Here is a 56,640-nt window from a genome sequence, read left to right as displayed (position 1 = left end):
CGATGCCGAATGTCGTGCCATAGATATGCAGCGCGCCGGTGATCTTGATCAGCGGATACATGATGATCTGGAACGGTACGAAGGCACAGATGAAAAGCACGAACAGGAAGCCGTTCGCCCATTTGACATTCCAGAGCGCCAGCCCGTAACCCGTGACAATCGACAACGAGATCGTCAGGACCAGGCTCGGGGCGAGAATATAGAGCGAATTGATGAAACCAGTGCGCACGCCGTTGCAGTTCATGCCGGAGCAGGCCTGCATCCAGGCATAGGACCAGGCATCGCTCGTCCAGGGTGAAGGCAGGGAGAAGATCTGCCCCTGGCGGATCTGATCCATCGTCTTGAACGAGGTCACGATGATGACGTAGAGCGGGACGGCGAAGAAGGCTGCGGCCATCAGCAGGAAGACGAAGATCACCACCCGGCTTGGCCGGATCAGCGGGCGCCGGCGTGCTTTCGCCTCGCGGCTGGATTGTGACATGGAGAGCGCTGTCATGTCTCTCTCCGTTGCCTGACGGCGGTGATGATGACGAGCGGCAGAAAGAGAACGAGGGTTGTGAGGAGCATGACGGTTGCGCCCGCCGATGCGAAGCCGAGATTCTGCTTCTGCCAATAGGCGTCGATGACGAAATAGGCAGGCATGACCGACGCGCCGCCCGGACCGCCATTGGTCATGGCGACGATGATGTCATAGGCCTTTACTACGCCGATGCAGAGCAGAATGATGCAGGTGAGGAAGGTGAGCTTCATCATCGGGATGATGACTTCGATATAGAGCCGCCAGAAGGGCACGCCATCAAGCCGCGCCGCCTGCCAGATCTCTGTATTGATCGACTTCAACCCGGCAAGCATGAGCGCCATGAAGAAACCGGTCGATTGCCAGACCGCCGCCAGGATGACGCCGAACATGACGGTGTCCTGGCTGGCAAGCCAGTTGAAGGAGGCGCTTTCCCAACCGATCGAATGAAGGACGTTTTCGACGCCAAGTCCCGGATTGAACAGCCAGCGCCAGACGAGCCCGGTGACGATCAGCGAAACGGCAAGCGGGTAGAGAAAAACCGTTCGGAAAATACCCTCACCATGCACTTCCTTGTCGATCAGCGCGGCGAGAATAAAACCCATCACAATCGATAGCAGGCTGCCCACAGCAAAGATCACGAGGTTCTGCAACGACAGAATCCAGGACGGATCATGAAAAAGCCGCCAATATTGCTTCCAGCCGACCAGTTCATAGTCGGGAAAGCGGCGCGATGCCGTGAAGGATAGATAGACGGTCCAGCCTATTGCCCCAATGAAAAAGACAAGCGTCAACAGTGCCGCTGGCACAACGGCCAGATGCGGAATGACGCGGCTCCATCGGATTGCCATGAGCCTCCTCCTCAGACCGCCAGCGCTCCGCTCCTCCAGCCCGCCGGGGTCTGTTTCTCATATGAACAGCATCTAGTTCACAACAGACCAAATATAGGGATCAAAAGATTGCAATGTCAAATGACAATTGGCTGCACCCGCGCTCGCGCTTACGTTGTATCCACTGAGGGGCGTTGGACAAAGCTCAGTCGAAGAAGGCCTGATCGTCTTCGGCGAGATAGCGTTTCGCCCGTTCGGGTACGAGATCGACGCCCATGCCCGGTCGCTCGATCACGTCGACGAAGCCATCCTTGACAATCGTCTGCGGCAGCCCATCGACGATGTCGTACCACCAGTGCGGATCGCCGGTCGTATATTCGAAAGCAATGAAATTGTTGGGCAAGGTGGCGCAGACCTGAATGAGCGCTGCAAGGCCGAGAAGCCCGTTTGCCGTTCCGTGCGGCGCCATCATGATCGAGTGGAGGTCGGCATATTCGGCGACCCACTTGAGCTCGGCGATGCCGCCGACATCGGCCGGATCGGGGCCGACGACATTGACAGCATGGCCCTCGATCAATTCCTTGAAATTCTGGCGCAGATAGATCTGCTCACCGGTATGGATCGGCGTCGTGCTTGCGCGCGTCAGTTCGCGATAGACGCCGGCATTGACCCAAGGCGTATAGTCGCCGGAGAGCAGGTCCTCAATCCAGAGCAGATGATAGGGCTCCAGCATGCGAGCAAGACGGATTGCGTCTGGCAGCATCCATCCAGGACCGCAATCGAGCGCCAGACCTATCCTGTCACCGGCAACCTCCTTCATGGCGGCAACGCAGTCGATAAGATGGCGCAAACCCTTTTCGGTGATCGGACCGCGGTCGAGCGCTCCATGGAAAGGGCTGGCATTGGGTTCGCCATAATAGAAGTCCGGAAGCCGCTTCATGGGCGAGTGGAAACCGACCGGCTGCTTGATGATGGTAAACCCTTCTGGCAGACCCATCATCCTTTTCAGATCGTCGGCCAGATGTTCCGGCTCGTAACCGCTGATCGGAAAGCGGATGGAGCCGTTATAGACGCGGATACGATCGCGCACGCGCCCGCCGAGCAACTTGTGCACCGGCAGGTTCGCCGCCTTGCCCGCCACGTCCCAGAGCGCCATCTCGATGACGCTGACGGCGGCTCCCCAAGGCTTGAAGCTGCCGCGCTGGCGGATTTTCAGCATGACGCGTTCGACATTGGTCGGATCCTCGCCGATCAATGCCTCGCGAAAGGAAAGAATATGCGGCTTGAGATAAGGCTTCCAGGTTTCAGCCTGGCCATAACCGGAAAGGCCCTCATCGGTGACGAGACGCACGATCGGGCTCTTGCCGATGATGGCACATTTGAGGTCGACGATCTTCATTTCCGCACCTCCCGATATTGGCTTTGTCTGATACCCGACATTTCGGGGTGTGGTTCCGAATGGCTGCCATGACGATTGATAAAGCCGCGATCATCCCATTACCATCCATTAGAGAATATTGGAAGTTCAAATAGGAAACGATAGGAGGGATTGGGTCGTTCCGGAACATGCGCGCAGCCAGCGGTGTCGCGAAGGGGCTGCGACCTTTGCGTCGACTAACGGGGTTTGGGCGCGATTGAGCACAGAGCCTGGTCGGGAAAGCCGCACGAAAAGACGATCGTTCATATTTGAACGGCATAGTCTCTTCTTGCGGCGGCTATTTCAGGGCACACCTGTAGAGTCCGATGACGCAGCGACGATCGACGGGCGGGCGCTCGGCCACTCTTCCGGATCACGCTGCCGCCTTCGACGCCCAAGGTCGACAGCGAACTTCATGTGGAGACGAAAGGCTAACGTTTTAAGTCAAACGCTTGGTGAGATGCGCGAAGTTCATCCAGGGTCTTGCCGACACAGCTACCACCCTCCGCACCACCGGTCGCCTTCGCGTGGCCGTCCAAGGTGATTGTCCCGGCCATCCTTTCAGATGCCACATAGGTCGCGACACCATCCGGAGAGATACGCGATATGTAAAAGGCGTGATAGGTTTCTTTGTATTTGCACTGGATGAGCAATGGAAATTGATCGAACGGATCGTCTTGCGCCTGGAGGGTAGTGAGTGGAAACCCTGCTAGCGAGACCAAGCTTGCAAGGAGCGTTCTGGTCAATCCGTCTGATATGCGACTGGACACATACGTCATTGCTCGATCTCTCCTTTTCCAAGATCAATTCAGCCGCTAGATCGTCATTGCTATGAGTGCATCGCGGTCAAGAATGCGAACGAGGCGTTGCAGCTTACCGTCCAGACAGAGGATGCGTTTTCTGCGAAGTTTCGTAAAGCAGCGGGCGACGGTTTCAACCGTGAGCCCAAGATAATCGGCGATATCGCTGCGCGACATCATTATATCGAATTCACAATCGTCGGGGTGACGATCGGCCATTTCATTGACAAAGGCTGCGACGCGTTTCAGTGCGCTTTGCTCTGTGATGACGAGCTGCTTATGCTGTGCCTTTGCAAGATTTGTCAGGGCAATGTTGAGAAGGTCTATAGGGACGATCGCGTCCCGATTGGCGCGAAAGGGCCTGATAGAAGTGTCGCAGATGGCCTCTGCAAAATCGGTTCGCACATTGCCTGTCTCAAGCCCGAACCATTCGCCCTTGCCGCAGAAAGACAGAATATATCGCTGCCCACTTGCCGTGAGCCGGTAGATCCGTACCGCCCCCGCTTCCACCTGGTAGATTGCAAGAGCGTGTTCGCCCTCGCTATATATCGTCTCGTCGGCCTTAAGCTGGATCGATTGATCTTTGGCCATTCCGGCAGGGCTGCCGTAGCCAGGGCCTCGAATTGTCGTCTGGTTTACGATCGTTTGGTTCTGAAGCATTTAGGTCGCCCCCATCCAGGAGCAGCATAAGCAATCGCTGCCTGCCTCGGTATACGAGATACCCCGTACGTATTTTTACGGAAGTCGGGGACCACGGGCGGGTATATAAAGCTATTTCCCTTGGTGAGAGCGACCCGAAGGTATCGCCGGAGATCTCGATGGCATCGGAAGAGGGAGGAGACTACCGCGCATTTCGAGACGATGCAGGTGTGCGTGCACAGCTTGACCGTATACTCGCCAGCTCGGAATTCCTCGCCCCCGAGCGCGGACGTCGCTTCCTGCAATATATCGTCCAAGAGACCCTTGAAGGGCGCAGCGAGCAGCTCAAAGCCTACACGATTGCGCAAGCGGTTTTTGGACGCGATGCCTCCTTCGATGCTCAAAGTGATCCAGTCGTCCGAATCGAAGCGGGGCGGATTCGTCGCGCGCTCGAACGATATTATCTCGTCTGTGGACAGGATGATCTGATCCGGATCACGATTCCCAAAGGAGGGTATGCGCCGCATTTCTCCCCTGGGGAAGATAATTCCGCCCAGCCGGGCAGCAGCGAGAGAAAGCGGCTGTCCCATGATGGAGAGCGGTCGGTAAACTATCGAGATCTCCTGCTGCCCGTCGGCATTCCTGCTCTGCTTGGCTTAATGGCCGTACTCGCTCTCATCCGTCCGTTTGAAGCCTATCTCTCTCCACCGAAAACATTACCTGCCCCCGCTGCAGCAACATTGAAAAACAAAATTGCGATTGTTGTTGAACCCTTCGTCGCTCTCGGCGGCACTGTCCAGGGAGCTGATTTCGCAAAGGGCCTTGCCGATCAGCTGATTGCAAAGCTGATGAAGGTGAGGAACCTTACCGTGCTTGCCCGAGGCCGATCCGGCCCGGAGATGCCTGGCTCAATGTTTAGCCTGCAGGGGAGTGCCCTCGTCGAAGGCATGATCCTTCATCTCCATGTTCGCATGATAAATGACGCCGACGGCGCGGTTCTTTGGGCAAATCAATATGATCGAGATCTGCACGGCCAGACTGTTCTCGATATCGAGGATGAGATCGCTGCACAAATCGCCGTAGAGATTTCGAACAGCCTCCGGCTGGACGGCATGGGCGCCGATCCATAGCTGTCTCATCTTGCCGATATGAGATCGACGACCAGTCCCGAGGCGCGCAGCCCGTTCAGAAACCTCTCCTGGTCCTCCGGCCGCTGCAGACGGAGCGAGAGTTCGTGGCGGATATTGGCCATCAAAGCGGGTGCATGACTATCGAGCCAATCCTTTTGCAGAATGGCCTCTCCGGTTTTTCCTGCTGCACCGAGAATGGATAGGAATAGCAGGCGATGCATGGGATTATCCAGATCGGAACGCCGTGACCACTGCTCAGCCTCCTGGATATCTCCTTTCATGAACGCGCACAAAGCCATGCCGACCTCGTAATAACTTCTCGTGCCCACACCCCTGTTGAGCGCAGTCTTCAACAACTCGCATCCCGACTGCCATTTCCCGGACATTGCCAATCGGAAGCCATATTCGCCTGCGATTTCCACGTTGTCAGAGTCCGCAGCATAGGCTGCGGTGCCTGCCTTCAAGGCCTTGTCGATATCTCCACTGTAGAAGCTCACCAGCATCTGCGCCTGAAGTACGCGGGGATTGCTCGGCGCAAGCGATACCGCTCGCTCCATCGCCGCGCTCGCCAGCGCGAGAGCTTGGGACGTCAATGACATCCCGAGCGCGTAGCGAAACCTGATTTCATCGACATAAACCGTCGATAGCAGTGCCCAAAACACTGCGTTATCAGGAAAACGCTCAGTTGCTTGCTGCAGACATTCACGGGCCGCGCCATGACTTTGCGCAGTCATGGTCTGATGGTAGCTGGAATAGGCGAGCGCACAGGCATCGTCACCCTTGTTAACAGACTGTGCGGGTCGCGCTACCATAGCTATGTCCGTTTGGAAGATGGCGCCGTAAGGCTGTGCAAGCGCATCGGCGACTTGCCGGGCGACGTTGCCTTGAATTGCAAGCGCGTTTTGAGCCTGAAGATCGGCATCGAAATTATTGGCCCAGATGACGGCTCCGTCTATTCGGCGTACGAGCCTTGCCGCAACCCGCAATTTGCTTCCGTCAAGCTGGACATTGCCCTGCAATGCATAATCGGCAGCGGCGTGCTCGCCACGAAGCGGATCGGCGACCACGACGATATCATCGAACCGGGTTAGCTGGCCGATAATGTCGTCCCGGAGACCACGCGCGATGTCTGAGCCCGTGCCAGCGGCTTTGTTTTCCGCAAAATATTCGATGATCACCTCTGGCTTAGACGGCGGTGGCAATGCTGTGGTCGGTGTATCAAGCAAGGACAAGAGCGTTGCGAAAGCAAGGAAAAGAGCGATCACGATGGCAAGCGCGGTCCCTAGAAGGCTCGGCGACCTCGGACGATGCGTTTCCCGAAGCGAATGCTCTCCGCCGCCGTACCCCGCATTCTGCGCGTTATCCCACGTATTGACGGGCTCCGTCGAGGCCGGCACATCCCGCGCATACTCAAAATGCGGGACATATCCGCCTTTGGGCACCGTTATGACGACATCATCCTCCTGACCCGCGACGAGATAATAGCGCTCAAGCGCTTTTCGTATACGGCCGGCCTCGATCCGGACAACTGGATCGTTTTGCGGGTCGAATGAAGCTTCCCGGCCAAAAACAACATTTGCTATCGTAAATGCCTTCAAGAAGTCTGACCGACCTGCAAGCGTCTCATTAACGACGAAAGACAGGAAATTCCTCGCGCGATTGGGCGCGTGGAATTCCTTGCTTGTGAGAATTCGCTCGACCTGCCGGCGGATCTCGTCGGCTGATGGCACAAGCGCGCTGAAAGTATTGACCTTTGCGCTTCTCATGATCGCCCCTACGCCAAGATCACGCAATTATTTAAGCCATTTCTAACGTATGATATCCCATATGCTAGAGGTTGCAAGATTTGCTTTGGAATTATCGAATATAAATAGCCGAGCCGCCGACCGGCAAACTCTTTTTCGTTTCAAGCGGCTGCACTGTCGCGTCAGTGGTCATGGCCATGCGCATGAGCTCTGCAAGATTGCGCGCACCCATCTTGGCCATCACATTGGCCCGATGGACCTCCACAGTGCGACAGCTTATGCCGAGATGATAGGCGATCATCTTGTTCTGTAAGCCGTCGAGAACACCGGAGAGTACCTGACGTTCACGGTCCGTGAGTTGATGGAGTCGCTCCGCAACGCCCTCGAAATCGGCCGCGTACCGCCTCTGCCTCATTGCTCCGTTGACGGCTGCAACCAGCGTCTGGTCCCTTAGCGGTCTTTCGGGAATGTCCGGGGCTCTTGCCTTCACCTCTCCAAGCGCGACCATTCCTACAAGGCGGGCCAGCTCGTCTTGGAGCTCCTGAACCTGCTGCAATGCCTCATGCCCGGCTCGAAAATCCTCGACAATCGCCGCAGCCGAAGCTGCTGTTTCGCCGTGTTCTCTGATGATGGTCAGGGCGACCGGAAACTGAGCGCCGCTCTTCGTGATGGCCATACCGGCACGCATGGAACCCTGATCCGCCCAGCGTCCCTTAAGGTGAACACCTGGCGTCGAAGACCAGACGAAGTCTAGCTTATGACCGAGCAATTCGCTTTCTTCGTAACCGAACAAGCTCACGGCAGCCCTGTTGCAGGCTGAAATTCCGCGACGCTCGTTGAGGAGGAAAATTGCGTCGGGCATGCGTTGGTAGAGTTGCTGGACCAAGCCCATCTCTAGCCCGCCATCTTCTTGACGCGCACCGCGTGCAGGCTCGCAACGTGCCACTCTTGATCCTGCGAACGAAGCTCGTCCCCCGAGGTTTGAGATAGCTGGACCATATTCGGAAACTTGGGGCGCCTCAAATTTGATGGACATGATATCTCCTCTGCTTCTTTGAGAGGTTATTCAGCCTTAGACTGCCATTCTTCCTCAATTATGAGGGAAATCGACCGTCTTTGGACGGATGATCGGTGTAGTATCGCGTAGACTCTATGATCTCTCCGCGTGAATATCGGATCGCTTCGGCTCTGCTTCGGTTCCGTTGATCTGATCCAACGTCCCGCATCATTGTTCCACTATTGCCAGAAGCTCGGTACATCGGCGCTTAAGGGAACAGCCTTGCGAGCGTAGCATCAATCAAGATGCCTGGTGGCCCAGTTCGGGTTCACCTGGAGCCACCGACGGCCATGCCCAGGCTCTCAGCAGTTCATAGAAGACGCTGAGGACGACCGGCCCTAGGAACAGGCCGAGAAGCCCGTGGGAGAGCGTGCCGCCGATGACCCCGATCAGGATGACGAGCATTGGGGTCGAGAGACCTCTCGCCATCAGGATTGGCTTCAGAATATTGTCGACGATGGCGATCGGCACCGCAAGGCAGGTGAAGACAAAAGCAGCAATGGGTGACCAGGAGAACCATCCCCAAATGACGACCGGCAGAAGCACAAGTCCGGGCCCCAGCTGCATCACGCAAAGTACGAAGACGGCAAAGGTCAGTGCACCGCGTGCGGGAATGTCAAAGAAGGCAAAACACAAGCCGCAGAGCAGAGTTTGCAGGAAGGCAACGCCGATCACGCCCCGTGAAACATTCCGTACAGTCGTTCCTGCCAGCCGAGCAAAGCCGACGCCTCTGTCGCCGGCAATGCGGCTTGCCAGCACCTGTATCGCTTCAGCCAGGCGCGTGGCCTGTGTGAGAAACAGGCCGGACAGTATGATTGACACAACGAAGCTCAGCACACCGCCGCCGATCGAGGCGAGCTTTGCGACAATGACGCCCATGACCTCACGGACGGGCGCCTGAAACTTCATGATGGTAGACGCCAGATTATCGGCAACCTGGTTCCAGATGTCATGGATGCGCTCGCCGACGACAGGCCATGCCTTGATGGCGGCGGGTGCTGCAGGCAGCGTGAAATTGCCCGTGCGTAACGTGACTATCAGCGCCTGTAGCCCATCGGCAAAATTGACAGCGACTAGGGCGAGCGGCGCGATGATCAGGACGAGGCAACCGATGACGATGATGGTGGATGCAATGACCGGCCGGTTTCCGATCAGCCGCGAGAGTGCCTCAAACATCGGAAACAGTGCCACCGCAAGGATCGCCGACCAGATGACGATCAGTGCGAAGGGCGCGATGAGAACCATCGTCCAATAGGCAAAAAGCCCGATAATGCCCAATCGGACAAGATCGCTAACCCTCGCCTCGATCGAAATCTGGCCCGCATCGCTCTTCCGCACCGGCGTATCGGCTGTCTGGTCCATCGTTGCGTCCGCCACTTTCAGGCCAGCCGCGCTTAAGGTGTCGTATCGGGCACGACATGGCGGATGCTGCGATCCTCCATGAAGCCGGACGGACGCTTCTGGCGTTTCCCGAGATCGGGTTCGTCAAACTTCACCCGTTCATAGGGAATGGATTGCAGGATATGCGAGATGCAGTTGATCCGCGCGCGTTTCTTGTCGTCCGAAGGCACGATCCACCATGGCGCATGGTTAGTGTCAGTCATCCGCAGCATCTCGTCATAGGCACGCGTATAATCCCACCAGCGCTGATAGGATTCGACGTCCATGGGGCTCAGCTTCCACTGTCGCACTGGATCGTCGATCCGACGCCTGAAACGCCGCTCCTGTTCTTCCTCGCTGACGGTCAGGAAATATTTGAGCAGAATGACGCCACTCTCGACGATGGCCGCTTCAAAGCGGGGCGCAAGCTCCAAAAAGCGCTGCGCCTTCTTATCGCTGCAGAAGCCCATGACACGATCGACGCCGGCGCGATTGTACCAGCTGCGGTCGAATATAACGACCTCGCCGGCGGCCGGCAGATGGGCGATATAACGCTGCATGTAGATCTGCGATTTCTCGCGTTCCGTCGGTGCCGGCAGCGCCACGACGCGGAAGACACGCGGACTGACCTTTTCCGTTATTCGCTTGATCATTCCGCCTTTTCCCGCAGCATCGCGTCCCTCGAAGACGATGACGATTCTTGCGCCGGCCTTCTTCACCCAGGCTTGCAAATATGCGAGCTCGACCTGCAACCGGCCGATCTCCTTCTCGTAATCAAATGATTTCTTCTTCTTTTTGTCCTTGCCGCGGCTCTCATCGCCGCCGATCTGCTTCGGCTCGTAATTCTCGTCCATGGCTCTCCCTCCTTCTATCATCAAAGTGCGCTGCTCGCCGGCGTGGGACTACTGATCTGGTCGATATCGCCGATCAGTGTCCGCAGGGCTTCTTCTCTGCCGTTGAAAATATTGTCGGCGCCGACCATCGTGATGACCCCCGCCCGTTCGAGAATGACGCGGCTTTCGTCGCTGAGATCGGCGAAGGCGAACACGATGTTCCGCTTCACGAGGATTTCCGCGACGGCTTCGAGCGCAGTCGCGCCGGTGCTGTCGATCTGTGTGATGGCGCTGGCATCGAGCACCAGGCACTTGGTGCCGGAGGGGAGCCCCTTCACGACCGACGTCAGTCGGGTGCGGACATAATCAGCGTTGTAGAACAGGATGCTGCCCTGCACCGCGAAGACGGCCGCGCCCGGGACGGGACGGGCTTCCGGATAGCGCCTGAGATCGAAGAAACCGTGCCGCCCTTCGATGCGGCCAAGAAGGCCGTCGCGCGGAAACATGGTCTGCCGCAGGAGATAGACGAAGGTTGCGATGATCGCGACAACGACGCCATTGAGGACGCCGAAGCTGATCGCTCCCCACATGGCGATCAGCGCGAAGACGAATTCCATACGGCTGATGCGCCAGATCTTCTTGAGCTCAGGGATATCGATCAGGCTGACCGCAGCCATTGTAAGGATTGCCGCAAGTGCGGGAATGGGAAGGATGCGCAACGCGCCGTGGAGGAAAACCAGCACGGCGATCAGGGCGAGGGCGGAAACCAGTCCTGAAGCCTGCGAAACACCGCCCGTCGACAGATTTATGGCGGTTCGGGAGTCCGACACGCTGACCGGAAACGAACCGAAAAGCCCGGGCGCTACATTGGCCGCGCCAAGCCCGAGCAACTCCTGATTTGCATCGACTTCATCACCTGTCCGCGAGGCGAAACTGCGTGCCGCCACAATGCCGGATCCAAAGCTGACGAGAAAGATCGCAACCGAACCGGTGACGACCTTGTCGAGAGGCATCTCGTGAAGCGGAGGCAGGAAAAAGCTCGGAAGCCCGCGCGGTATATCCCCGACGACGGCTATGCCTTGGCCTCGAAAGTCGAAAATCGCAGACAGAGCGACCGAGATAATGACAACCAGAATAGGTCCGGGAATTCTGAAGGGGAAAAGACGGACGATCCATAGCAGCGCGAACATCGCAAGCCCGAGAATGAGCGAAGGCCAGTGGATCAGACTGCTTTTGGCAAGGAATTCGACGAGCGGATGAATCAACCCGTCCGATTCAATCTTCACCCCCGTGAAGCGGCCAATCTGTCCAACAAGGATCGAGAGGGACACGCCGGCAAAGAACCCGACCAGGATGGGGCGAGAAAGAAAACTCGCAAGAACGCCAAGCTTCAGCAATTTGGCCAGGATGTAGCAAATGCCGACGCCAAGAGCGAGGGCTGCCGCAATGGCTACCCGGTCGCCGCCGGCTGGTGGATCGGCGGCGATAATCGTGCCCATTGCGGCAGCCAGAACCGACATTGACGCCGCGTCGGGCCCGACGATCAGTAGCCGGGAAGGGCCGAAAATCGCATAGGCGATCGGGGCGACGATGCTGGCATAGATGCCGGTCTCCGGCGGCAGACCGGCAATGGCAGGATAGGCAATGGCGCTCGGCAGGCCGACGGCGGCGATCGAGAGCCCCGCTGGAATATCACTGCGGAGCCAGCCCTTGTCGAAACCGGTCAAGCCGCGCAATATTGGAATACTGCCTATCATTGCTGGCTCCTTATCCTGTCTCCGTTATTCCCGTTGTGCCTTGCTATTCCTTGCATCACCGGGATTGACGCCAATCTTTGCTTCAATGTTCGAGGAACACGTAGTTCATCCAGGCGCTCATCCGCAGCAGCACTCTGCGGAGAAGGGCGACGTGGTGCCAATAATGGGTGTAGACCGCGACCTCGGCGACCACGCCGCCGGGCAGTTGATACTGATTGATGCTCTCGAGCAGTTCGATGCGAGCCAAAGTCTGACCCGGCGATGTGCGTTCGGGCGATTGCGGGTCGATCAGCGCCCCGCTCGGCCGCAATTGGCCCTGTGCCATCACATCAATGACCTCCGCAACTCGTGCCTGGAACAGGGTGACCACGACAAAGACAAGTACGCTGAGCGCAAAATAGTCGAAGAACACGGCTTCTCCCTTCCGGTCGGTTCGGCCGAGCCGTTCGATTGCTGCCACCAACGGGATATTAGGCTCGTTTTGGCGCTGAGGCCCGTAGCATCGCGTAACCTCTATCCCAGGCGTCGGCAGCAGACCCGTTCAAGCAGATTATCCCTGCGGAAAATGAAGAAGGTGGGGTCGGCAGGATGAGTGCCATTCGAGCCTTTACGGACCGAATTGGCGGGCGTTTTGGAAGCCACCAATGTAAGATCGCGTATTTTACGTCTGCTGCCGATCCGCTTGATATATATAGTTTCTGCATCTGCTTAACGCAGTTGACAGCGGGGGCGCGGATGGTGTCGGGAGAGCAAGGTTCGACATATTTGTCCGTTCTTGAGACGGCAGAGACTTATTTTCCTAGCCAGAAGCGGCTGGTCCAGCGGCTTTTCTACGTAAACGAACCCTTTCATAGCATGTGTGAGGATCTTACGGCTGCGGCACAGGCGCTTGCACATGTGGAGCGGTTACCGGAGCCGGTTAGGGAAGCACGCCGGCTCGAATATGCGGGTCTCGTCGATGCCCTCTTGAAAGAGATGGGGGAGGCGATCGCCCAATCGAAAATTGTGGTGCTCAGGCGGTCACCGCAGACCGGTCCGAAACCTCTGTAGGCACATCTGCCATTCAATAACTCTGGGGAGGTTCGTGCGTGATGAAAACAAGTTCCCGTAAATTGCTAGGCGGATTGTCGGCGCTAGCAATTATTGCATTACAGCCGGCGCTGGTACGAGCACAGACACAGACCCCCGCACCGACAACAACACCCGCGCAGACGAGTGCCGAACAGCCCGTCACTGCACTTCTATCCGATGATGAGCTTGAAGTGCTCGTGGCGCGGATCGCGCTCTATCCGGATGAATTGGTTGCGGCAATTTCGGCCGCCTCACTCTTTCCCCTGCAAATCGTCGAAGCACAGCGCTTCCTCGAGGCAAAGAAGAAAAACTCCGACCTCAAGCCGAAGAGCGACTGGGACGGCAGCGTTATTTCGCTGCTCAATTATCCCGATGTCGTCAAGATGATGAGCGAGGATCTCGATTGGACGCAGTCACTTGCCGATGCGCTCACCAACCAGCAGAAGGATGTCCTGATTGCCATCCAGCAGCTTCGCGACGAGGCGGTGGAAAAGAACCTCATCAAAACGGATGACAAGGTCACGGTCGTCACTGAAAACGATAACATCATCATCAGGCCGACCGACCCGGAGAAGATCTATATCCCGCAATACCCGCCGGAGATGCTCTATGAGCCGGGCTACGTGTCGGCGCCGGTCTCCTATTATCCCGACTATTACGACAACTATTATTATCCCGGGGCAACGTTCTTTGCCGGTGCTGTGACCGGCCTTGCCTTTGCGGCCATCGTCAACTGGGATGATTGGGGCGTATGGGGCGGCCGCTGGAATGGCGATGTCGACATTGACTGCAACAATTGCCTGAACGATCGCAATTTCAATGGAAAGTTGAAGTGGAACGACGTCAACTGGAACAATGTCGATCGCAGCAAGATGAGCATCAGCAAGGACCAACTTGCGAAGATGGATCGGTCGACGATCAAATCCGGCCTGCAGGGCGATAGTCGCAACCAACTGCGTAACAGGGCCAATGACGTCAAGGCGAGCCAACTGCCCGCCAATCGGGCCAATTCGGCACGTGCGCAGGATATTCGCAAAAACACCGCGCAGGGCCTCAAGGACAGACCACAGGCAAATCGGCCGACAGCAGGAAACCTCCCAGCGGCGGCAAATCGGCCGGCGGCATCCAGGCCTGAGGCTCGTCCTCAGAAGGCAGTCAATCGCCCCTCCAAGCCATCGCAGAAATCGGCCAACAGGCCTAACAAAGCGCAGATGGCCGCAAGGCCCGACAACCGAGGGCGCCAGCCGAGCGCGCTTGGCAATCCCCAGTCGGGTCGCCGCGAGGCCGTTGCGTCAAAACGCGGGGCGCAAAGCATGGGCGCCCATCGTCAGGCAGCCCGTCCGCAGCACCGCTCGCGTCCAATTCCGCGTGGCGGCGGCGGTGGTCGGGGTGGCGGTGGCCGGGGTGGGGGTGGCCGCCGGTGAGACCTTTCGAGTTCAGGGAGTTACATCATGAAACGTCAATCGACCGTAATTCCGATAATGCTTGCGGCGCTCATTTGCGCGATGCCGGCAACGCCGGTTCTTTCACAAGTGCAGACAGATCTTGCCGAATATAAAGCAGCAACCCAGTCGCCGAAGTTTGACAGTCCGGAGCTTGCCCTCGACAAACTGAAATCCGTGCTGGCTTCCGGCAGGATCGAGGATCTCGCGGCTCTGTTCGGCCTCAACGCCGACAAGCTACGGTCTAGCAACGACGCGACGATCGCTTATGGCTTGATTCGCGAGGGTGCCGAGCGGCAGGCCGTTCTGCGGGATGTCGAAGGCATGAAGATCGTCGCTATCGGGGATCGCCTCTGGCCGCTCCCGTTCCCGCTGACCGAGGCCAAGGACGGAAAATGGTCCTTTGATACCCAGCGCGGCCTGGAGGAAATCGTCAATCGTCGCGTCGGCGAAAATGAACTGGCTACCATCGATACCATGCATGAATATGTCGCGGCCCAATATCAATATGCATCCGAGGACCGCGACGGGGACGGTATCTATGAATTTGCGAAGAAACTGATCAGCAGTCCGGGTAAGCTCGATGGCCTTTACTGGGACGCGAACGTCTATCCTGAGGAAAGCCCTGCAAGCGCGCTGGTCGAGACAGCCGCCTTCGGCGCCGCCAAACGTGGAGATGGTTATTTCGGTTATCGCTATCGGATCTTGACATCCCAGGGCGACAACGTGCTTGGCGGCAAGCAAAACTACATCATCAACGGTTACATGACCGGTGGCTTCGCACTCATCGCCTGGCCTGTCAAATACCGCGTTACTGGTGTGCAGACGTTCATGGTCAATGGTGCGAACGTAATCTATCAGCGCGATCTCGGGCCGAAGACGGAGGAGCGCGCGGCGGCGATCAAGGATTTCAATCCGGACGCTGACTGGACCGTCGTAAGCGAGTAGCTCTCAGTCGACGGTGTTCTTGCGCCGCTGGCGAAAGGCGTAAGGCAGCTGCTATTGCGCGGTTGGAGGATCGTTTCCCGCCCATCACCTCGCGCCCTAGCCAACTGCGGCAGGTTGGGTTGCTCATCCTCCTCGCTCGCCATTTCGATCTCGGCGAGCGCCAGTCCATCATAGGCGCCGGCAAAGCATCCACATCCCAGGCTCTTGCGATCAGCAGGAAAACGGTATGGGGTCTTTTCGGTGATACGCCCCGCCCGGAGCAGAAGGCCTCGGGCCAGGCCAGGCGTACGGAATTTGATCGTTAGGCGCCCAGAGCACCCATCGATCAGGCGGACAAGGATAGAGTTTTGATCGCGGCGGCAAAGATAGGGTTGCTGCAGCACGTGCGGAACGCCGGCAAAAGCGCTCCAGCTGTCGTTGCGGACCAGGAACTTTCGCTCGATCTCGCTCGCTTTCGATTCATATTCCTTCGCTCATGCCTGCTATTGCCGCTCAGTCGACTGGCGGCTCCCAGGTGAGAAAGAAGCCCACATCTCCGGGCATGCCATCCGGAAAATTGATGATCATCGCCTTGAGCCCATAGCCCTGAGGTTTGGCAACTTCCTCAAACAGTTCGAGAAGTTCCTTTGCTTTTCCCTGCAGCGTCTTTTGCCATCCGGGAAGATTATTGTTGATGGCGCGTCCGCTGTCCGTGCAGAATGTCGAGGGGAAACTGTAGATCAGTGCCTCGTATTTGCCGTCCGCGGCGGCTTTCATCACCAGCCGTTTGATGACGGCGCGCTCCGTCTCTCCGATATGTTTGCGGAAAAAATCGTCAACGAATTCAGCGTGTTTCTTAGATTCACGCGCCTTGATCTTGTCGTTGCGCTCCATTTCCAGAAGCTGGAGTTCCAAAGCACGTTTGCGCAGATCTTCGGCACTCGTAATGGGTTGGGATGTGGGCGTTTCGGGTGATGTCATCGCCGCTTCCTCCAGAATATAGCAATGATGATAGAGCGCGCCGGGAGACGAAGGCAGTAAAATACGCGTCGCCTTCGGTAGGATACGGTATCCTACACCAAGCTGGGGCCTACAGGGCTTGCCGCGACTGCAGACGGTTCATGAGTTTGATCTTGATTAGTCCATCCGGTTGAACGGCGTTGCCGTTACACCCAACCGGGTTTATCCTTCATCGCAGCAAGCTGCGGAGCGTTGCAATCGGGGTCTGAGGGGAGCCGATGATTAGTGCAGGTGCTAATAGGATTGGCGGCGGCGCCCCTTCTCAAGAAGAGGTGGAGCAGCAACTTGAGCGCATTCTGTTCAGCCCCGAGTTTCGTCTTCCAGAGCGGGCGAGGCGGTTCCTCGAATTTGTGGTCACTGAAACGCTTGCGGGCCGCCGCGATTATCTGAAGGCGTTCACCATCGCGCAGTCGGTTTTCGGCAGAGACGCGAACTTCGATGCCCAGCAGGATCCTTGTGTTCGAATCGAGGCAGGGCGGCTGAGGAGGGAGTTGGAACATTATTACCTGACCGCTGGTGCTGCTGACCGGATCATCATCACGGTGCCAAGAGGGGGCTATGCGCCAGTCTTCGAAGTTAGGCCAGGTGATGAGTCAGCAAATACTTCGAGCGCCGGGCAGTCCAATCAACCGATGTCTGTAGGAGGCGATGCAGAGCAGGTCGGTCTCGCCGAGGATGTGATCCGACGCGACAGGGCAATTCGGCTTTGGTCGAGACCCCGAATTTGGCTGCTTGCGGGAGGTGTGGTAACCCTCCTCGTCTCGGCCGCGTCACTTTTGCATGGAGACTTGTTCTCTTGGGGAGCCAAGAGGGCGACGGGGACAGATCCCTGCTCCACTATCGTCGTCGAACCCTTTGAAAGTGCTTCTCAGGGAGAGCTAGCATCCGATATCTCCCGGGGCATTACCGACGAAATCATCGAAAAGCTCGTCCCCTTCAAGGATATAGTCGTTGTTGCACTGCCACGCAGTAAAGAAGGTCAGACTTCGTCGAAACCGCTCTATACTCTCCAGGGAGGCGTCCGTTTGGAAGGCAACACCCTGCGCTCGACCGCAAGGCTCGTACGACGCGATGGCGTCGTCATCTGGGCCAACAACTACGATACCGACATGAAAGTGCGGGGCATCCTGGAAACACAGTCGAGCCTTGCTGAACATATCGCGACGGCGGTTGCGCGACCGTACGGTGTCATGTTCGAAACGGATACCGTCAGCATTGCCGGAAGTGCAGACCCATTTTCCTGCATACTCTCCTACTACAGCTATCGCAGCGAAATGACGGTGCAGGCGCATGAGGTGGCGAAGTCCTGTCTGCAGTCAGCCGCCGAAAGAAGACCCGATGTTTCCAATATTGCTGCCTTTCTTTCTTTGATCTATCTCGACGAGTTCCGCTTTCCCTACCAGTTGCACACGAAGCCGACGCCCGCCACGCTCAGCACTGCGAAAGAATTCGCCGAACGCGCAGTTCGCCTCGACCCGAAGAATGCGCGCGCGCTTCAAGCACTGATGCTCGCCAATTTTTTCAGCAATGATCTGGAGGGAGCTCTGCGTGCCGGCCAGGGCGCCTATGCAAGCAATCCGAACGACACCGAGGTGGCAGGTGAATACGGCTTGCGCCTGTCGATGTCGGGACAATGGGACAGGGGTTGCGAATTGGTTTCCGAAGCTATCAGCAGGAATGCCGGCCCGCGCGGATATTACGAGGTCGGAATGGCGCTTTGCGCCTTTATGCGGGGTGACACGCAAGCCGCAGAACTATGGTCCCGTATGTCGGACTTGAACTACAATCCGATGCATCGCCTCGTATTGCTTTCCATCCTAGGCACGTTGGGGAAAACGGCGGAGGCAAAGGAGCAGCTCGATTGGATCGAGCTCAAGTCACCCGCCCTGATCCCGAATGTCAGACAAGAGGTCGCCAAGCGGCTGGTCCGGACAGAAGACCAGGAGCGCTTTCTTGCGGGACTGAAGGCTGCCGGCCTGCCTGTGTCGAATGACGAGGCGTCTAATGGACCGAAATGATGATACCTCAAGACGTTCGCAGGGCTTACGAGCGCAGGTAAAAAGCAGGACTGCCTGCAGCGCGCCGAGTTTGATGCCTCGGAAAGAAGCCCCTCGTTTGGCTTTCAGACTTTCAGGCGTCGAAGTTCCGTTCGAAAACGGAACTATGGGCCGCTGTTGTCGCCGGCATCAGTAGACCAATCGCGCCCGTATAGTTCCCGGAATCCGGCGTAGCGAATCAAGAATGTCCGCCGCTGCCTGGCCGACGCCCTCTGCCTCAATGACCACGTAACCCAATTCGCCATATGTCTGCAGGAATTCACCGACGATATTAAGTCCGCGGGACGAAAAGATCGTGTTCAAATTGTTCAGAATGCCGGGGCGATTCTCGTGAACATGGATGAAGCGGGTGCCGTTTGGGCGGGGCGGTAGTTGAACCTGGGGAAAATTGACCGCGCCGAGTGTCGAGCCGACATCGGAATATTCGACGAGCTTCCTGGCAACTTCGGTTCCAATACGCTCCTGAGCTTCTTCCGTCGAGCCGCCAATATGCGGCGTCAGAATGACATTCTCCAATCCCTGCAGCGGTGTTTCGAAACGCTCCTTGTTTGAAGCTGGCTCCCTTGGAAACACATCCACAGCGGCGCCTGCGAGATGCCCTTCTTTCAAAACCATGGCGAGCGCTTCAATATCCACCACAGTGCCGCGGGAATTATTGATAAAAATCGCTCCCTTTTTCATCCTGCGCAGTTCGGCCTCGGTTATCATGTTTCGCGTCGAACTGGTTTCCGGAACGTGCATCGTTACAAAGTCCGATATTTCCAGAAGTTCACCAAGCGTGGCCATCGATTCTGAATTGCCGTGGCGAAGCTTGTCTGAAGGATCAAAGTAGCGGACGTTCATACCCATGCTTTCGGCAAGAACGCTAAGCTGCGAACCGATATTGCCGTAGCCCACGATTCCGAGCGTCTTCCCTCGCACTTCGCGACTGCCTATCGCGGATTTTTCCCATCCGCCCTGGTGAGCGGAAGCCGAGCGCGGGAATATCTGCCTGGTCAGCATGATGATCTCGCCGATCACGAGCTCGGCGACTGAACGCGTGTTCGAATAAGGCGCGTTGAATACGGGGATCCCGCGCCGGCGGGCTGCATCGAGATCGACCTGATTTGTCCCGACCGAGAAACAACCGACGGCAATAAGCTTCTTTGCGGAGCTGAAAATTTCCTCTGTCAGATGCGTGCGTGAACGAATTCCGATAATATGCGCATCGGTTATATGACTTTTGAGATCTTTGTCATCCAGAGCCTTCGGCAGATGAATGAGGTTGACGTAGCCGGATGACGAAAAGTAGTCGACAGCGCTCTGACTGATGCCTTCGAGCAGAAGCACGGAAATCCGGTCGCGTGGAAGAGAAAGAGATCGGGTCATTGCGTTGCTTTCGATTCGGATTTTATCGCGCTAGGTCTCTCGTCGGCCACAAAAGCCCGCCGATACGCCGGCATGACTTAACGGCCATCAGATGGATGGCGCAAGGCTAAACTCAAATCTGTCAGCGTCGGCAAATGATCCATCTCGTCTGTGCCCGGAATGGCAGCCTGCCAGGTTCTCCGAGGCTCAGCGAGAGGATCGGGCAACCTTTGCGGTCGCTGGTGTCCCGTAGGCAACTCAGGCAAATACCGTAATGCAGACGGCCGCCCAGATTAATGCCGTCCCCAGTGCCATCGCCCGCCTGGCAACGGCCACCTTGTCTGCCTCATCTTCTGCGACAGGTGTGGTGACAATCCACGGCACGCAACCCAGTGCAGCAAATCCGATGATGGCTACAATCATCACAAGATAGTCGGTTGTGTGCCAGCTACCCTGTTCATAGACCCCCCAGTAGCCCAGAAAGGCCATTCCTACTGCAAACATGGTGGCGGAGGCAGAGCAGAGCCCGGTGACGGACCCGGTAGGTGCGCGCAGATTGCCTTTTTCACGTGTCTGCGAGCTCATGACGCTATACCCACGACGTTGACTGTCTCCCTGCAAATATGTCAGGAATTGAGCGCGGCGTGAAGCGCTGGCGACTGTCTGGAACGGCCAAGAAATTCCGTGCCCCGGTATCGGATGCTCACCGCCGGCGTGTTCATGCCGGCGGCGTACTTGATTGCTAGGCGAAGTGCGCCACGATATCTTGATCCGTGCTATCGAGCGGGCGCTGGATCTCGGCATTTGTGGTCTGCGTCTCCCCGTGAACCGACCTTGACAAACGCATCCATGTCGAGACGCTATGTGCTCCAGCATCATAATAAAATGGGGATATAATGGGGCTTAGCAGATTGGCGGTCGCAAGCGTAATTGGCGTGGGCGTGTGCGTGTTTGGTATTGCCCTTACGGCATCGCCTGCGCTGACACAGGAAGTCGAGCCGCCGGCTCCATGGGTTAAGCTCACCGGCTCCCATGCCGGAGCGGTCGGAACGTGCTCAATGATCGATGCGAGCGACATCGAGGCTTGTTACATGGTCCGCTGCGACGCCAAGAACGGTCTCATCTTCGAGATTGGCGATGCCACTGTTGGTGAGTACGACCTGCGATTGGCCCGCTTCGAGATCGGCAGGTACAAAGAGACGATCCGCCTCGACGGCAATCGTCCTGATCGGCGAACGATTGTTCTCTCAAGGCACCCGAAGCTGCTTGCCGCCCTGACATCTGGCGCTGATTTCGCCACTATGTTCGCCATCAAGGCCGGTGAGATAGATTACAGCACCGGCTTTGAACTTACGGACGCGCGAGACCAGATATCTCGCGTGGCAAAGGGGTGCTCAAACAAGCGGTGACGATGGGCAAGGGCTGCCAGGCGCGCCATCAGGACCTTCCTAGAAGCGGCCGATATCGTCGAGCTCTCCCAGCGAACCGAGCAGTCGCCGCTGAATCTCCACATCCTGCCTGTTGATCGCAGTCACGAGCTGGCGCATGGTGGCGCGCATGCCATGCAACTGATCGATCAGATCCATGATGAGGTCGACACCGACTTCGTTGACGCCCATGCCGTGCGTCAGGTCAAGGATGAGGCGGGCGCGGGCGAGATCGGCATCGCCGAACCGGCGCCGGCCCTCGCGCATATGCGGGGCGAGCCAGCCCTGCTCGACCCAAAGATCGAGCTCGCTCACTTCGATTTTCAGGTTGAGACGGAATTCGCGATCGTCCATGGTCAGATCTCCATGTTGCTCCTCGGATTCTGTGCGTTTGCAGCCGCCCAGTTCCTGACGAAGGCGGCCAGCTGCTCGTCAGGCTGATCGGGCAGGACAATCTTTAACGTGACATAGACATCCCCGGCCTCGCCACCGCGCCTTGGAACCCCCTTGCCTTTCAGGCGCAGGACCTTGCCGCTGCTGGAGTTGGGCGGCAGGGTCAGGTTGACCGGGCCGGAGGGTGTCGGTACGCGCACCTTGCCGCCGAGTACCGCTTCGGTCAGTGTCACCGGCAGGTCGAGGCGGATATCGTCGCCGGTACGGGTAAAGAAGCGGTGCGCGCGCACGCGGATGTCGATCAGCGCATCGCCCGCCGGCCCGCCGCCAATACCGGGCTCGCCCTTGCCTTTGAGGCGCAGCGTCTGACCGTCACGCGAGCCGGGTGGTATCTGCACGTCGAGCGCCGGCCCATCCGGAAGTTTCACCTGGGTTTTCGTCCCGTTGACGGCATCGAGGAAATCGACTTCCATCGAGAAGTGCCGGTCCTGCCCTTGAGCGCGGAACTGACCGGCGCGGCCGCCGGCGCGACGCGAGAAGAAGCTTGCGAAGAGATCGTCAGCATCGCCGAAATCGGCAAAGCCGGCACCGTTATGGTAGGCGTCACCTGGGCCGCTTGCCGAGGCGTAATCACGATAGTAACTGCGCGGCGGCTGTTCGGCTCCGGTCATGTCGATCTCGCCGCGATCGAAGCGAGCACGCTTTTCTTCATCGCCCAGGATTTCATAGGCGGCGGAAATCTCCTTGAACGTCGCCTCGGCCTTCTTGTCGCCTGGGTTGAGGTCTGGATGGAGCTTCTTGGCTAGCTTGCGGAATGCACCCTGAATTTCCTTCTGGGTCGCATCCCGTTTCACGCCCAGAAGCTCGTATGGATCTTGGCTCATACGGGTCTCCGTGTAAGGGCAGCGAATACTGCGGAATGGTTTGGCGCTGATATAGGTTGCCGGCTCCGCTTCGGGGAGGGGAGTTCGCAGGTTGTCTTGCGAGGAGCGATCCCGCCTGCGATCCTTCTTAAATCCCCTTGCGTCTAACGTTTCGATTTCTGACAGCCAGCGTCTGCGTCTGGCATCATTCGGGCGCTCGATCAGGCCGAAGAAACAATGGCGCACCCGGCGGATGCCGTGAGAATGCTGCGGCTTAGGCGCCTCACGCCATGGGCGCCGAACCTGAGGCGCTTGAAAGGAAAAATGAACTAAAACCGGCGAAATGGCATGCTGCGTTGAGAAATTCCAAGGGCCGCCTCGACAGCGGATGCTGGGGCAATCGCCCCGAAAAGACCGTTGCCGAAAGTGGTTATGCGCAGCTGCGCCTCATGGCGCCCCGGCGAGGTTCCCTTGCAGGCGTCGATGACTGTCAGGCATTCGAAACCCATGTCGTTTGCCGCGCGCTGAGTTGCGTGGACCAGCCCGTCGGTCGGAAGGCCAACCACGAGAAGGTTGCGAATCCCGCGCCGGCGGAGAGTATCCTCAAGATCGGTTCGGAAGAAAGCGTTGTCGCCGGCGTGATCGACGACGATCGCCGCAGCTGGAAGCGATATGCTCTCATCGAACTGCCAGTCCTGGCTGCCTCTTGCCGGAATCTGGTCGCCAAGTACCGCACGTCGCCGAGCGAGAGCGCCGCTCTCGGGATCCTGTCCGCGCCTGGAGGCGATGATTGCCAGGCCGCGACAGCTAGCCGCCTCGACAAGGCGGGTGGCTGTCTCTCGCGCCGCTTGGGCGGCGAGGCCGCGGACGATGCCACTCTGGAAACCGAGAAGAAGAAGCCCCGTATCTCTGCATGACCATTCATGGTCGAATGGCCACGTGTAAGGGGTGGCGTCGACAGGCCTGAAATGGTCGGGCGAGCTCTTAATCATCGGCCGTCTCCAGCATCGCGGCAAAAGCGGTCCGATCGGCGATGCCGCCCCATCGCCCGCCGAAGGCTCCAAGGATTTCCAGCGTCGCCTCGTGGTTTCCGGTCTCGACCGCAGCGGTGCAATCTTTCAGAAGGACGCATTCGATGCCGTGCTCGAAGCCATCGCGGATGGTGGATTGCACGCAGCAATCCGACGTCACACCGGTGACGACGAGGCGCGAAATGCCGCGGCTTTCGAGTTGGTCGGCAAGGTCGGTCCGATGAAAAGAGGATTTGCCGGGCTTGTCGATGACGATCTCTCCGTTAAGCGGTGTTAATTCCGGAATGATCTGCCAACCGGGCTCACCCCGAACGAGTATCCGGCCGGTCTTTCCCATGTCGCCGATCCCCAGCCCATGAGCGCGCGTTCGCCATTGCTTGTTGGCGTTGAGATCGGAAAGGTCGGGATGGTGTCCCTCGCGGGTGTGAATGACGGTCAGGCCGGCTGCACGAGCAAGGGCGAGCGTCTCAGCGATAGGCGTGATTACCGAACGGGTGTTTGACACGTCCTCGCCAAGCTGGTCGATCCAGCCGCCGGCTGCGCAGAAATCGATCTGCATATCGATGATGATCAAGGCGATACCGGCTTTGGAAACCGTGCCGCCCAATGGCCAGAAGGTTGCTGTCAGTTCAGTGCTCACAGGCGATCTCCGGTTTCCGGATCGAACAGCAGGATCAACGACGGGTCGACGGAGAATGTCACGCGCTCGTCGCGCCGCACACGATGGCTGCTGTCGACGAGTGCTTTCAGCCTCGGCGCCGATTTCATCATGTCACGTTCGTCGTCCATGACGACGGCACCGCTCGCAGCCGTTCCCTTGTCGTCCATGTGGACGAGCAGATCGGCGCCGAGGTCTTCGACGAAGGAGGCTTTAGCCGAGATCGTGCCAGGCATGCCGGCATTGTCAGACAGCTTCAGATGTTCGGGCCGGATGCCGATTGCGACCCCTTGATCGATGCGGCGGGCCGCGCGCTCGCCTTGTTGCGCGAGCGGCAACAGGAATTCGCCGATTGCAACGGCAGGGCCGTTGTCATGCGCGACGAGCCTGCCCTCGAGAAAGTTGATTGGCGGGGAACCGATGAAGCCGGCGACGAACATGTTGACCGGATGGTCATAGAGCGCGCGAGGCGTATCGAGTTGCTGCAGTGTTCCCTTGTTCATGACGGCGACGCGATGGCCCATCGTCATGGCTTCCACCTGGTCGTGGGTGACATAGACCGTGGTGACCGCCGTCATGCGCTGCAGCCGCGAGATTTCCGCGCGCATCTGACCGCGCAGGCGTGCATCGAGATTGGAAAGCGGTTCATCCATCAGGAAGGCGTTGGGCGAGCGCACCAGGGCACGGCCCATGGCGACGCGCTGCCGCTGGCCGCCGGAAAGACGGCTCGGCTTGCGATCCAGAAATTCCGTCAATTCCAGCAGCGCGGCGGTTTCACGCACCTTGTCTGCGATGACTTCAGGCTTGGCGCCGCGCACCTTCAGCCCGAAGGCGATATTGTCCGCAACGGTGAGATGCGGATAGAGCGCGTAGGATTGAAAGACCATGGCTATATCGCGATCGCGTGGCGACAGATCGTTTGCCACGGTGTCGTTGATTTTCAACTCGCCGGAGGAGATATCCTCCAGTCCGGCTATCATTCGAAGAGCGGTGGTCTTTCCGCAGCCGGACGGGCCGACCAGTACCATGAACTCCCCGTCGGCGATTTTGAGATTGAAATCATTCAGCGCGGCCGCTTTGCCGCCGGCATAGGTCTTGGAGACGTTCATAAACGAGATTTCGGCCATGCTGTCTGCCCTACTGTACGCCGTTGGTCGCGCCCTGAACGAAGTAGCGGTTCATGAAAAGCGCCATCAGGACAATCGGTATGGTGGAAAAGTGCGCAAGAGCTCCAAGCGTGCCCCAGGTGATGTCCTTGGTCCCATAGGCGGTCAGCAGCGCGACCGAGATCGGCTTTGAATCAAGGGTCGTCAGAAACATCGGATGAAGGAAGTCATTCCAGGAGAACATCATGCAAAACAGTGCGCAGGCGATGATGCCGGAGCGCACCGATGGCAGGGCCACGCGAAGGAAGGCCCCGATCAGTGTGCAACCATCGGTCAGCGCAGCCTCTTCCATGTCCGGCGGCAGCGACTTGAAATAGGAAAACATCATCCAGGTCACGAAGGCGCAGTTCAGCATGGTGTTGAACACGATGACCGCCCACCAGCTGCCAAGCAGGCCGATGTCACGCATCAGCAGATAAAAGGGGATCAGCGCGGCGATCGCCGGGATCATCCGGATCGCCAGGAAGAAATAGGCAAAGCCGGTGGCAAAGCGTGCTTTGGAGCGGGCCAGCGCATAGCCGGAGGGAACGCCGAGCAGAAGTGAAAGAAGCGTCGTGCCAAGGCTGATCACCAGCGATGAGCGGACGAGTGAAACGACGTCGAACAGCGCAAGAGCCTGGCGAAATTGGTCGAGCGTCGGCTCGAAGGTCAGACGTGGCGGCACGGTGAATATCTGGTTCGACGGCTTGTAGGCCGTCGCGATCAACCAGCAGACCGGAAGCAGGAACAGGAGGGTGGCGACGAGCACACCGGTCCGCTCTGCAAGGATGCGACGTCTGGAAACACGTGACATCGGCTATCTCCCGTTGATCCTGACATCGGCGCGTCGGACGACCAGAAGCAGAACGGTCGCTATCAGCGCGATGAAGAGCAGCGTGACGTTACCTACAGCCGAAGCATAGCCGACATTGAAGAATTGCAGACCCTGCTTGACGCCGAGCATCATCAGCGTGTTGGTGGCGTCGTTCGGTCCACCGCCCGTTGTGACGAAAACGGAATCGAAGACCCGGAAGGCATCCATCGTCCTCAACGTGAGTGCCAGGAAGATCGATGGCAGCATCAAGGGCAGGATCAATAGGCGGAAGCGCTGCCACGCGGTTGCGCCGTCGACTGTCCCGGCTTCAAGCAGGTCCGCCGGCAGCGCCTTAAGCCCGGCAAGCAGGATCAGCGTCATCAGAGGGGTCCACTCCCAGCAGTCGATCAATATCAGGACCCAGAGAGCAGTTGAAGCGTCGGTGAGGAGGCCCGTGCGAGGGCCGATGCCCGCTTGAGACAGGAAATACCCGATCATGCCGTAGTCGGCGCCAAGCAGTGCCTTGAAGATCAGTCCGACGACGAGTGGGGTGATTGTCGACGGCACCAGCAAGAAGGCTAGGACCGCACGATTGAACCGGCTGTCTCGCCACAGAAGAAGCGCCAGGCAGAAGCCGAAGATGAGCTGAAGACCGACACTGAAAATCGTGAACTGGAAGGTGTTGAGAATTGCCGTGCGCGTCGCTTCATCGGTGAAGATGTCGACATAGTTCTGCAGGCCGACGAAGCTTGTCCGGCCCGGGCGGAGAAGATTGTAGCGATAGAAGCTGTACCAAACCCCTTGCGAAAGCGGCCAAAGACCGATTGCAGCGACGTAGACGACTGCCGGAGCGGCCATCAAGAACAGGAAGAGCCTGCGGCGATCAGAGAAGCGATGGGGCATCGGCAAAACAGCGTTCATTCGTGTCAGGCCCGGCTTCGGCCCTAAGGCTGCATCCTTGACCGCGCCGGTTTGACGATCGGCGCGGTCGCGAAGCGGAATGCGCCTGCCAAGCGGGCGGCAGGCGCGGCGATCAGAACAGTTTTTCTGCTGCTTCCTGCGCCTTGTCGAGCGCTTCCTTCGGGGTCGCGGCACCGGCGAGGACGGAATTGACAGCTGTTCCGAGCATGTCCTGAATTTCCGGATATTCGGGAATGCGCGGACGGAATTCGCCGTTGCCGTGCTCATAGGTTTGCGCGATCACCGGCAGGAAGTCATATTTGGCAACTAGGTCTGGATCGGTCATTTCGCTCTTGCGCATGAAGCCGCCGGCGCCGAGCATATTGAACTCCTTGTGGATTTTCTTGCTTGTCACCCACTTGATGAAGGTCCACGCAGCGTCCTGCTTTGGCGTATCGATATCGGCATTGATGGCAAGCCCCCAGCCGCCGACGCCATATTGCGGCGTCATGCCCGCAGCAACCGGCGCCACGGCAATGCCGGCCTTGCCAACGATGTTCGATACTTTGGGATCGGAATAGGCAGCCGCGCCCACCGACCAAGTCTGCATGAAGGCAGACATGCCCTGGCGGAAGCTTTCCTCGCGTCCGCCCCAGTCATATTCGATGGCGCCTGGCGGTGCAGCCTCAGTGAAAAGCTGCTTGTAGACCGTGAGGCTCTTGATATTTGCGTCAGAGTTGAGTGCGGGCTTGCCGTCCTTGTCCAGGATGGAGCCGCCAAGCTGGTTATTATATTGCATCCAGTCCTGGGCGACCGCCGGGCCCTTCTGGCCGTTGGCCACGAAGCCGTATTGCTTCTTTGAAGGGTCCGTCAGCTTCTTGGCATCGGCGACGAGTTCTTCCATGCTCGCCGGCGGCTTCAGGCCAGCAGCCTCCAGAAGATCCTTGCGATAGGCAAGCACGTTGGCGTAGGCCGCAAGCGGAAAAGCCACGTAGTGATCGTTATACTGACCGAGGGACTTCAAGGCCACCGGATAGATATCGTCAAGATCGAGTTCGGCGGCATCGCGTTTGACCCAGTCGGTCAGGTCGACGGAATACTTGTTCTCGGCATAGGCGCCTGCCCAGACGATGTCCATCGTCACCAGATCGTAGCCCTTGGTGTCGCCGACGAAATCCGCTGTCGTCTTGGTCAGCAACGTGCCGTAGTCCATGATCTCGACCTTGATATCCGCGCCGGTCTCCTCCTTGAAGGCGGGTGCCAGCTCGGTCAGGACCTTGGAAAAACCGTCGTTCATCGATGCGATCGTCAGGGTTACGCCATCGAGCGACTTTGCCTGCGTGTAGGCAGTGGTCGCCATCAGCGCCATGACGGCGGCCGCCAGGCGGTATGCCGTTTTGGGCATGAAGAATGAAGAGGCTCTCGTCATGACAATCAACCTTTCCGGTGCGGTGAACTATGAAGCGACGTTAACGCGCCTCAATTTCAAGTCAAACAAAAAATCACATATATAACAAATTGGAATCCATTGCCGGCGGCTTTGGTTAAAGCAGTGGCATTCTGCTTAAATGATGAACTTTCATCTGCTTGTTTTTCCGGCTGATGGCCGGGTTTGCGGTATATCGCTGTTTTATGGCTGGTTTTGGCCAGCAGGGCGACGCTGGTGACGTTGAGGCTCCTCACACTCCGACAGAGCACTTGCCGGAATGTCGATACGAAAAAACGAACACGGCATAATGGAAAAATCCGAAAAGAAACACGATCAAACACTTTACAACGTGATCATGTTCGCTACGCTTCCGGAAAATTCTGGGGGTCAGTCTCGATGCAGGAGTCGTTGTCGGCGCAGGATATATCCAGCCCGGATGCTGCCAAGGCAGCACGATCACGGTTGCTCCGGCTCGAGAGGCAGGTTCGACGCGATCTCGGGATGATCGAGGCCGCGCCGCGAGCCTGGGTTCCAACGCACGATGAGGCGCATGTTGCGCACGACGTCGTGATTGTCGGTGCAGGCCTGTCGGGTCTTACGATCGCTTTCGGCCTGAAGCGGCAAGGGGTGGAACGTGTCAGCCTGATCGATGCAGCGCCGGCGGGACAGGAAGGGCCATGGGTGACGACAGCGCGCATGCGGACCTTGCGATCCCCGAAAACACTGAGCGGTCCGGATCTCGGCGTGCCGAGCCTGACCTACCGGGCATGGCACGAAGCGCTTCACGGTCGCAAGAGCTTCGACAGGCTCGACAGGATCGACCGCATCGCCTGGATGAACTATCTGAATTGGTTTCGAAGCGTGCTGGGTTTGAGCGTCGAAAATGACAGCCGGCTGCTTGCGATCGAGGAGGAGCGGGATCATCTGAGGCTGTGCGTTCTGCAGGGTGGTCGCGAGCGGGTAATGTCCTGCCGCAAGGTGGTGCTGGCGACGGGTCTGGAGGGCGCCGGCGGACTGCATGTGCCCGCCGTGATCCGCAACGGACTGCCAAAGGATCGCTGGACGCATAGCGGCGAGGCCGTCTCAGTACAGAGCCTTGCCGGCAAGCGGATCGGGGTGATCGGCGCGGCTGCCTCGAGTTTCGACTGGGCGGTGACCGCACTGGAGGCGGGCGCCGACAGCGTAACCCTCCTTGCCCGTGCACCGTCACTGCCCAAGACGGAACTGCTGGATTGGTCGAATTTTCCGGGCTTTCTCAACCACTTCTCCGATCTTGATGATGAGAGCCGCTACCGGTTCACTCGTCGCATGTTTACGTTCAGGACACCGCCGACGGTGGAGATGTACGAGCGCGCTATGGCATTCCCACAATGCCGCCTCGTGTCTGGAGCAGCGATAGAAGCGGTTGCGATCGAGAGCGGCGAGATTGCCGTCAAGACGAGCGCCGGCGACTTTGCCCTCGATCACCTTCTGCTTGGAACAGGATACCGGATTGACCTCGCACATCGACCTGAACTGGCCGGATTCTCTGACTTGATCGCAACCTGGGCCGACCGCTTCGTGCCGCCAAAGGGCGAGGTCGACCTCGACCTTCTCGCCTATCCCTATCTAGGTCCGGCATTCGAGCTGGTGGAAAAGGTTCCCGGGACGGCACCCATGCTTGCCAATATCCATATCTTCAATAATGCCGCGGTACCAAGTCTTGGACCGGTTTGTAACGGTATCACCGGGTTGAAGGCAGGGGTGCCCAAGCTCGTCGCCGGCATTTGCCGGGGACTGTTCATCGGCAATATCGATCATTTTTTCCAATCGCTGGACGGCTACAACAAGGTGCATTTCCAGCCAAATATCCGTCCATGAGTGCGACGCGCCGAGATCATCCAGGGATGAGCCCGACACGTCGCGCGGCAACGAGCTTGTACAGTCGATCGCCGGTGTAGCGATATTCCTCAAAGGCGGAAAACACCAGCGAATGGTCATGTTCGTCGTCTGATGCGACGGCGGCGGCCGCTATGTCGGTATCGGAGGGTAAAGACAGATGGCGCCATTCCTCCAGTTCCTCGGCGGCTGGCGCAAGCGGCATGCCGATCTTGGTGTAGAGCGCCATCACGACTTCCCAGAAATGGAGCGCAAGGGCCTGGGGTTCCCCGATATGTGGGGAAACGAGGCGCAGCCAATGGCAGCCGGTCACTGCATGCAGGGCCTCGAAACTCATGGTTCCAGCATAGAGAGCAAGGGATGCCGGGCGGATACGGTCAAGGAAATCCGGCCCGGCGGCCAGCCGTCCGAGACGCTCACGAAATGCCGGTAGCTTACCCATCGCCTCGATCCATTTCCACAAAAGGTGGGTCGGTGCGTCGAGATTGCGTAAGGCGGGTTCTGCCCGCATCTCCATCAGACATGCAAGCGGATCCGTGGCAACCGGCGTGCGCTCGTCCGGTATGCCCTCATAAGCAAGATAGGTTGCAGCCCAGTAGCCGAGCGCTGCGGCGACCTCGGTATCATCATGGCGCAGAAATGCATAGGCGAGGCGCATCAGCCCATGCGTGGCCGAGGCCGCGACACCGGGGGCGAGCACCGGCACGACTGCGCGGGCCGTGGCAGAACCGCCTTCTTTCGCGACCCTTGCACGGAAATAGCGCCGCAGGTCACCTTCTCGTTCGCGCCGGCCGAGAGCACCGCGCCATGTTGCGTCGTCCAACACAGAGATGGCGGGTGGCTGCATCGGAACGGCGTGGAAGCGCGTGTAGTGATCCGCGTAGGCCTCAAGCCGCGCGAACGAAGCGCCGAGTCGGGCCATGGCTTCAAGAACCATCGGCAGATGATTGGCCAGATCGTCAGGGAATTCGCCGCTCCGTCGGCCGACATCAGCGATTAACGCCTTCAATCGCGGGCCCGTTGTCTCGTCCCGATAGAGGTGGCTTGCCTGTACTGCCGAGCTTGTCTTTGACATGATCGTTATCCTGATTGCAACACACAGCACCCCTAGGCGAAGCTGCGCTGTGGTGTTCGAACAATATCAAACACAATAAAACAAAAGGCAACGTGTATTCCCGAATGATACAGCGGCCTGTCCGGATCAATCGGCCACCGTGATAGCGACGCCTGCTGCCTTCAGCGCCGATGCCAGTTCGCCCGTTGGCGCCTCGTCGCAGACGAGTGTGTCGAATTCGCTCAGTTTGGCGACGTGAACGAGGGACATCCGGTTGAATTTCGTCGAATCGCATAAAACCACGCGCTGTGACGCGTGGCTTAGATAGACACGCTTCATGTCTGTTTCCTCGAAGGAATAGTCGAAGATACCCTGCGCGGTCAGGCCTGAAACACCAATGAGGGCGATGTCGAACCACAGCGACTCGAATTGCTCCACGGCGGCGGACCCGCTCGTCGACATTTCCTCGCCGCGAATACGCCCGCCGGCCAGATAGGTCTCCACGCCCCTGGCGCCGAGATAGGAGGCCGTACGAATGCTGTTGGTGAAAATTTTAACCTGCTGGCGGGCGGCAAGGGCCTCCGCGGCAAAATATGGGGTCGTACCGACATCGATTGCAATGCTGCGGGCGGCATGGGACAGGCTGGCGGCGACGGCAGCAATCCTGCGCTTTTGCGCAGCGTTGCGCGCAAGTCGCGCCTCGAATGCCGGTTCTTCGCGATCGACATTTTCCGCGAGCGCAAGGGCGGGCGCCCGATCCGGCTTAACCGCGCCGCCATGCGTTCGGATGAGGCGGCCGTCCTTCTCAAGTTCGACGAGATCGCGCCGCACGGTCATTTCGGAGACCGAAAGCTGCTGCGCCAGATCGCTGACCGTCACCGATCCGACCCGTCCGATCTCCTCGATGATCGCAGCCTGTCGGACCTGGGCAAGGAACTTGGGGCGCTCGCCGGATCTGGCGGCGGATTGCTCGCTCGTCATCTTATTGTCGTCCCGTGTTCGTCTTTCGGAATTTCGCCCGTCATGATCTCGCATTCGGACGCCGTTTACCTCAGTATCTGTTCGAATTAAACAGGATCCTCACCGTCATCACAGGCCCGCTCTGCTGGAACCATGGGAAGTACACAGTTTTCAGCCGTTACAATCGGAGTTTCTTATCCATCGTGGCACCCCACACGGGTGCGATGCGATCGTAGAGTTCCCGGTAACGGCGATAACCGTCGTCGTACAGGGTTGCATTGGCGCTTCGCGGCTGCAGAACATCGGAAAAGCGCACGAAGCGCGTGACACCCCGCCAGTCGGATTCGAGGCCAACGCCGATCGCCGCGCTCCAGGCCGCGCCGATGCAGGAGCCCGGATGTCCCGAAAGGCGCTGCACCGGGGCGCCAAGCACGTCGGCAACGATCTGCATCCATATCGTGCTCTGTGCGCCGCCATCCGACACAAAAAAGCGCTTCGGACGGTGCCCCATATCGATCAGCACCTCGACGTGATGGCGGATGGCGTAGGCATAGGCTTCAAGCAGAGCGCGCCAGAGATGACCGATATCGTGCGACAACGTCAGTCCCTCAATCACGCCGCGGGCTGCCGGATCGTGGATCGGCGTCTTTTCGCCGAGCATATAGGGCAGGATCGTCAATCCGTCAGATCCGGCAGGCTTTCGTTCGGCCAGATGGTCGAGGTGCTGATGCAGGCTGCATCCCTTGGCATCGGCTGCATGCTGTTCGCCGGATGCGAAGTTTTTCACGAACCAGTTCAGGGCAGAGCCACCCGTCGACATGCAGCCGTTCGGCATGTAAAGGCCCGGAACCAGATGATAGTCGAGAAATAGCCGGGGATCAGGGGCCACAACGTCGGTGGCCGTCAGAATATCGACCGCGCCACCGAATTTTAAGAGAACGTCGCCGGCATCGATGACGCCTGCGCCCAGTGCAGACGCAATCATGTCGGCTGCACCGCCGACGACGGGGGTTCCGATCCTCAGGCCCGTTTCCGAGGCGCCTCCTTCATCGACAACTCCCATGATCTCCGAAGACGCGCGCTTGATCGGCACCTGGCGTGGATCGATATGAGCAAAACGCACGAGCTCTTCGTCGATGGCATCCGTTACAATATTCACGAAGCCTGCTTCCAGCGCCCAGTTCTGTTCGACGGAACGTGCGCCCGTCAGTCGGTAGTTGATATAGTCGTAGGAACCGAAGACAGTTTCGATCTGCTCGAAGACCCTCGGCTCGTGCCGTTCGATCCATCTCAGCTTTGCAGTGACGAGCTGCTGATTGATGCCGTTGCCGGCCCTCTCCAGGAACGCGCGTTCGTCCCATTCCGCCTTCAGTTCGGCAACTTCAGCGCCGCAGCGCCCGTCGCTTTGCTGAATGCTGGGTCTCAGCACCTTGCCGCGCGCGTCGAGCAAGACGACGGCAGGCAGCATACCGGTCACGCCGACCGCGTTGATCTCTGCGGCATCAAGGCCGGAGGTAGCGAGCAGTTCCCCAATGATGGAGCATACGTTCTCCCACCATTCCGAAGGGTTTTCCTCTGCCCAGCCGATATGCGGAGAGGACAAGGTCACTGGCCGGCTTGCCGTTGCCAGTATCCGATCCGGCAAGCCGACGAGGATGCCGATCGTGGAGGTCGTTCCGATGTCGAGGCCGAGAACGGCTGCCATGACGGTTTCTCAGCGCAAAGTTTCGACGACGTCCATGAAACGTTTGACGCGCGCCGCGTCAACAGCGTTCCACGTATTTCCGTCCACCTTGAAATGGGTGCCTATGATGCAGCCCTGCGCCATGGAGAGCACGTCGCTGATATTGTTGATGTTGACGCCGGTATTGGCAAAAACCGGGACATCGGTAACGGCCTCACATACATCGCGAAGATCCGACCGGCTCGCCGGCTGCCCGGTGATCGGGCCGGATACAAGAATGGCGTCGGCAACGGAAGAGAAGACGGCGCTCTTGGCGCGCAATGCTATCGGGCGCTGATCCAGCGAATGAGCAAATTCCGCGTTGATGTTGAACAGCATTTTCATGTCGCCCCGGCCGAGGTTCGTCCGCAGGCGGGCTGCAGCTGCGCAGTCCGGCTGCCACAACCCCATGTCAGAGGCAAAAAGGCCCGTGAAGATTTCGCGCACGAAACTGGCACCGGTGACAGCGCCGATCGCGACACTGGCGACAGGATCCCAGAGATAGTTCACGCCAAACGGGACTTTCAATTGAGGCTTGATTGCCTGCACGATGGCCGTCATCGCCGCAACGCTTTCGGCCGAGCCCTTGAAGACATAGGGCCGATCATTTTCGTTGCCGAACATGATGGCGTCGACGCCGCCGGCCTGCAGCTTCTCGACGTCTGATGCCACGTCATCGATCAGCTTTTGCACGCCTGCCTGAACGTCATAAAGCGGCGATCCGGGCAGGGCGCCGATATGGGCCATAGCGATGACCACCTTCTTGCGCGTCCCGAAGCATTCAAAAACCATTGTGCAAGTCCTTCCATGGCGTTGCGTTGTTCCGGCCCAGTTCAGCCGAGCCGCGATGGTTGAGCTCAGTTTCTCGCGGGATCTGCGCTGAGCCATTGCCCGCGAGCGCCTGATTCCGGGAGGACGCACTGGACAAGTCGTCTCGACCATACGCATCCAAACGAACTCAATCAAACAAAAAAAACATTTGATGAGTTCGATTTTGTTGGATACGCTTTCCGCAAATCATTCAAGGAGCTGCCATGACACCACCTGTCTTTTCCGAGCTTCAGGGGCGCCGCGCCTTCGTCACAGGAGGTGCCACCGGCATCGGGCTTGCTATAGCCAAGGCGCTTGCCGCCCAGGACGTCGTCGTCGCGATCGCTGACATCGACATCGACGCGGCAGCTGAGGCGACCCAGTCGATCGGAAAGGGTGCCGTTGCCGTCGAGGTCGACGTGCGTAAGCGGGGTTCCGTCGAGACAGCCTTCATTCAGGCGGTAAACGAAATAGGGGGGTGCGATATTGTCATCGCCAATGCCGGGGTCTCCACCATGCAGAAGGCTCTCGAGTTGACCGACGAGGAGTGGGACTTCAATTTCGATGTCAACACGCGCGGGATTTTTCTGACAAACCAGATCGGCGGTCGCCACTTGGTCCGGCAGGGCCATGGCTGCATCGTCAATACCGCTTCACTTGCGGCAAAAGTCGGCGCGCCGCTTCTTGCTCATTATTCTGCGAGCAAATTCGCCGTTCTTGGATGGACCCAGGCCCTCGCACGCGAGCTCGCGCCTGCAGGTATAAGGGTGAACGCGGTCTGCCCAGGCTTCGTGAAAACAGGCATGCAAAGCCGGGAAATAGAATGGGAGGCCAGCCTTCGCGGCATCTCACCGCAACAGGTATTCGACGAATATGTTGGACAAACACCCCTCGGTCGCATCGAAACACCAGAGGATGTGGCCGATGTCGTAGTCTTCCTTTGCTCCGACAGCGCGCGCTTTATGACCGGCCAGGGTGTCAATGTGACCGGCGGCGTTTACATGACCTAACGGACTTTGCCGCTGTTTTGTCTTGGACACGCCTGTCAAAGAAAGGCTGGCGTGTAATGAGCGCGTCGCGTGACTAACCGGCGAGCCGGCGATGTTCATTTGGGTCTATGAATTCTGGGCTTGCCGTTGTCGAAACTGCGGTTGCCGTTCTTCCAGCCGGCAACGACGCGGGCAATCTCGCGCACCGCATCACCCGGGCCGGGACTGTCGAGCAATACGATCGTAGCCTCGGCGCCCACCTCTAACCGGCCGGCGCTGCCGAACTTGCTTGCCGTCCCCTCAGTTACCATCCTGAAGACCAGTGCCATGTCCTCGTCTCGCGAGAGTTGCGTGACGTTGGCATAGAGATTGGCCATCCGGATCAACGAGGCATCACCATAAGGCGTGAAGGGATTAAGCACGTTGTTGGTCGCGATCGATGTCACGACACCGCGGCTTGCCAGCAGGTGAGCGGGCGCGACGCCGCGCGGGACCAGCCGCTCATGACTGCGCCCGTTCAGGAACAGATCGGTGGATGGCAGGACGGAAAGCCCAATGCCGGCTTCAGCCAGCCTGTCGGCAATGGAGAGGATCTCTGCCTGCGACATGGCCGAGAGGTTGGTGACGTGGCCGATCGTCACGCGACCTCGCCACCCGTGGCGAAGCGTGGCCTCGATCACCGCCGGCAGATCGGTTCGGCCAGGATCAAGGCTGAAGTCGAGATGGAAGTCGACCGGTACGTCATGCTTGAGCGCCAGCGCGAAAACCATCTCGATATGCCTGTTAGGATCGGGATCGGTATAGGGGCAACCGCCAACCAGATCCGCACCACCGCGGAGGGTTTCGTCGAGCATGTCCACTGTTTCGGGCTCATTTGTCAGCCCCTCCTGGGCGAAGGCGCAGATCTCGATATCGACCGCAAAAGCATAGTGCTCGCGGATGCGTTTGATGGCATCGAAGGAACGAAAACCGGCGCGGGGATCGATCTCGACGAAGGTCCGTATCCGCGTCGTACCGTGCGAAATCGCCTTCTCGACGACGCGCGCAGCCCGTGCATAGACGTCGTCCACCTCAAAGCCCGCCTTGGCCCTGGCCGTCTCCCGCACGGCCTCGGCAAGTGTACCTTCGCAGATCGTGCAGCGATCGAGAATGCAGGCCTTGTCCAGATGGATGTGCGTATCGACGAACCCGCCGAAGGCAAAGGTTCCCTCGCCATCGACGGTTTCGATCGCCTCGCAGCGGATGTCGGATCCGATATCCACGATATGCCCCTCTTGCACGGCGATGTCGACGAGGGGTCCATTCTCCTCGACACGGACGTTGCGGATAACGAGATCAAACAATAGGCCAGACGTCACAGCAGGATCGCGCCCCCGTCGCTGCGCGGATCATGAGCGCCGTCGATTGCTCCATCTTGCCCGATGCGAATAATGCCGGCCTGCCCGCCGAGCGGGCTGAGACGGTCGATCGTCGAGATCTCGTGGCCCATGGCAGCAAGTGCGGTGACCGTTTCCAGGCCGGCATTTTCCTCGATCTTTAGGGTATTTCGGCTGTCGGAAAAGGTGCGGCCGAGCAGAAAGCGCGGGCGCGACAGTGCGGTAGCCGGATCGAGACCATGGTCGATCAGCAGGCTGAGCAGTAGCGATAAGGTCTGGGGCTGTCCGTCGGCTCCTTGCGTGCCGTAGATGAGGTGCGGCCGGCCGTTCTTGAGCGCCAGGCCTGGATTGAGCGTGTAAAACGGGCGCTTGCCGGGACGGATGACATTGGGGCTGGCGGGATCGGTGCTGAAGGCGGCGCCTCTGTTCTGCCAGAGGATGCCTGTATCGCCGACACCGACGCCGCTCCCCCAATCGAAGTAAAGGCTTTGCAGCAACGATGCGCAGCGTCCCTTCTTATCGACGGCGGCAAGCAGGGCGGTGTCGCCGTGCCGATAGGGTTGTGGCCAAGGTAGTGCCCGATCGGGATTTATTGCAGCGGCCTTCGCGGCGAGACGTGCCGGATCGAGCAGTTCCGGCGAAACATTAACCGAATAGCGCGGATCGGCGATGGTGTCCCGGTCAAGAAAGGCCTGTTTCACCGCCTCGACGAGCCTGTGGTAGAAGTCGGCGCTATCGGGAGGGAAATCTGTCATCGACAGATGGTTGAGCACACCCATGATTGCGAGTGTGGTTATGCCCTGGGTCGGCGGAGGCGGTGCTAGCAGAATGGTGCCGCGGTAGCGCTGACGGATCGTAGGAGCGATTTCGGTTTGTGTGGCGGCAAGATCGCTCGCCGAAAGCGGTGAGCCTGCTTGTTCAAGCCCCGCGACGATGCGCCGGGCGAGCGCCCCTTCATAGAACTCGCGGGCGCCATGGCGGGCGATGGCATCCAGCGTCTTGCCAAGTGCCGGCTGTCGCTGAATGCCTGACGATCGGAAAAGACCAGTGAAGCCCTCCCAGCTATGCAACTCGCCGTTTCGGAATGCGTACCAGAAAGCCTGTGACCTGCTGACTTCGAAACCGTCATCCGCAAGGGCGATCGCATCGTCCAGCAGGGTCGATAAACTTTCCGAGCCCGACCACTCGGCGGCGGAATGGGCAAGCACTTTTTCCCAACTATCCACGAGGCAGGCTGTCGTCAGCGTGGAGGCGGCTCCGCGCAAGGGGATGTCTTCTTCCGGAACGACACTTCCCGCCTGACCGATGCCGAGGAAGGTTTGCGCCTTGCCGGTCTCGTCAGCGACCAGCCAGACGGCATCGCCGCCGAGGCCGCAGAAATGCGGGTAGGTGACCGCCAGCGCCGCACCTGCGGCAACCAGCGCCTCAATGGCATTGCCGCCACGCCGCAGCACCTTGGCACCTGCTTCGCTCGCGAGCCAATGTGGCGAAATGATCGCGGCGCCGCAAGACGATGTCTCAGCCTCATTAGTCTGCGTGGCGGGAGAATTCATCAGCGTATCACCGAGCCGTTGTCGGCGACGAGACGGCCTTCCTTAAAGACGCGGCGCGGTTTCGGAACGGCGACAACGGCCTCCGGCACGTGCTCGCACGCGAGCGTGACGAAATCGGCTTTCGCACCGACAGCGATACCATAGCCTTCGAGGCGAAGCGCTTTGGCACCGCCTGATGTCACCACATCGAAGGCGGCGCTCAGTTCCTCATCGGTGAAGAAACCGGAACGATAGGCGATAATCTCGGCGCGGCGCAGCATGTCGCCGTCACCGAAGGGCCACCAGGAATCACGGATATTGTCGCTGCCGCTAAAGACGTTGACGCCGGCCGCCCGCAGCAGGGCCACAGGCGGAAAATTGTGATTGCCGGGCGCGTTGGTCATGATCGAGACGCCGCTTTTGGCGATCAGGGTGGCAATCTTCTTGGCGACTTCCGGCGCGAGATCACCAAGACCATAGGCATGGCTGATCGCGACATGTCCCTGCATGCCAAGCGCGGTCGTCCGTGCGCAGATTTCCTCGATCGTCATGGCGCCAAGCGTGCCTGCGTCATGAAGATGGATGTCGACGTCGACGCCGCGCCTTTCGGCAATGCCGAAGACCACGTCGAGATGCCCCTTGATATCGCGATCAAAAGATAAGGGATCGAGCCCGCCTACGAGATCGGCCCCCAAGGAAATTGCCTCATCCATTAGTTCGGGCGTGCCGGGGCTCTTCAGAATGCCGCTTTGCGGGAAGGCGACGAGCTGAATGTCGATAATTCCCTTATATTCCTCACGCACTCCCAGAACGGTTTCGAGCGATTTCAGGCCGACCGACCCATCGACCATCACATGGCTTCGCATCTGCAGGGAGCCGTTGGAAATGCAGAGATCGAGCTGATTGCGAGCGCGCTCGTTCATGGGCGCAGCACCGGCCATATTCTCGGCCTGAAAGGCGACGCGCTCATGCACGTCGAAGCCATTGGTGCACGGCTTATGCGAGATCCACTTGTCGCCGTAGAAGCTCGTGTCGAGGTGGATATGGCCTTCGACAAAGCTCGGCACGAGGAGGGCTCCGCCAATATCGACCACCTTTGCAGCATTCGCATGAGAGGCCGCCGGTCCTATGGCCGTGATCAGGCCGTCTCGCACCACGACCTCGTTCAGCGTGCCATCAGCAAGCTTTGCGTTGGTGAAGACTGTTTCCATTTCGGCCACTGGTGCTTCCTTCCCTTTTTTCAAAGAAGACCCGTCAGATACGGATCTTTCCCTTTCTATTGATGATCCTAGGTCAGTTCTGTGGAGCCTATCAGCAGTCGATCAGCCAATGCCCTTGTATCGCCTCCGGTATGCGAGTTACGCAATGTCCAGCCTACAAGATACCGAGATCACGTATGCAATATCAATGCCAGTATGTGGACGGGCGATGCCTCACAGCGACGAAAAGTTAAGCGTATGAATCATTGAGAGAATATGCAACGAGATAACTTTATTGCATGGCGATCGACGAACTCAAATCGGCGCTAACGACGAAAACGTCCAGAAAATAATCACGATCTTGTATACGTGTTTGAAAAACCGGCAGCTCAGCCGGCTACGCGGGCAGAAAAGCGCGACAGGATGGACCCGATGTCAGCTTCTGCGGCAAGATCGTCTTCGAGCAATGCGCGGCTTTCAACAGATGACAGGTGTTCATCCATCAAACGTTCCGCCGCGGGCAGGTCACCTTTCTTTAATGCGTTGATGAGGCCGGAATGTTCATTGATGGCGCATTCGCTGGAATGCGGTCGGCTATACATTGCAAGGATCAGCGAGCAGCGCGATACGAGTTCGGAGAGGTAGCGCTCGAGCAGGGCATTGCCCGCTAACTCGGCAAGCTTTAGATGGAATTCGCCGGCAAGGCGGGTCGACAGGCGCACATCTCCCTTGGCGTGAGCGGCTTCCTCTTCCTGCACATGCGCTCGCAACAGCTTTTCGGTTGCCGGGCTCCAGCGCTTTATCACCGCCTTCACCACCTCTCGCTCCAGCGCGCGGCGGACGGCAAAGGCGTCGCGGGCCTCGTCAAGGCTCGGTTGGGCCACGGTGGCCGTGCGCTTGTGGTAGGTATCGACCAGTCCCTGAGCCTGCAGCTTGGCAAGGACCGTGCGAACCAGCGTGCGGCTCATCGAAAAATGCCGGCCGATCTCGTCTTCGGGAAGCTTGGTGCCGGCTTTCAGCGCCTGCTCGATGATGGCCTGCCGAAGTGTGCGATGGGCGATGTTCACCCGGTCGGAATTGGATGACATGTGATTTCGAAGCTCGTCTACTTTCGGACAGGTTATCGCGCGATCAGGTATACAACAAGTTGATACTTGTTCGACTACATCGCTCTTCTTTACCGACTTATCGAGCAGATCGCATCAATCACGGTCCCGTCGGGCCTGGCTTCGCCCTATCGCGGGTAAGTCAGCGAGCCGTCAGGCGGCTCACCAATGTCTTCGATCGGCGGATCGTCGTCAGGGTCGCCCCCAGCGTGACGATGAAGAGAGCAATCGTCAGGATCTCGTTTTGCCCGCCCCACAGAGGTTCGGCGAGAGATGCCAATCCCGCCACCGTGATCACCGCCATTCGATGTTGCTTTGCCATCGGACCGGAGAAGTCGCTCGGGTTCCCGGTGGCGCGACCAAGTTCTCGGACGTAGGCCGTCAAGACGGCGAAGGCTCCTGCTGCCCAGCCAAGTCCAGGCATGCCGACGCCATATCCAACGCCGGAAAATATCATGAGGTCGGCGACGCGATCTGGAAATTCGTTCCAGAAGGGGCCGTCAGCTTCTGCCTTCTTGCCTTCGACGGCGACCATACCGTCGAACAGGTTGCAAAGGAGGCGTGCCTGGCAGAACAAGACGGCGAGCAACAGGCCCGCGATACGTCCTACGCCGGTTGTCTGCCCCGCCAGATAGAAGGCACCGCCGGCGATTGCTGCCGCCAGAATGCTGGCCTGCGAGATCTGGTTCGGCGTGACGGCGCGCGCCGCCAGCCAGCGGGCAATTGCGCCTGCCCAGCGGCTATTACGGCTTGCCAGAGGTCTCCTGTCACCTGTCTCTATCATTTGTCGAAACCTCGTCTAGCGGAGATCGAGTAATTGTAGATCGCTGCATAAGTCGTGGACACGAATAGCGGCAGGGCGATTGTTTTGGCTATTTCCGGAGTGCCGCTCGCTGTATGGATCGCCACTAGAATGCTGGCCGAGCCAAGGCAGGCGATCAGGGGCGGTGCCCAAAATCGTGTTGAACCGCTGAAGCGGCTGGAAAGCCAGTCGATGACCGATTTCAGAAAAAGCGTCAGGCAGGCCGAGATCGTCCCCTGCACAAAGCCGGCATAGAGTGGTGCAGGCATGGTATGGTCGCGATTGGCGAAAATGGCCCACCCTCCCATCGCCAGGAAGGCGAACAGGACATGCACTGCTCCATTGCGAGAGAGGCGCTGCAGGACGGACATCACAGTGACCACCAGTAGCGCGTCAGGTGAAAGAAAATGGGGGCCGAAAAGACGACAGAATCCAGTCTGTCGATCAGTCCGCCATGGCCCTCGATGAGATTGCCCCAATCCTTGACGCCGCGGTCGCGTTTGATGGCAGACATTACCAAGCCCCCGAGGAAACCCATCAGCGTAATGACGAAAGCCAGAGTGCCCGCCTGAAGTGGCGAAAAGGGCGTAATCCACCAAAGCCCCGCTCCAATCAATGTCGCACTGACAACGCCGCCGCCGAAGCCCTCGACCGTTTTGGACGGCGACAGTCTTGGCGCAATCTTAGTGCGTCCGAACAATTTGCCCCAGACATATTGCAAGACATCACTCAGCTGGACGACGATCACCAGAAAGGCGATCAACAATACATTACGGCCCTCGTACCCCGGGATATTCAGCGTCAGCAGCGCCGGCACATGGGAGGCGCAGAAGACACAGATCATCAGCGCCCACTGCACCTCCGCGATACGAACGAGAAAGCGCTCCGTGTCACCCCGGAGAACCGAGATGATCGGCATCAGCAGGAAGGCGTAGACGGGAATGAAGATCGAGAAGATACCGTATTGTTCGGCCCAGAGCAGAAAATATTGGATCGGCACAACAACGAAGAAAGCTGCCGCAAGGGCCCAATGATCCGCCCGTCGGGTGTTGATGAGGGTTACGAATTCTCGAAGTGCTGCGAACGAGCAAAAGCCGAACAAGATCAAGACGCCGATACGGCCGGCTGTGAAAGCTATGCCGATCAGGATGACCATGACCCACCAGGCCTTGATCCGCGCATTGAGGTTTTCGACAGCCGCGTTGGAACCGTTCGGCGAGAGGCGTTTCTGCAATATGTAACCGACGACTGAGGCAAGGACGAGCACGCAGAAGATGCCGGCTACGAGCGTCATCAGATCGGAAGTCGCCTCACTCATTCCGGGCCGCCTGTAGTGTTTGGAGACAGAGCCAGAAGAGCGGCCTGCATCCGTTCAAGAAAAACATCCTTGTATTCGCCCGGTATGATCCTCATCGCGTTGCCGAAGGTGACCGTGCAGATCAGCGGTACCGGAACGAACTCTCCCTTCGGCATGACGCGGTTGAGATTGCTGATCCAGACCGGCACGAGATTGATGTCAGGGCGCGCCATCGCCAGATGGAAAATGCCGCTTTTGAATGGAAGGAGCCGTTCGTCGGACTGGTTGCGTGTACCCTCCGGGAAGAGAATGAGGGAATAGCCGGCATCGATTGCCGAGGCCATCTGCATGACGGGATCTTCCGTCCGCTTCTCACGATCCCTCGCAATCAGCACCGCCTTGAAAACATCGCGGCCGATGAATCGATTGAGCCGGGACTTCAGCCAATATTCAGCCCCTGCGACCGGACGAGCCCGATGTCGCAGCCTTGGCGGCAACACCGTCCAGACCAGAACGAAATCGCCGTGGCTGGAGTGGTTGGCATAATAAACGCAGGGGCCGGAAGGCAGCCCTTCCTCGGACCATGTGGCGCGAACGGCCGTGACGGCGCGCGCAAATAAGACGATCACCGTCGCCACGGCCTTTGTAAGCAATGCCTTCATTCATCACTCTGTTAACGGTAGCCGGGCCACGAACGGAACTCTAGCATTGTCGTCGGTGGAGAAAAGGCGTTTTGCAGGTGTTCAATCAAAAGGCGTAGAAAGATGTCGCTCCGTGAGGGAGATCGATTTCCAGATCGGGCTTAATGTTGCTTGAAAACCGGAGAATACGCTGCGCGCGACGACATGATCGATATGGTCGTGAGACCAGGCAGGTGAGGGGTGTTGTTTTTATGCTGATGGTGCCGAGGCCGCGGTGCTCAAACATCTGGAGCGTTCGGGTTCGTGGCCTTCATCGAAGATGATAATGCCGTCACCCTATCCTCGGAGCGGACATCGAGGGCCGACCGATTGGCCCGTTCCCCAGGCGTGTCGATACTGGGTGCTGAGCAGCACTTCATCAATACGTGAACCGTTGCCTCAAATATGGCGACGCGTACTGTCGGTGCACGAGCCCCGTCCGATTTCCGGGGCGGCGGGGCCGCGCAAGCGCGATCGAAAGGCGATGTTCTGGCAGCTTTCATGTTGCGATAGACGCCCAGAAGGCGCGGGCAGTGCCACGGTCGACCGGACCTAGTGATCCGATTCCGAAATGCCTTTCGGCTCGGCAAGTGGCAGCATGCCGCGGTAGATACCTGGTTCCGAGCCTTCGATCGGAACTGCCCCGACGCTTCGACGGTAGAACTCCATAGGGCCGGCGCCTCCGATCACCGCATAAGCATAGCCCTGCGCGTACATATCAAGAAGTGTGGTCAGCAGTAAAGCGTAGCCAACACCTTTGCCGCGGGCGGCCGTATCGACGCCGGTCGGCCCGAAGAAGCCTTTCGCGGTCGCGTCGTGGCAGGCAAAGCCGATGAGTTCGTCGTTCTGAATTGCGATGAAGCAAGTGGGTGGCTGGCGCATGGTGGCAACCGTTGCTTCCGCTGCCCAGCCGGTTCCGAAGCGCGGCCCTATCCAGGCCGTCAGGGCATTCAACTCCGGTGCGAGGATGCGCCGAATGGTGATCTCCTGTTCGGCGATCCGCTTATCGAGCGCAGGATCGGCCTTCAGTTCGTAGAGTTTTACCAGCATGTCCATGGTTTATTCCTTTGTCATCCTTTGATGGCGCCTGCCGTCAGGCCGGCTACGATCCGCCTTTGGAAGATCAATACGACAATGATCAGCGGCAGGGTCACGGTAACGGATGCAGCCATAATCTGACCGAATGGATATTCGTACCGGGTGTTACCTGCGATCAGGCCGATCGCAACCGGCACGGTGCGGTTCTCGTCCGTCAGGGTGAAGGTCAGCGCGAAGAGAAACTCGTTCCACGCCAGGATGAAGGCAAGAATGCCAGTGCTGGCGAGCGAAGGTCCCATGAGCGGCAGCAGAATCTTCGTCAGAATTCTAAAATGCGAGCAGCCGTCAATGATTGCGGCCTCCTCCAACTCCCTTGGAAATTCACGAATGAAAGTCGTCAGAATCCAGGTCGTGAAGGGCACGGTCGACAGGAGATAGGTGAGGACGAGCGCGCTTGGCCGGTTGAACAGGCCCATCCAGTTGATCAATTCGAACATGCCGGACAGAACGACGACCTGCGGGAAGATCGAGATCATCAGCACGATCATCAGAATGGTGCGCCGTTGGGGGAATTCGATGCGTCCGAGTGCATAAGCGGCGCTAAGGCCGATGACGAGCGATAAGAAAGTGGTCGAAACCGCGACATAGGCCGAGTTTAAAAGCGAGCCCATGAAAACCGGATTGTCGATCAGCTGGCGATAGTAGGTGAAGTCGAACGCCGGCATTAGTGCGGAGTGATAGAGCGCCGAGCCCTGCTTCGTCGAGGAAACGAAGGCCCAATAATAGGGAAACAGCGTGTAGAAAAGGACGAGCAGAAGAGCCAGGATCTGCAGGCTTCGCACGGCGCGGCGCCGCATCCGGAAGTAAGAGGCAGACCTGCGGACGGTCTTCGGAATGATTACATCGGCCATGTTGCTCAGGTCCCGGCGGCTCTGTCGAGGCGAAGAACCCCGATGATGATGATGGCGACAAGCGCGACGAGCAGGAAGACCCAGGTCGATGCCGCCGAGCCGATGCCGAGCTCCTGGAAACTGATCAGCCGGTCGCGCGCGTAGATGGAGACTGTCATGACGTTCTCGTTGCTCGCCGCCATCACGTAGGCAAGATCGAACATCCTGAGGGCATCGAGGACCCGAAAGAGGACCGCTACGCCGATCGCCGGGCGCAGCATCGGCAGAGTGATCGACCAGAAGCGCTTCCATGCCGGAATGCCATCGACCTCCGCCGCCTCGAATATCTCTGAGGATATCAGTTGTAAGCCTGCCAGGATGAGCAGAACCATGAACGGGGTCGTCATCCACACGTCGACGAAAATGACGGCTCCCAAAAGGAGTGAGCCGCTTGCCGTCCAGGGCACACCATGATCGATAAGGCCGAGCCCGATGAGGAGCTTGTTGATAACGCCGAACTGGTCGTTCAGCATCCATTCCCAGATCTTGGTCGAGACCACGACAGGGATCGCCCAGGGCACGAGGATGGCCGCCCGCGCCAGCCCGCGGCCGGGAATGGCCTCATTGACGAGGAGCGCTATCGCTAAGCCGAGAACCGTCTCGATCGCCACCGAGATGGCCGTGAAGATCAGCGTGTTCTTGACGGCAATCCACCAGCTGCGGTCGTTGATGACCTCAAGGAAGTTGTCGAGCCCCGTCATCGAATAGACGGATGGATCGTCTAGATAGGCATCGGTGAAGGCGAAGAAGAAGGTGCGGCCGAGCGGCCAGAGGGCGACGACCAGCATGACGATGATGACCGGTAGCAGAAACAGCCAGGCCGCACGATGGTCGCGGCGGGCGAGCCGGGCACTCATTGCCGCGCTCCTTCGACCACGCCGACTTGGCGGTTGAGGGCGAGGCGTTTTCCATCGGCGGCGAAGGCAAAGATCGCGGTATCCCCGAAATTGAGGCCGACCTCCGTGCCGATCAACTCCTTCGGGGGCTCGACATTGACGCGGACCACCCAGATGACGTCGTCGTTGACGCGGCAATAGGCAAAATGCTCATGGCCAAGATCTTCGATGCGTTCGAGCACGCAGGTCATTCGTCCGTCGCCAGCCTTCACCAACTGGATTGCTTCCGACCTAATGCCGATCTCGGTGACGGTTTGGCCCTCGATGCCTGCGTCGATGACGAGGCCGCCCGGTCCAGTCACTTTGGTTGACGTTGTCTGCACCGGCAGGAAGTTCATACGGGGGCTGCCGATGAAGCCTGCAACAAACCGGTTGTCAGGGCTGTGGTAGAGTTCCTTCGGCGTGCCGACCTGCTCAATGCGTCCGTGATTGAGAACGACGATCCTGTCGGCAAGCGTCATCGCTTCCGATTGGTCATGGGTAACATAGATCATTGTCGTCTTGAGATCGTCGTGGAGCTTGGCGATCTCCATGCGCATCTCCATTCGCAGATCCGAATCGAGATTGGACAGCGGCTCATCGAAGAGGAAGATTTCAGGCTGGCGCACCAGAGCGCGACCGATCGCCACGCGCTGGCGCTGCCCGCCAGACAATTCGCGGGGCCGGCGTTCGAGCAGATGATCGACCTTCAGCATTCGTGCGACCGACCGCACTTTCTCGCTGATGGCGGCCCTGTTCATGCCGAGGGTCTCAAGCGCAAAGCCAATATTGCGCGCAACGTTCATATGCGGATAGAGCGCATAAGACTGGAAGACGAATGCAACGCCTCGCTGAGAGGCAGGGACATCAGTCACGTCATCACCGCCGATCCTCACAACGCCCTGCGATGCGGAGATCAGGCCGGCGACGATGCGCAGAAGCGTTGACTTGCCGCAACCGGAGGGACCGACGAAAACGACAAACTCGCCATCGATGATCTGAAGGTCGACGTTCTGGATAACCGCATGCGTACCAAAATTCTTCGAAACGGATTCGAGCGAAACCGACGCCATTGTTCACCTTGGGGGTATGAGACGGCAGAGGCTCGCCACCTTATTGGATGGCGAGGCAGGGACGCATTCCGGCAGCGGATCGCCCCACCGCCGGATCTGGAGAGCGTCAGCGGCTTTCCTTCAATTTCTCAAGCCGACCGGCCAGCGACGTCAGACTCGACTTGACCTCGGCACCACCAGAAAGCATGTCATGTACCGAGCGGTAGAAAGCCTGCGAAACGCGGTTGTAGCTGGTGCCGGTGTAGCCGGACGGGCGCACGGCGCTATCAGCAAAGGCCTGCTGGTTATCCTTGAGGAAGGGTATCTTCTCAAGAACTTCCGGATCGCTGTAAAGCGTCTGGATCGACGGGTTGAGCGCCGCCTTCAGCGCACGCATCTTCTGCATATCGGGGCCGGTGATGAAGTTTACGAAGTCAGCGGCCACCGCCGGCTTGGCGCTGTATTTGTTGACGCCGTAATACATCGGGCCGAGACATCCGCTTGACTTTTCGCCTTCCTTACCAACCGGAAGGGGCATCACGCCGACCTTGTCGACGACATTGCTTCCCTTTTCATGCGAGGTACCCCAGACATAGGGCCAATTGCGGTGGAAGACCGCGTTGCCGGATTCGAAGATGGCGCGCGACTGCTCCTCGTCATAGTTGAGGACGCCCTCGGGGCTGATCGAGCCGATCCAGCCTTTTGCCTTTTCAAGCGCCGCGGCAGCCTGCGGATTGTCGATGGTCACCTTTCCATCGTCAGAAATGATGGTGCCGCCACCGTTGGAAGCAACAAGTTCGATTGCGTCGCAGGTCAGGCCTTCATAGCTTTTGGCCTGCCAGGCATAACCCCACAGGTCGGGCGAGCCCGCAGCCCGCTCCTTGTCCTGAATTTCCTTGGCGGTGGCAGCCAACTCGTCCCAGGTCTTCGGTGCCGGCTTGCCGTATTTTTCGAGTAGATCCTTGCGATAGAACATGAGCCCGACGTCCATATAGGCAGGCATAGCAATGAGATTGCCGTCGAGTTTTGCCGCATTGAGTGTCGAGGCGAAATGCTTGTCCTGGTCTGCCTGCGGGATCATTGTCTTGAGGTCGAGCAGGTTGCTCTTGAACATGCCGAGCCAGATCACATCGAGGAAAAGGACATCGATATCCTTGGATTTGGCCGCGAGCAACTGCTGATAGATCGGGATCGCGTCGTCCAAAAGCGCTGGCATCTTGTTAATCTTGGCCTCGTTGCCTGTCTTTTCCTTCCAGGCATTGGCGACGTTTGTGCAGAGCTCGAATTCCGTTGGCGCGCAAAATACCGAAATGGTTTCGGCATGCGCGCTGCCACCCCAGAGGGCCGCAGATATCGCCAATGCGGTAAGGCTTTTCTTCAGCATCGATTGTTCCCTTCGTTGATAACGGCATCACGCGGAGTTCTCTGACTCCTTGCGTCTAATAGGACTGGTTATGACCAGTCATGTCAACATGGACTTTGCTGGCGATTGCGTCGAAGATACGAAACAGCAAGAGTGCTTCGCACAGCACAGGATCGGGTTTCAAAGATGCAGAAAGCTCCGGCATCACTCATCGCGCCACAGGGCGGCATCGACCGGGACGATCCTCGCCCTTTGCACAGGCAAGTTTACGAAGCGCTTCTGGCGTCCATCCGCGACGGGAAGTTGCCGCTGCGCGGCAAGCTACCGTCAGAGCGGGAACTCGTCGATCTCTATAATGTCAGCCGGATTACCGTGCGCCACGCCGTACGCGAATTGATTCAACAGGGGGTGATACACAGCCAGCCGGGAAAGGGACTCTATGTCGCAGAGCGTGGTGGCGGCTTCGAACTGCAGGTTTTAAAAAGCTTTACCAGCATCGCGCTCGCGAACGGGCGAAGTCCCGGCCATCGGTTGATCGAGGCCAGCATCGTACATGCGCCACTTGAGGTCAGTCGTCCCCTTTTCCTTGCACCCGGCGCCGAAGTGGTGCTCTTATCGAGACTTCGTCTTCTCGACAACATACCTGCTGTCGTCCAGACCGATTGGATTCCGGTGGGCCGCGTTCCGGGCCTCCTTGATCTCGACTGGACCGTTGCCAACCGGTCGCTTTATGCGGAGCTTCGCGAGCGCTATCGCGTTCATCCTATCCGCGGACAGACAACGTTAAGCGCGCGTCTTGCCACGGATGGGGAGGCTGCAATGCTCGAACTGCCTCCGCCAGCCGCGGTTCTTACGGTGGATCAGATCGCTTTCGACGATCGCAACCGCCCCGTTAACTTGACGGCGCTGGTCCATCATCCCGCGCGTTATCCTCTGACGCTGCTTCAGTCGGAATCGGGCGATTTCACCCAGTATTGAGCGACCCTGTCCTGCTCCAGCGATTGCCGCGGCGGATAGTTGCTCGCCTTCGGTTACCTATCGTCAGCCAGAACCGGTGTAATCGAAATGATCTTGCCAAGGATGGCGGGCCTGGCGCGGTCAATTGCGTGACGAGACTTTCTCGCGGGTGTCGCTGGTCTCTGCCTGCCTGCTATCGTGTCCTTCGAAAGGGGCTGAGGATTTTCTCACCTTCGGGTCGTTGGTGCGGCCGAGCATGCATTTACCGAGGGGTAGCTTGAAAACAGAGGGGAGGCTTGAAAGTAAGTGAATTTTACATTACTTTCTGACCAATCTAATATGGAGAAAGGTCATGCCTTCAGTTGCTCTCTCGATGAAAGGCCAGGTGACCCTCAAGCGAGACTTGCTAGCCCATCTCGGTGTGAAACCCGGAGAGCGGATCGAATTCGAAAAGCTGCCTGGCGGCGAGCTAAGGGTCCGCGCTGTCCGGGCGACCGGCACGATTGGCAACTTTATCGGACGGCACGCCGGAAAATCGAAGAGGGCGCTGACCATCAAGGAAATGAACGAAATCGCCGCTGAGGGCTGGAACGACGACGCGTGAAAATCGCCGTTGATACGAACGTTCTGGCGCGGGCGGTTTTGCAGGACGATCCGCAGCAAGGCAAGGCAGCGGCAAAACTACTTGAGGAAGCAACACTAATCGCCGTTTCACTGCCAAGCCTTTGCGAGTTGGTCTGGATTTTGCGGCGCGGCGCAAACCTGTCCAAAGACGAGATCGCGCAGACAATCCGTGATCTTCTAGCCACGGCAAATGTCTCGATGGACAGGCCGGCAGTGGAGGCGGGCCTGGCCGTACTTGAGGCCGGGGGTGATTTCGCAGACGGCGTCATTGCGCATGAAGGAGCCTGGCTTGGTGGGGAGACCTTCGTGTCCTTCGACCGGAAAGCGATTGATCTGCTGGTCCTTCAGGGTCGGCAGACGCTTCTTCTGACTTAAAGGTGCTCGTCTTGATCGCCATACGGCGCGCCGATCTGAGCGGCTGATCCCGCTTGCGAGACTAGATTGGCGCGGTGGGAGAGGCCCGTTCGGCCTTAGGTTTCTGAATGGCGGTCATTTCCATTATTTAATTGCGCATAGTCTGGCATAAACGCGCAATCGTCCTGCTCGGCAAGCTTCACACCGGCCAGCGTGGACGCTGTTACTATGCTGAGGAGGCGACAAAAGAACGCTACCGCGTTTGCAGCGCTGTTGCGACCATGCCCCTGATCCATACGTCGGGTTTGGCTGAGACCCTCAACGACTTACCCATTAGTTTGACCCATAGTTCCGTTGTTCGACTGGAAGTGGCCAACAGACACGGCGACCAGATTGATCAGCCGGTCTCACCTTCTGAGCTGATCCCTACGTCGACCGTCAATGATTGGCCTCGAAATCCTTCCTTTGCCATCCCGCGCACGAGACGAACCAGCGCCTTGTGGATGTCGGGACCATCAAGGAGGGAAGGGTCGTCTGAAATCATTCTAAGTGCACGCTCCGCAAGGCGAGGGCATCTGCATCCGATTTGACATAGCGGCGCATAAGTCTCTGCAGAGTGGAAATAGTTGTCCAGTGGGATTGCGTGAGCATATCGCACCCCTTCCTGTTCGGTCAGGGGGTGCACATGTAAACACTCAGCCATCGGCGCCAACGAATTCGATTTGCCGGTGATGAGAGGAGTGTAGGCTTTATTTCGGCCGAGTCTATAGCCGGGGCCATCGATAGCTGTGTTGGCGGGCGGGGACGCTCGTTTACTACAAGCTGGCTGTACGACGAGGTGACAGCGGAAGGCTGGTCACGCCAACCTCCACAATCTGGCCATTGCCGCGCAGCTGAGAGATACCGAGCTGCACGACTTTGATCATATCGGTCATACGCTGGCCGAAGGCGTCCTGGTATTGTTCCAACGTAGGTGTCTCGATCGCAACATCATTCAGGGCAGAGATCCGGTTTTCTTTGACTGCTTTGGCGCCGAGTGCCCAGACGTGATTGAACAATGCTCTATCAGTATCATCAATTGGCATATTCGATCCATGAGTTGATTTGCCGCCCGACCAGAAAAAGCCCCGCGTGAGGCGGGGCAAGCCGAGTTGCGTAATGGAAAGCGAGAAACAGCACGTTCATCGCAGCCGCAAGAACGCAAACCAGCCGCAAAAGTTCCGAATTTCCAGATCAATCTGGCCCGAATTACGGAGCGCTTCCGCTTGACCAATCACCATGTCAAAAGGATGGAGCAAGCGGGCGCTGACGAACCCTTTCCACGCGGTCCGCCAGCGCCACACCGTGGTAACCAACCACATGCTCGGCGCGCTTGTAGAGCGTTGCATCCGGTGACCAAAGGATTCCCGTAAGATGCCGTGGATTTGGCCAAAAAGAAGCCCGCCGAAGCGGGCAAAGGGAAGTTAGACAGGGTCGTCCGACTGCTGTGGAGGTTCGTGGGCTGAACGAAGTCTCCGTCTTCCGACCCGGACGTATACGTCGTTGCGTTACGAAAGTTCCCAGACTCTGGATATTTTGCGGGAGAGACAGAGGCTCCCCGTGATGACCGGGCCTCACCGTTTGCCACCTCGTCAGGGTGAGCGTGGCGGCAACCAGAGCTTCCATTGGCGAGTTGGTTCCATCACACCCGATATCGCCAGCGCATGCGAAAGCCGGCCGGGTCAAGTTTCAATAGAGAGCCGGCAGTCGCCGCCGAAGCGAAGGCCGCCCAGCGACCGGATTGTCGGGTCCTGATTCCGTCGGCAGTTTGGGAAGCGGCTATACGCACTCCAACGTCGTAGCCGCAGACGACGGCGTGTACGAGTTCATTTCCGGTAGAATCGGTGCGGCCGGCCATCATCACCGCTGTCGGGATAACAGCTGCGCCCGGAGCCGGCGGCATCATAGATGATGTCGATCCCGGTCTTGCGTTCGAAGGGTTCGATGATTGGCTGCCGGATGATTGCCTCTGCGGAAAGGTCGACGCGAGCAGTTCCGGCATGCGCTGCTACGCGCTGCAAAGGAGGCCGATATCGCGGCCTTCAGTGTCGTTCAGTTCGACAGTGACAGGATCGTTGAGTTGCACAGGTGAGGCCATGCGCGCTGAACCCGCAAGCCGCCGCTGAAATCGATCAAGGGCTGAATATCCCTCGGAGGCGATGATCGCCATCCGCATCTCGAAATGCCTGCAAGGGGACGCGACACCGGAAGTGGCCGGATTTATCGGCATATCTTCATTTCAGAGCGAGAAGAGCACTTTCAATTGGCAACTGAATTACTTTCAATTAGCCGCCCCTTGACTTTCAATTGGTCATCTCAGCTGACCTGCGCTCGCGATATCGAGAACTGGCCTTGCCGTAACTGTTGCCCCTGGCGACCGCAGATCGACCTTTGATGAGGCGACATTCTTCGAAACCAGCAAGAATTGTCAGCCCATGACCGCCGACGTAGCTCGCTCGCGGCTCACATGGTCCACAGAAGAGATAGCGGACCGGCTTGGAGCTTTTCTCCAAACGGCGTCACTCGGTCATGGTCGTGTAGGACGAGGCCCCGCACGAAGCGATCGCCGACCGCGTCTTGTAACTGGCGCAACCCACGAAAATCGTCAGACTTCACCGTTGCCGACGCCTTAACTTCTATCCCAACAACCCGGCCGCGCCGATCCTCGACGATGACATCGACTTCATCTTGGTCTCTCGTCCGGTAGTGGGAGAAGGACACACGGCGGTCTGACCATGACGCCAGCTTCAGCAGTTCCGAAACCACGAAGCTTTCAAGCAGAGCGCCAAAACGACCTTTATTGTAACGTAGCGCATCCGCTTCATCCTCTCGCAAAGCGGCAAGCAAGCCCGTGTCCAGAAAGTGAAGCTTTGGTGTCTTGACGAGCCGGCTCAAGCGGTTGTTGGACCACGGGACAAGTGTCCTGATCAGAAACAGGCGCTCAACGATAGCAACGTATTTCTGTGCGGTGATGCTCGACAAGCCGAGCGCGGCACCGAAACTGCTGTGATTGACCAATTGTCCAGCGTGCTCCGCCAGGACCTCGAGCAGCCGGGGAAGTCGGTCCAACTGATCGATGTTGGCGATATCACGCACGTCGCGGTCGAGGATCAATTTGACATAGTCTTCCAGCCAAGCAGTCCGCCGGCCGGGCGTCGGCCGACGCAAAGCTTCTGGGTAGCCGCCCTGCAGCACTATCGCCATTAGGTCGTCGCCAATCATGGCGTCATCCCCGGCGGAAGGCTCCTCGCCGGCGAACAGCCGATCCAGAAGACGACCGGGAGTGGACCGGATTTCAGACTGGGCAAATGGAAATAATGGGACGACGGCCATTCGGCCGGCGAGTGAATCTGCAATCGCCGGAACGGTGGCCAGATTGGCTGAACCCGTGAGCAAGAACCGCCCGGGCTCGTCATCGCGATCAACGCTTTCCTTGATCGCCAGTATCAGTTCGGGCGCCCGTTGCACCTCGTCGATCACGGCCCGTTTGATACCTCGGATAAAGCCGATTGGATCGGTTCTTGCTGCATTCAGCGTACCGACATCGTCGAGGGTGATATATGGACGGTCGGAGCCAGAAACCTGTCGCGCTAGGGTCGTCTTTCCGGCTTGCCGCGGGCCAGAGATGAGCACGACTCGTGTGTCGGTCAGCGCCGTTTCGACGATCGGTCGGGCTTTGCGTTCAATAAGCTTTTTCGGCGGCGGCGAGTCTGTCATCGGCTATTATTAACCGATTTGTCGGCCAATTTAAAGTAGGCGCCCGTCTAATTTTAATTTACAGCACGGCTAACTAAAAAGTGGGGACAGCCATCAGTCGATGGCGCCTCTGTAATTACAGGGATGCCGGCGCGGGCCAACATCTCGGGAGAATTACACTAATATCATGAATTTGGCCGCACCGGTCGTTCTGATCCGCTCCAGCAGCCGACGCACCTGACGCTCACTCAGATCAAGCACATGCGCCGCCGACACCAGCGTCATGCGCCCGGCCATCACCTTCGACAAAATCTCGATCCGCTGCACATCACGCTCGCTCATCGCTATCAGTCCCATCCGCAATCTCCCACGTCATCAAAACGTGAGGAGAGTGACATTCCAACTTTGCAGAAGCAGGACATTTTAACTTTGCGGTGGAGAAGCTAACCCAAGTGCATCACGCCTGTTTTGCAGGGTAGGGGATCACACCTGATCCTGCAAATGCGCCATGAACACCTCGGCCGGCGTCTTGTATCCAAGGCATTTACGGGGTTGGTCGTTCAGATGACATGCGAGTTGGATCAGGTCGCGTTGTGACACGGCGGCCAGATCTGTAGCTCCTGGCATGAAGCGGCGAATGCGCTTGTTGGTGTTTTCCACGGCGCCCTTTTGCCATGGTGAGCTCGGATCGCAGAACCAGCTACGCGCGCCAATCCCGTCTTCCAAAGCCCTGAATCCGGCAAACTCGGTACCGCGATCAAACGTGAAGCTTTGACGCGCAAAAGCCGGCAAAGGAGAAAAAGCTCTGATGATCTTGTCCATGATCGGGCGAGAATGCCGGCTTGGATTCTTGATGAGAACGGTGTAGCGGCTCTTCCGCTCCACCAGGGACGTGACATTGGCATGGCCGAGGGGACGCTCAAAGATGAGAAGGTCGCCCTCCCAATGCCCGAACTGCGATCTGTCTCCAATAAATTCAGAACGTTGGGATATGCTATGCGAGGCTGGAAACACACCGTCGCGCGGCTTCCTGGAGCGCAGTGGACGACGTTGACGACGCGCCTCCGGGAGATACTGATAGAGGCCAAGCCCGTAATCTTCCTTGCTGTAAATGAAGCGGTAGATTGTCTCTTTACAGACGCGGACGAGGCTGTGCCCCTCCAACAACAGGCGCCCGGCAATCTGCTCCGGAGACCAGCGTGCCTCCAGCTGGTTGATGATCTCGGTGCGTAAATCCGGGTGCCGCCGCAGCTTTCTCAGACGTCGTCGCCGCTCCTTAGAGATATCGTGCGCTACCGTGCTGTAGTAGCCGTCGTAGTCCGGCAGTTCGCGATCATGAAACGTGTTGCGCTTGATCTCGCGGTAAATGGTCGAGCGGTGACGGCCGAGCTGGCGGGCGATTTCGGTGACGGGAACTTTTGCCGCCACCAGCTGATGTAGGCGTCGTCGGTCGGCGAGAGCAAGCTGCGTGTAGCATCGGGACATGCCAAAATCTCCAAAGTGAAGCCATTGAAATCATTGGCATGTCGCACTTGGAAATAGAATGTACCCGGCTACAGGCTATGTGGCGGGGAAGTTGAAATGTCCGCTGTCTGGCAAAGTAGAAATGTCACTTTGGACGCGTCTTCAGCCATTTAGAAATGCGACACCCGCTCCT

At 58.4% G+C, this 56,640-nt stretch carries 54 protein-coding genes and 2 pseudogenes (1 of these 56 only partly in view); 11 read left to right on the top strand and 45 right to left on the bottom strand.

The genetic code is table 11. From position 1 onward, the window contains the following. From FHX15_RS14155 to FHX15_RS14135, 5 genes are all read right to left on the bottom strand, one after another. Positions 1–496: the 5' portion of a carbohydrate ABC transporter permease gene (locus FHX15_RS14155; RefSeq protein WP_184398029.1), read on the bottom strand. Its footprint begins 410 nt before the window's first position; the window shows 496 of its 906 coding nt (coding positions 1–496); the start codon lies at positions 494–496; the stop codon falls past the left edge of the window. Further along, positions 493–1,368, bottom strand: coding sequence for a carbohydrate ABC transporter permease (locus tag FHX15_RS14150; RefSeq protein ID WP_184398027.1), 876 nt, complete (start codon positions 1,366–1,368; stop codon positions 493–495). Before FHX15_RS14150 ends, FHX15_RS14155 begins: the two co-directional genes overlap by 4 nt. 184 nt (positions 1,369–1,552) lie before the next feature. Beyond that, positions 1,553–2,746 (bottom strand): mandelate racemase/muconate lactonizing enzyme family protein, encoded by a 1,194-nt coding sequence (locus FHX15_RS14145; protein ID WP_184398026.1) that lies wholly within the window; start codon positions 2,744–2,746, stop codon positions 1,553–1,555. 449 nt (positions 2,747–3,195) lie between these two features. Next, positions 3,196–3,543 (bottom strand): hypothetical protein, encoded by a 348-nt coding sequence (locus tag FHX15_RS14140; protein ID WP_184398024.1) that lies wholly within the window; start codon positions 3,541–3,543, stop codon positions 3,196–3,198. A 36-nt stretch (positions 3,544–3,579) separates the two neighbouring features. Next, positions 3,580–4,224: a helix-turn-helix domain-containing protein gene (locus tag FHX15_RS14135; protein WP_184398022.1), complete on the bottom strand. Its 645-nt coding sequence runs from the start codon at positions 4,222–4,224 to the stop codon at positions 3,580–3,582. 158 nt (positions 4,225–4,382) lie between these two features. Between FHX15_RS14135 and FHX15_RS14130 the strand changes: the two genes are divergently transcribed. Further along, the gene (locus FHX15_RS14130; RefSeq protein WP_184398020.1) at positions 4,383–5,333 is read left to right on the top strand and encodes a hypothetical protein; all 951 of its coding nucleotides are present in this window, start codon (positions 4,383–4,385) and stop codon (positions 5,331–5,333) included. A 5-nt stretch (positions 5,334–5,338) separates the two neighbouring features. Here FHX15_RS14130 and FHX15_RS14125 read toward each other — a convergent pair whose 3' ends face one another. The 6 genes and pseudogenes from FHX15_RS14125 to FHX15_RS14100 form a co-directional block, all read right to left on the bottom strand. Continuing rightward, positions 5,339–7,099, bottom strand: a complete 1,761-nt coding sequence (locus FHX15_RS14125; protein ID WP_184398018.1) for a hypothetical protein — start codon at positions 7,097–7,099, stop codon at positions 5,339–5,341. A gap of 91 nt (positions 7,100–7,190) precedes the next feature. Then, positions 7,191–8,114 carry a LuxR C-terminal-related transcriptional regulator gene (locus FHX15_RS31770; protein WP_184398015.1) on the bottom strand — a complete coding sequence of 308 codons (924 nt, stop codon included), beginning with the start codon at positions 8,112–8,114 and terminating at the stop codon, positions 7,191–7,193. A 261-nt stretch (positions 8,115–8,375) separates the two neighbouring features. After that, on the bottom strand, positions 8,376–9,497 hold the full coding sequence (locus FHX15_RS14115; RefSeq protein WP_184398013.1) for an AI-2E family transporter: 1,122 nt from the start codon (positions 9,495–9,497) through the stop codon (positions 8,376–8,378). 32 nt (positions 9,498–9,529) lie between these two features. Beyond that, on the bottom strand, positions 9,530–10,369 hold the full coding sequence (gene ppk2 / locus FHX15_RS14110) for a polyphosphate kinase 2 (RefSeq protein WP_184398011.1): 840 nt from the start codon (positions 10,367–10,369) through the stop codon (positions 9,530–9,532). A gap of 20 nt (positions 10,370–10,389) precedes the next feature. Continuing rightward, on the bottom strand, positions 10,390–12,105 hold the full coding sequence (locus tag FHX15_RS14105; RefSeq protein WP_184398009.1) for a SulP family inorganic anion transporter: 1,716 nt from the start codon (positions 12,103–12,105) through the stop codon (positions 10,390–10,392). 82 nt (positions 12,106–12,187) lie between these two features. Then, positions 12,188–12,466, bottom strand: a pseudogene (locus FHX15_RS14100) (HlyD family secretion protein); the annotation flags it as partial. Positions 12,467–12,840: 374 nt separating this feature from the next. On the opposite strand from FHX15_RS14100, the gene FHX15_RS14095 reads away from it, so the two are divergent. Genes FHX15_RS14095 through FHX15_RS14085 form a run of 3 tightly spaced genes read left to right on the top strand, consistent with a single transcriptional unit; the run spans position 12,841 to position 15,566 of the window. After that, positions 12,841–13,155 carry a hypothetical protein gene (locus FHX15_RS14095; RefSeq protein WP_184398618.1) on the top strand — a complete coding sequence of 105 codons (315 nt, stop codon included), beginning with the start codon at positions 12,841–12,843 and terminating at the stop codon, positions 13,153–13,155. Between the two features lie 41 nt (positions 13,156–13,196). Beyond that, complete coding sequence (locus tag FHX15_RS14090) at positions 13,197–14,600, top strand: DUF3300 domain-containing protein (protein WP_184398616.1); 1,404 nt, start codon at positions 13,197–13,199, stop codon at positions 14,598–14,600. A gap of 27 nt (positions 14,601–14,627) precedes the next feature. Next, on the top strand, positions 14,628–15,566 hold the full coding sequence (locus FHX15_RS14085; protein ID WP_184398007.1) for a DUF2950 family protein: 939 nt from the start codon (positions 14,628–14,630) through the stop codon (positions 15,564–15,566). A 492-nt stretch (positions 15,567–16,058) separates the two neighbouring features. Here FHX15_RS14085 and FHX15_RS14080 read toward each other — a convergent pair whose 3' ends face one another. After that, on the bottom strand, positions 16,059–16,526 hold the full coding sequence (locus FHX15_RS14080; protein ID WP_184398005.1) for a hypothetical protein: 468 nt from the start codon (positions 16,524–16,526) through the stop codon (positions 16,059–16,061). A gap of 257 nt (positions 16,527–16,783) precedes the next feature. On the opposite strand from FHX15_RS14080, the gene FHX15_RS14075 reads away from it, so the two are divergent. After that, a complete protein-coding gene (locus FHX15_RS14075; protein ID WP_184398003.1) occupies positions 16,784–18,583 on the top strand; it encodes a hypothetical protein in 1,800 nt (599 codons plus the stop codon). A 168-nt stretch (positions 18,584–18,751) separates the two neighbouring features. Here FHX15_RS14075 and serA read toward each other — a convergent pair whose 3' ends face one another. Together serA and FHX15_RS14065 are read right to left on the bottom strand one after the other, a co-directional pair. Then, a complete protein-coding gene (serA, locus tag FHX15_RS14070) occupies positions 18,752–19,990 on the bottom strand; it encodes a phosphoglycerate dehydrogenase (protein ID WP_184398001.1) in 1,239 nt (412 codons plus the stop codon). A gap of 237 nt (positions 19,991–20,227) precedes the next feature. Then, complete coding sequence (locus FHX15_RS14065; protein WP_184397999.1) at positions 20,228–20,554, bottom strand: hypothetical protein; 327 nt, start codon at positions 20,552–20,554, stop codon at positions 20,228–20,230. Positions 20,555–21,027: 473 nt separating this feature from the next. Between FHX15_RS14065 and FHX15_RS14060 the strand changes: the two genes are divergently transcribed. After that, on the top strand, positions 21,028–21,378 hold the full coding sequence (locus tag FHX15_RS14060) for a hypothetical protein (protein ID WP_246778956.1): 351 nt from the start codon (positions 21,028–21,030) through the stop codon (positions 21,376–21,378). A gap of 39 nt (positions 21,379–21,417) precedes the next feature. Here FHX15_RS14060 and FHX15_RS14055 read toward each other — a convergent pair whose 3' ends face one another. The 8 genes from FHX15_RS14055 to FHX15_RS14020 all read right to left on the bottom strand — a co-directional run bounded on the left by FHX15_RS14055 (position 21,418) and on the right by FHX15_RS14020 (position 28,569). Then, positions 21,418–21,750 (bottom strand): chaperone modulator CbpM, encoded by a 333-nt coding sequence (locus FHX15_RS14055; RefSeq protein WP_184397995.1) that lies wholly within the window; start codon positions 21,748–21,750, stop codon positions 21,418–21,420. 2 nt (positions 21,751–21,752) lie between these two features. Beyond that, entirely contained in the window at positions 21,753–22,673 is a 921-nt protein-coding gene (locus FHX15_RS14050) for a DnaJ C-terminal domain-containing protein (protein ID WP_184397993.1), read from the bottom strand. Positions 22,674–22,981: 308 nt separating this feature from the next. After that, a complete protein-coding gene (locus FHX15_RS14045) occupies positions 22,982–23,644 on the bottom strand; it encodes a cysteine hydrolase family protein (protein WP_184397991.1) in 663 nt (220 codons plus the stop codon). Continuing rightward, positions 23,637–24,323, bottom strand: coding sequence for a cysteine hydrolase family protein (locus FHX15_RS14040; protein WP_184397989.1), 687 nt, complete (start codon positions 24,321–24,323; stop codon positions 23,637–23,639). Before FHX15_RS14040 ends, FHX15_RS14045 begins: the two co-directional genes overlap by 8 nt. Beyond that, positions 24,320–25,468: an ABC transporter ATP-binding protein gene (locus FHX15_RS14035; protein WP_184397987.1), complete on the bottom strand. Its 1,149-nt coding sequence runs from the start codon at positions 25,466–25,468 to the stop codon at positions 24,320–24,322. Before FHX15_RS14035 ends, FHX15_RS14040 begins: the two co-directional genes overlap by 4 nt. A 10-nt stretch (positions 25,469–25,478) precedes the next feature. After that, positions 25,479–26,300, bottom strand: coding sequence for a carbohydrate ABC transporter permease (locus FHX15_RS14030; protein WP_184397985.1), 822 nt, complete (start codon positions 26,298–26,300; stop codon positions 25,479–25,481). Positions 26,301–26,303: 3 nt separating this feature from the next. Next, positions 26,304–27,203, bottom strand: a complete 900-nt coding sequence (locus tag FHX15_RS14025) for a carbohydrate ABC transporter permease (protein WP_184398614.1) — start codon at positions 27,201–27,203, stop codon at positions 26,304–26,306. 130 nt (positions 27,204–27,333) lie between these two features. Further along, a complete protein-coding gene (locus tag FHX15_RS14020; RefSeq protein ID WP_246778966.1) occupies positions 27,334–28,569 on the bottom strand; it encodes an ABC transporter substrate-binding protein in 1,236 nt (411 codons plus the stop codon). 456 nt (positions 28,570–29,025) lie between these two features. Here FHX15_RS14020 and FHX15_RS14015 point away from each other — a divergent pair, with 456 nt between their 5' ends. Further along, positions 29,026–30,489 carry an FAD-dependent oxidoreductase gene (locus FHX15_RS14015; RefSeq protein WP_184397983.1) on the top strand — a complete coding sequence of 488 codons (1,464 nt, stop codon included), beginning with the start codon at positions 29,026–29,028 and terminating at the stop codon, positions 30,487–30,489. A 16-nt stretch (positions 30,490–30,505) separates the two neighbouring features. Here the strand turns inward: FHX15_RS14015 and FHX15_RS14010 are convergent, their stop codons facing one another. The 4 genes from FHX15_RS14010 to FHX15_RS13995 form a co-directional block, all read right to left on the bottom strand. Next, positions 30,506–31,582: a questin oxidase family protein gene (locus FHX15_RS14010; RefSeq protein ID WP_184397980.1), complete on the bottom strand. Its 1,077-nt coding sequence runs from the start codon at positions 31,580–31,582 to the stop codon at positions 30,506–30,508. A gap of 126 nt (positions 31,583–31,708) precedes the next feature. Then, complete coding sequence (locus FHX15_RS14005; protein WP_184397978.1) at positions 31,709–32,542, bottom strand: DeoR/GlpR family DNA-binding transcription regulator; 834 nt, start codon at positions 32,540–32,542, stop codon at positions 31,709–31,711. 157 nt (positions 32,543–32,699) lie between these two features. Next, complete coding sequence (locus FHX15_RS14000; RefSeq protein ID WP_184397976.1) at positions 32,700–34,226, bottom strand: FGGY-family carbohydrate kinase; 1,527 nt, start codon at positions 34,224–34,226, stop codon at positions 32,700–32,702. Positions 34,227–34,235: 9 nt separating this feature from the next. Next, on the bottom strand, positions 34,236–35,036 hold the full coding sequence (locus FHX15_RS13995; RefSeq protein WP_184397974.1) for a BtpA/SgcQ family protein: 801 nt from the start codon (positions 35,034–35,036) through the stop codon (positions 34,236–34,238). Positions 35,037–35,278: 242 nt separating this feature from the next. On the opposite strand from FHX15_RS13995, the gene FHX15_RS13990 reads away from it, so the two are divergent. Further along, positions 35,279–36,064: an SDR family NAD(P)-dependent oxidoreductase gene (locus FHX15_RS13990; protein ID WP_184397972.1), complete on the top strand. Its 786-nt coding sequence runs from the start codon at positions 35,279–35,281 to the stop codon at positions 36,062–36,064. 95 nt (positions 36,065–36,159) lie between these two features. Here the strand turns inward: FHX15_RS13990 and FHX15_RS13985 are convergent, their stop codons facing one another. The 13 genes from FHX15_RS13985 to FHX15_RS13925 form a co-directional block, all read right to left on the bottom strand. After that, entirely contained in the window at positions 36,160–37,386 is a 1,227-nt protein-coding gene (locus FHX15_RS13985) for an amidohydrolase family protein (RefSeq protein ID WP_184397970.1), read from the bottom strand. 11 nt (positions 37,387–37,397) lie between these two features. Further along, complete coding sequence (locus tag FHX15_RS13980; protein ID WP_184397967.1) at positions 37,398–38,972, bottom strand: gamma-glutamyltransferase family protein; 1,575 nt, start codon at positions 38,970–38,972, stop codon at positions 37,398–37,400. Then, positions 38,972–40,162, bottom strand: a complete 1,191-nt coding sequence (locus FHX15_RS13975) for an amidohydrolase family protein (protein ID WP_184398610.1) — start codon at positions 40,160–40,162, stop codon at positions 38,972–38,974. Before FHX15_RS13975 ends, FHX15_RS13980 begins: the two co-directional genes overlap by 1 nt. A gap of 377 nt (positions 40,163–40,539) precedes the next feature. After that, positions 40,540–41,238 (bottom strand): GntR family transcriptional regulator, encoded by a 699-nt coding sequence (locus FHX15_RS13970; RefSeq protein ID WP_184397966.1) that lies wholly within the window; start codon positions 41,236–41,238, stop codon positions 40,540–40,542. A gap of 160 nt (positions 41,239–41,398) precedes the next feature. Continuing rightward, positions 41,399–42,040 (bottom strand): CDP-alcohol phosphatidyltransferase family protein, encoded by a 642-nt coding sequence (locus tag FHX15_RS13965; RefSeq protein WP_184397963.1) that lies wholly within the window; start codon positions 42,038–42,040, stop codon positions 41,399–41,401. Further along, positions 42,037–42,429, bottom strand: coding sequence for a hypothetical protein (locus tag FHX15_RS13960; protein ID WP_409527013.1), 393 nt, complete (start codon positions 42,427–42,429; stop codon positions 42,037–42,039). Before FHX15_RS13960 ends, FHX15_RS13965 begins: the two co-directional genes overlap by 4 nt. Then, complete coding sequence (locus tag FHX15_RS13955) at positions 42,429–43,376, bottom strand: phosphatidate cytidylyltransferase (protein WP_184397960.1); 948 nt, start codon at positions 43,374–43,376, stop codon at positions 42,429–42,431. The genes FHX15_RS13960 and FHX15_RS13955 overlap by 1 nt, the downstream gene beginning before the upstream one ends. Continuing rightward, entirely contained in the window at positions 43,373–44,017 is a 645-nt protein-coding gene (locus FHX15_RS13950; protein WP_184397958.1) for a lysophospholipid acyltransferase family protein, read from the bottom strand. Before FHX15_RS13950 ends, FHX15_RS13955 begins: the two co-directional genes overlap by 4 nt. Before the next feature lie 570 nt (positions 44,018–44,587). Continuing rightward, complete coding sequence (locus FHX15_RS13945; RefSeq protein ID WP_184397956.1) at positions 44,588–45,091, bottom strand: GNAT family N-acetyltransferase; 504 nt, start codon at positions 45,089–45,091, stop codon at positions 44,588–44,590. Positions 45,092–45,105: 14 nt separating this feature from the next. Continuing rightward, on the bottom strand, positions 45,106–45,984 hold the full coding sequence (locus FHX15_RS13940) for a carbohydrate ABC transporter permease (protein WP_184397954.1): 879 nt from the start codon (positions 45,982–45,984) through the stop codon (positions 45,106–45,108). Between the two features lie 5 nt (positions 45,985–45,989). After that, complete coding sequence (locus FHX15_RS13935) at positions 45,990–46,880, bottom strand: carbohydrate ABC transporter permease (protein WP_184397952.1); 891 nt, start codon at positions 46,878–46,880, stop codon at positions 45,990–45,992. Further along, on the bottom strand, positions 46,877–47,971 hold the full coding sequence (locus tag FHX15_RS13930) for an ABC transporter ATP-binding protein (protein WP_184397950.1): 1,095 nt from the start codon (positions 47,969–47,971) through the stop codon (positions 46,877–46,879). The genes FHX15_RS13935 and FHX15_RS13930 overlap by 4 nt, the downstream gene beginning before the upstream one ends. A gap of 106 nt (positions 47,972–48,077) precedes the next feature. Beyond that, the gene (locus FHX15_RS13925; RefSeq protein ID WP_184397948.1) at positions 48,078–49,334 is read right to left on the bottom strand and encodes an ABC transporter substrate-binding protein; all 1,257 of its coding nucleotides are present in this window, start codon (positions 49,332–49,334) and stop codon (positions 48,078–48,080) included. A gap of 165 nt (positions 49,335–49,499) precedes the next feature. Between FHX15_RS13925 and FHX15_RS13920 the strand changes: the two genes are divergently transcribed. From FHX15_RS13920 to FHX15_RS13910, 3 genes are all read left to right on the top strand, one after another. Beyond that, positions 49,500–50,291: a GntR family transcriptional regulator gene (locus FHX15_RS13920; protein WP_184397946.1), complete on the top strand. Its 792-nt coding sequence runs from the start codon at positions 49,500–49,502 to the stop codon at positions 50,289–50,291. 331 nt (positions 50,292–50,622) lie between these two features. Continuing rightward, the gene (locus tag FHX15_RS13915; RefSeq protein WP_184397944.1) at positions 50,623–50,874 is read left to right on the top strand and encodes an AbrB/MazE/SpoVT family DNA-binding domain-containing protein; all 252 of its coding nucleotides are present in this window, start codon (positions 50,623–50,625) and stop codon (positions 50,872–50,874) included. Then, positions 50,871–51,269 carry a type II toxin-antitoxin system VapC family toxin gene (locus FHX15_RS13910; protein WP_184397942.1) on the top strand — a complete coding sequence of 133 codons (399 nt, stop codon included), beginning with the start codon at positions 50,871–50,873 and terminating at the stop codon, positions 51,267–51,269. The genes FHX15_RS13915 and FHX15_RS13910 overlap by 4 nt, the downstream gene beginning before the upstream one ends. A 794-nt stretch (positions 51,270–52,063) precedes the next feature. On the opposite strand, the gene FHX15_RS13905 is transcribed toward FHX15_RS13910, so the two are convergent. The 6 genes and pseudogenes from FHX15_RS13905 to FHX15_RS13880 all read right to left on the bottom strand — a co-directional run bounded on the left by FHX15_RS13905 (position 52,064) and on the right by FHX15_RS13880 (position 56,468). Beyond that, positions 52,064–52,333, bottom strand: coding sequence for a hypothetical protein (locus FHX15_RS13905; protein ID WP_184397940.1), 270 nt, complete (start codon positions 52,331–52,333; stop codon positions 52,064–52,066). 596 nt (positions 52,334–52,929) lie between these two features. Beyond that, positions 52,930–53,145, bottom strand: coding sequence for an MmgE/PrpD family protein (locus FHX15_RS30960; RefSeq protein WP_246778965.1), 216 nt, complete (start codon positions 53,143–53,145; stop codon positions 52,930–52,932). Positions 53,146–53,295: 150 nt separating this feature from the next. Continuing rightward, positions 53,296–53,457: a hypothetical protein gene (locus tag FHX15_RS13895; RefSeq protein WP_184397936.1), complete on the bottom strand. Its 162-nt coding sequence runs from the start codon at positions 53,455–53,457 to the stop codon at positions 53,296–53,298. A 293-nt stretch (positions 53,458–53,750) separates the two neighbouring features. Then, entirely contained in the window at positions 53,751–55,004 is a 1,254-nt protein-coding gene (locus tag FHX15_RS13890; RefSeq protein WP_184397934.1) for an ATP-binding protein, read from the bottom strand. A gap of 174 nt (positions 55,005–55,178) precedes the next feature. Further along, positions 55,179–55,340: pseudogene (locus tag FHX15_RS13885) on the bottom strand (helix-turn-helix domain-containing protein); the annotation flags it as partial. A 126-nt stretch (positions 55,341–55,466) separates the two neighbouring features. Then, complete coding sequence (locus FHX15_RS13880; RefSeq protein WP_184397932.1) at positions 55,467–56,468, bottom strand: IS30 family transposase; 1,002 nt, start codon at positions 56,466–56,468, stop codon at positions 55,467–55,469. Between the last annotated feature and the right edge of the window lie 172 nt (positions 56,469–56,640).

The sequence above is a fragment of the Rhizobium sp. BK650 genome (genome assembly GCF_014195325.1).
In the GTDB taxonomy this organism is placed as follows: Bacteria; Pseudomonadota; Alphaproteobacteria; order Rhizobiales; family Rhizobiaceae; genus Rhizobium.
The sequence above is the reverse complement of the archived record's forward strand: the minus strand, read 5'-3'. Positions and strand labels throughout refer to the sequence as shown.

Bases quoted from the DNA above. Each gene is read 5' to 3' on its own strand.
- FHX15_RS14080 (WP_184398005.1), bottom strand. From the start codon at position 16,526: ATGACATCACCCGAAACGCCCACATCCCAACCCATTACGAGTGCCGAA.
- FHX15_RS14060 (WP_246778956.1), top strand. From the start codon at position 21,028: ATGATCGATGCGAGCGACATCGAGGCTTGTTACATGGTCCGCTGCGAC.
- FHX15_RS13975 (WP_184398610.1), bottom strand. From the start codon at position 40,162: ATGGAAACAGTCTTCACCAACGCAAAGCTTGCTGATGGCACGCTGAAC.
- FHX15_RS14065 (WP_184397999.1), bottom strand. From the start codon at position 20,554: ATGAGCTCGCAGACACGTGAAAAAGGCAATCTGCGCGCACCTACCGGG.
- FHX15_RS14135 (WP_184398022.1), bottom strand. From the start codon at position 4,224: ATGCTTCAGAACCAAACGATCGTAAACCAGACGACAATTCGAGGCCCT.
- FHX15_RS13880 (WP_184397932.1), bottom strand. From the start codon at position 56,468: ATGTCCCGATGCTACACGCAGCTTGCTCTCGCCGACCGACGACGCCTA.
- FHX15_RS14095 (WP_184398618.1), top strand. From the start codon at position 12,841: ATGGTGTCGGGAGAGCAAGGTTCGACATATTTGTCCGTTCTTGAGACG.
- FHX15_RS30960 (WP_246778965.1), bottom strand. From the start codon at position 53,145: ATGGCCGGCCGCACCGATTCTACCGGAAATGAACTCGTACACGCCGTC.
- FHX15_RS31770 (WP_184398015.1), bottom strand. From the start codon at position 8,114: ATGTCCATCAAATTTGAGGCGCCCCAAGTTTCCGAATATGGTCCAGCT.
- FHX15_RS13990 (WP_184397972.1), top strand. From the start codon at position 35,279: ATGACACCACCTGTCTTTTCCGAGCTTCAGGGGCGCCGCGCCTTCGTC.
- FHX15_RS13940 (WP_184397954.1), bottom strand. From the start codon at position 45,984: ATGGCCGATGTAATCATTCCGAAGACCGTCCGCAGGTCTGCCTCTTAC.
- FHX15_RS13965 (WP_184397963.1), bottom strand. From the start codon at position 42,040: ATGATAGAGACAGGTGACAGGAGACCTCTGGCAAGCCGTAATAGCCGC.
- FHX15_RS14030 (WP_184397985.1), bottom strand. From the start codon at position 26,300: ATGTCACGTGTTTCCAGACGTCGCATCCTTGCAGAGCGGACCGGTGTG.
- FHX15_RS14000 (WP_184397976.1), bottom strand. From the start codon at position 34,226: ATGGCAGCCGTTCTCGGCCTCGACATCGGAACGACCTCCACGATCGGC.
- FHX15_RS14035 (WP_184397987.1), bottom strand. From the start codon at position 25,468: ATGGCCGAAATCTCGTTTATGAACGTCTCCAAGACCTATGCCGGCGGC.
- FHX15_RS13930 (WP_184397950.1), bottom strand. From the start codon at position 47,971: ATGGCGTCGGTTTCGCTCGAATCCGTTTCGAAGAATTTTGGTACGCAT.
- ppk2 (WP_184398011.1), bottom strand. From the start codon at position 10,369: ATGGACGAGAATTACGAGCCGAAGCAGATCGGCGGCGATGAGAGCCGC.
- FHX15_RS13970 (WP_184397966.1), bottom strand. From the start codon at position 41,238: ATGTCATCCAATTCCGACCGGGTGAACATCGCCCATCGCACACTTCGG.
- FHX15_RS13995 (WP_184397974.1), bottom strand. From the start codon at position 35,036: ATGGTTTTTGAATGCTTCGGGACGCGCAAGAAGGTGGTCATCGCTATG.
- FHX15_RS13950 (WP_184397958.1), bottom strand. From the start codon at position 44,017: ATGAAGGCATTGCTTACAAAGGCCGTGGCGACGGTGATCGTCTTATTT.
- FHX15_RS14130 (WP_184398020.1), top strand. From the start codon at position 4,383: ATGGCATCGGAAGAGGGAGGAGACTACCGCGCATTTCGAGACGATGCA.
- FHX15_RS13945 (WP_184397956.1), bottom strand. From the start codon at position 45,091: ATGGACATGCTGGTAAAACTCTACGAACTGAAGGCCGATCCTGCGCTC.
- FHX15_RS14010 (WP_184397980.1), bottom strand. From the start codon at position 31,582: ATGTCAAAGACAAGCTCGGCAGTACAGGCAAGCCACCTCTATCGGGAC.
- FHX15_RS14115 (WP_184398013.1), bottom strand. From the start codon at position 9,497: ATGGACCAGACAGCCGATACGCCGGTGCGGAAGAGCGATGCGGGCCAG.
- FHX15_RS13925 (WP_184397948.1), bottom strand. From the start codon at position 49,334: ATGCTGAAGAAAAGCCTTACCGCATTGGCGATATCTGCGGCCCTCTGG.
- FHX15_RS14085 (WP_184398007.1), top strand. From the start codon at position 14,628: ATGAAACGTCAATCGACCGTAATTCCGATAATGCTTGCGGCGCTCATT.
- FHX15_RS14020 (WP_246778966.1), bottom strand. From the start codon at position 28,569: ATGGCGCTGATGGCGACCACTGCCTACACGCAGGCAAAGTCGCTCGAT.
- FHX15_RS14025 (WP_184398614.1), bottom strand. From the start codon at position 27,203: ATGCCCCATCGCTTCTCTGATCGCCGCAGGCTCTTCCTGTTCTTGATG.
- FHX15_RS13955 (WP_184397960.1), bottom strand. From the start codon at position 43,376: ATGAGTGAGGCGACTTCCGATCTGATGACGCTCGTAGCCGGCATCTTC.
- FHX15_RS14055 (WP_184397995.1), bottom strand. From the start codon at position 21,750: ATGGACGATCGCGAATTCCGTCTCAACCTGAAAATCGAAGTGAGCGAG.
- FHX15_RS13895 (WP_184397936.1), bottom strand. From the start codon at position 53,457: ATGGCGATCATCGCCTCCGAGGGATATTCAGCCCTTGATCGATTTCAG.
- FHX15_RS14050 (WP_184397993.1), bottom strand. From the start codon at position 22,673: ATGAGCCAAGATCCATACGAGCTTCTGGGCGTGAAACGGGATGCGACC.
- FHX15_RS14140 (WP_184398024.1), bottom strand. From the start codon at position 3,543: ATGACGTATGTGTCCAGTCGCATATCAGACGGATTGACCAGAACGCTC.
- FHX15_RS13935 (WP_184397952.1), bottom strand. From the start codon at position 46,880: ATGAGTGCCCGGCTCGCCCGCCGCGACCATCGTGCGGCCTGGCTGTTT.
- FHX15_RS13980 (WP_184397967.1), bottom strand. From the start codon at position 38,972: ATGAATTCTCCCGCCACGCAGACTAATGAGGCTGAGACATCGTCTTGC.
- FHX15_RS14150 (WP_184398027.1), bottom strand. From the start codon at position 1,368: ATGGCAATCCGATGGAGCCGCGTCATTCCGCATCTGGCCGTTGTGCCA.
- FHX15_RS14075 (WP_184398003.1), top strand. From the start codon at position 16,784: ATGATTAGTGCAGGTGCTAATAGGATTGGCGGCGGCGCCCCTTCTCAA.
- FHX15_RS14145 (WP_184398026.1), bottom strand. From the start codon at position 2,746: ATGAAGATCGTCGACCTCAAATGTGCCATCATCGGCAAGAGCCCGATC.
- FHX15_RS14125 (WP_184398018.1), bottom strand. From the start codon at position 7,099: ATGAGAAGCGCAAAGGTCAATACTTTCAGCGCGCTTGTGCCATCAGCC.
- serA (WP_184398001.1), bottom strand. From the start codon at position 19,990: ATGACCCGATCTCTTTCTCTTCCACGCGACCGGATTTCCGTGCTTCTG.
- FHX15_RS14045 (WP_184397991.1), bottom strand. From the start codon at position 23,644: ATGATTAAGAGCTCGCCCGACCATTTCAGGCCTGTCGACGCCACCCCT.
- FHX15_RS14105 (WP_184398009.1), bottom strand. From the start codon at position 12,105: ATGATAGGCAGTATTCCAATATTGCGCGGCTTGACCGGTTTCGACAAG.
- FHX15_RS13915 (WP_184397944.1), top strand. From the start codon at position 50,623: ATGCCTTCAGTTGCTCTCTCGATGAAAGGCCAGGTGACCCTCAAGCGA.
- FHX15_RS13920 (WP_184397946.1), top strand. From the start codon at position 49,500: ATGCAGAAAGCTCCGGCATCACTCATCGCGCCACAGGGCGGCATCGAC.
- FHX15_RS14090 (WP_184398616.1), top strand. From the start codon at position 13,197: ATGAAAACAAGTTCCCGTAAATTGCTAGGCGGATTGTCGGCGCTAGCA.
- FHX15_RS13905 (WP_184397940.1), bottom strand. From the start codon at position 52,333: ATGCCAATTGATGATACTGATAGAGCATTGTTCAATCACGTCTGGGCA.
- FHX15_RS14015 (WP_184397983.1), top strand. From the start codon at position 29,026: ATGCAGGAGTCGTTGTCGGCGCAGGATATATCCAGCCCGGATGCTGCC.
- FHX15_RS14005 (WP_184397978.1), bottom strand. From the start codon at position 32,542: ATGACGAGCGAGCAATCCGCCGCCAGATCCGGCGAGCGCCCCAAGTTC.
- FHX15_RS13960 (WP_409527013.1), bottom strand. From the start codon at position 42,429: ATGTCCGTCCTGCAGCGCCTCTCTCGCAATGGAGCAGTGCATGTCCTG.
- FHX15_RS13890 (WP_184397934.1), bottom strand. From the start codon at position 55,004: ATGACAGACTCGCCGCCGCCGAAAAAGCTTATTGAACGCAAAGCCCGA.